At 72.1% G+C, this 55643-nt stretch carries 54 protein-coding genes and 2 pseudogenes (2 of these 56 cut by a window edge); 22 read left to right on the forward strand and 34 right to left on the reverse strand.

The genetic code is table 11. The annotated features are described in order from the left end of the window. On the reverse strand, nt 1-964 hold the 5' portion of the coding sequence (locus IE286_RS18475) for a geranylgeranyl reductase family protein (RefSeq protein WP_189797869.1). 329 nt of this gene lie to the left of the window's left edge; 964 of the gene's 1293 nt are visible here — the first part of the coding sequence; it begins with the start codon at nt 962-964; its stop codon lies beyond the left edge, outside the window. Nucleotides 965-1064: 100 nt separating this feature from the next. On the opposite strand from IE286_RS18475, the pseudogene IE286_RS18480 reads away from it, so the two are divergent. Together IE286_RS18480 and IE286_RS18485 are read left to right on the forward strand one after the other, a co-directional pair. Beyond that, nucleotides 1065-1564 (forward strand): annotated as a pseudogene (locus IE286_RS18480) (GNAT family N-acetyltransferase). 100 nt (nt 1565-1664) lie between these two features. Then, nucleotides 1665-2000 carry a PASTA domain-containing protein gene (locus tag IE286_RS18485; RefSeq protein ID WP_189797871.1) on the forward strand — a complete coding sequence of 112 codons (336 nt, stop codon included), beginning with the start codon at nt 1665-1667 and terminating at the stop codon, nt 1998-2000. A 16-nt stretch (nt 2001-2016) separates the two neighbouring features. Here IE286_RS18485 and IE286_RS18490 read toward each other — a convergent pair whose 3' ends face one another. From IE286_RS18490 to IE286_RS18505, 4 genes are all read right to left on the reverse strand, one after another. Then, nucleotides 2017-2709: a demethylmenaquinone methyltransferase gene (locus IE286_RS18490; protein ID WP_189797872.1), complete on the reverse strand. Its 693-nt coding sequence runs from the start codon at nt 2707-2709 to the stop codon at nt 2017-2019. 130 nt (nt 2710-2839) lie between these two features. Beyond that, entirely contained in the window at nt 2840-3286 is a 447-nt protein-coding gene (locus IE286_RS18495; RefSeq protein WP_189797873.1) for an imidazolonepropionase-like domain-containing protein, read from the reverse strand. Between the two features lie 11 nt (nt 3287-3297). Beyond that, complete coding sequence (gene mqnC / locus IE286_RS18500) at nt 3298-4497, reverse strand: cyclic dehypoxanthinyl futalosine synthase (RefSeq protein ID WP_189797874.1); 1200 nt, start codon at nt 4495-4497, stop codon at nt 3298-3300. A gap of 267 nt (nt 4498-4764) precedes the next feature. Continuing rightward, nucleotides 4765-5613 (reverse strand): menaquinone biosynthetic enzyme MqnA/MqnD family protein, encoded by an 849-nt coding sequence (locus IE286_RS18505; RefSeq protein WP_189797875.1) that lies wholly within the window; start codon nt 5611-5613, stop codon nt 4765-4767. Between the two features lie 361 nt (nt 5614-5974). Here IE286_RS18505 and IE286_RS18510 point away from each other — a divergent pair, with 361 nt between their 5' ends. Next, complete coding sequence (locus IE286_RS18510) at nt 5975-6178, forward strand: cold-shock protein (RefSeq protein ID WP_189797876.1); 204 nt, start codon at nt 5975-5977, stop codon at nt 6176-6178. A 261-nt stretch (nt 6179-6439) separates the two neighbouring features. Then, nucleotides 6440-7117, forward strand: coding sequence for a class I SAM-dependent DNA methyltransferase (locus IE286_RS18515; RefSeq protein ID WP_189797877.1), 678 nt, complete (start codon nt 6440-6442; stop codon nt 7115-7117). A gap of 156 nt (nt 7118-7273) precedes the next feature. Here IE286_RS18515 and IE286_RS18520 read toward each other — a convergent pair whose 3' ends face one another. Both IE286_RS18520 and IE286_RS18525 read right to left on the reverse strand, forming a co-directional pair. Further along, complete coding sequence (locus IE286_RS18520; RefSeq protein ID WP_189797878.1) at nt 7274-9229, reverse strand: AMP-dependent synthetase/ligase; 1956 nt, start codon at nt 9227-9229, stop codon at nt 7274-7276. Nucleotides 9230-9622: 393 nt separating this feature from the next. After that, nucleotides 9623-10915 carry an acetyl-CoA C-acetyltransferase gene (locus tag IE286_RS18525; protein ID WP_189797879.1) on the reverse strand — a complete coding sequence of 431 codons (1293 nt, stop codon included), beginning with the start codon at nt 10913-10915 and terminating at the stop codon, nt 9623-9625. 98 nt (nt 10916-11013) lie between these two features. Between IE286_RS18525 and IE286_RS18530 the strand changes: the two genes are divergently transcribed. Both IE286_RS18530 and IE286_RS18535 read left to right on the forward strand, forming a co-directional pair. Then, nucleotides 11014-12315, forward strand: a complete 1302-nt coding sequence (locus IE286_RS18530) for a 3-oxoacyl-ACP reductase (protein WP_189797880.1) — start codon at nt 11014-11016, stop codon at nt 12313-12315. A gap of 3 nt (nt 12316-12318) precedes the next feature. Next, nucleotides 12319-13236, forward strand: a complete 918-nt coding sequence (locus tag IE286_RS18535) for a MaoC family dehydratase (RefSeq protein ID WP_189797881.1) — start codon at nt 12319-12321, stop codon at nt 13234-13236. Nucleotides 13237-13267: 31 nt separating this feature from the next. Here the strand turns inward: IE286_RS18535 and IE286_RS18540 are convergent, their stop codons facing one another. The 4 genes from IE286_RS18540 to IE286_RS18555 all read right to left on the reverse strand — a co-directional run bounded on the left by IE286_RS18540 (nt 13268) and on the right by IE286_RS18555 (nt 16312). Next, complete coding sequence (locus IE286_RS18540) at nt 13268-13591, reverse strand: DUF4229 domain-containing protein (protein ID WP_189797882.1); 324 nt, start codon at nt 13589-13591, stop codon at nt 13268-13270. A gap of 249 nt (nt 13592-13840) precedes the next feature. Continuing rightward, the gene (mqnE, locus tag IE286_RS18545) at nt 13841-15004 is read right to left on the reverse strand and encodes an aminofutalosine synthase MqnE (protein WP_189797883.1); all 1164 of its coding nucleotides are present in this window, start codon (nt 15002-15004) and stop codon (nt 13841-13843) included. A 48-nt stretch (nt 15005-15052) separates the two neighbouring features. Further along, nucleotides 15053-15508 (reverse strand): Lrp/AsnC family transcriptional regulator, encoded by a 456-nt coding sequence (locus IE286_RS18550; protein ID WP_189797884.1) that lies wholly within the window; start codon nt 15506-15508, stop codon nt 15053-15055. Nucleotides 15509-15640: 132 nt separating this feature from the next. Continuing rightward, on the reverse strand, nt 15641-16312 hold the full coding sequence (locus IE286_RS18555; protein ID WP_189797885.1) for a UbiX family flavin prenyltransferase: 672 nt from the start codon (nt 16310-16312) through the stop codon (nt 15641-15643). Nucleotides 16313-16417: 105 nt separating this feature from the next. Between IE286_RS18555 and IE286_RS27660 the strand changes: the two genes are divergently transcribed. Next, nucleotides 16418-16540: a GntR family transcriptional regulator gene (locus tag IE286_RS27660; protein ID WP_267969908.1), complete on the forward strand. Its 123-nt coding sequence runs from the start codon at nt 16418-16420 to the stop codon at nt 16538-16540. A 193-nt stretch (nt 16541-16733) separates the two neighbouring features. Here IE286_RS27660 and mqnP read toward each other — a convergent pair whose 3' ends face one another. The 10 genes from mqnP to hemL all read right to left on the reverse strand — a co-directional run bounded on the left by mqnP (nt 16734) and on the right by hemL (nt 27813). Continuing rightward, nucleotides 16734-17636: a menaquinone biosynthesis prenyltransferase MqnP gene (mqnP, locus tag IE286_RS18560; RefSeq protein ID WP_189797886.1), complete on the reverse strand. Its 903-nt coding sequence runs from the start codon at nt 17634-17636 to the stop codon at nt 16734-16736. Between the two features lie 79 nt (nt 17637-17715). Continuing rightward, the gene (locus tag IE286_RS18565) at nt 17716-19167 is read right to left on the reverse strand and encodes a menaquinone biosynthesis decarboxylase (protein ID WP_189797887.1); all 1452 of its coding nucleotides are present in this window, start codon (nt 19165-19167) and stop codon (nt 17716-17718) included. Between the two features lie 233 nt (nt 19168-19400). Next, nucleotides 19401-19802, reverse strand: coding sequence for an SRPBCC domain-containing protein (locus IE286_RS18570; protein ID WP_189797888.1), 402 nt, complete (start codon nt 19800-19802; stop codon nt 19401-19403). Between the two features lie 147 nt (nt 19803-19949). Continuing rightward, the gene (ccsB, locus tag IE286_RS18575) at nt 19950-21062 is read right to left on the reverse strand and encodes a c-type cytochrome biogenesis protein CcsB (RefSeq protein ID WP_189797889.1); all 1113 of its coding nucleotides are present in this window, start codon (nt 21060-21062) and stop codon (nt 19950-19952) included. Beyond that, nucleotides 21059-22876, reverse strand: a complete 1818-nt coding sequence (gene resB, locus IE286_RS18580; protein ID WP_189797890.1) for a cytochrome c biogenesis protein ResB — start codon at nt 22874-22876, stop codon at nt 21059-21061. Before resB ends, ccsB begins: the two co-directional genes overlap by 4 nt. A gap of 3 nt (nt 22877-22879) precedes the next feature. After that, the gene (locus IE286_RS18585) at nt 22880-23641 is read right to left on the reverse strand and encodes a cytochrome c biogenesis CcdA family protein (RefSeq protein WP_189797891.1); all 762 of its coding nucleotides are present in this window, start codon (nt 23639-23641) and stop codon (nt 22880-22882) included. Nucleotides 23642-23647: 6 nt separating this feature from the next. Then, nucleotides 23648-24298 carry a TlpA family protein disulfide reductase gene (locus IE286_RS18590; RefSeq protein ID WP_189797892.1) on the reverse strand — a complete coding sequence of 217 codons (651 nt, stop codon included), beginning with the start codon at nt 24296-24298 and terminating at the stop codon, nt 23648-23650. A gap of 66 nt (nt 24299-24364) precedes the next feature. Then, nucleotides 24365-25654 carry a polysaccharide deacetylase family protein gene (locus IE286_RS18595; protein ID WP_189797930.1) on the reverse strand — a complete coding sequence of 430 codons (1290 nt, stop codon included), beginning with the start codon at nt 25652-25654 and terminating at the stop codon, nt 24365-24367. A gap of 153 nt (nt 25655-25807) precedes the next feature. Next, entirely contained in the window at nt 25808-26500 is a 693-nt protein-coding gene (locus tag IE286_RS18600; RefSeq protein WP_189797893.1) for a histidine phosphatase family protein, read from the reverse strand. Next, complete coding sequence (hemL, locus tag IE286_RS18605; RefSeq protein ID WP_189797894.1) at nt 26497-27813, reverse strand: glutamate-1-semialdehyde 2,1-aminomutase; 1317 nt, start codon at nt 27811-27813, stop codon at nt 26497-26499. The genes IE286_RS18600 and hemL overlap by 4 nt, the downstream gene beginning before the upstream one ends. Nucleotides 27814-28216: 403 nt before the next feature. On the opposite strand from hemL, the gene IE286_RS18610 reads away from it, so the two are divergent. Continuing rightward, the gene (locus IE286_RS18610; RefSeq protein ID WP_189797895.1) at nt 28217-28870 is read left to right on the forward strand and encodes a hypothetical protein; all 654 of its coding nucleotides are present in this window, start codon (nt 28217-28219) and stop codon (nt 28868-28870) included. A gap of 74 nt (nt 28871-28944) precedes the next feature. Here IE286_RS18610 and IE286_RS18615 read toward each other — a convergent pair whose 3' ends face one another. Then, nucleotides 28945-29487 (reverse strand): MOSC domain-containing protein, encoded by a 543-nt coding sequence (locus IE286_RS18615; RefSeq protein ID WP_189797896.1) that lies wholly within the window; start codon nt 29485-29487, stop codon nt 28945-28947. Nucleotides 29488-29652: 165 nt separating this feature from the next. Between IE286_RS18615 and IE286_RS27260 the strand changes: the two genes are divergently transcribed. Beyond that, a complete protein-coding gene (locus tag IE286_RS27260) occupies nt 29653-30096 on the forward strand; it encodes a hypothetical protein (RefSeq protein WP_229863102.1) in 444 nt (147 codons plus the stop codon). A gap of 90 nt (nt 30097-30186) precedes the next feature. Here the strand turns inward: IE286_RS27260 and IE286_RS18625 are convergent, their stop codons facing one another. The 4 genes and pseudogenes from IE286_RS18625 to IE286_RS18640 all read right to left on the reverse strand — a co-directional run bounded on the left by IE286_RS18625 (nt 30187) and on the right by IE286_RS18640 (nt 34428). Next, a complete protein-coding gene (locus tag IE286_RS18625; RefSeq protein ID WP_189797897.1) occupies nt 30187-31740 on the reverse strand; it encodes a HAMP domain-containing sensor histidine kinase in 1554 nt (517 codons plus the stop codon). Beyond that, the gene (locus IE286_RS18630) at nt 31741-32460 is read right to left on the reverse strand and encodes a response regulator transcription factor (RefSeq protein ID WP_308115071.1); all 720 of its coding nucleotides are present in this window, start codon (nt 32458-32460) and stop codon (nt 31741-31743) included. 161 nt (nt 32461-32621) lie between these two features. Further along, a pseudogene (locus IE286_RS18635) lies at nt 32622-33020 on the reverse strand (LLM class oxidoreductase); the annotation flags it as partial. A gap of 121 nt (nt 33021-33141) precedes the next feature. After that, nucleotides 33142-34428 carry an MFS transporter gene (locus IE286_RS18640; protein WP_189797899.1) on the reverse strand — a complete coding sequence of 429 codons (1287 nt, stop codon included), beginning with the start codon at nt 34426-34428 and terminating at the stop codon, nt 33142-33144. A 215-nt stretch (nt 34429-34643) separates the two neighbouring features. On the opposite strand from IE286_RS18640, the gene IE286_RS18645 reads away from it, so the two are divergent. The 3 genes from IE286_RS18645 to IE286_RS18655 are packed head-to-tail and all read left to right on the forward strand — an operon-like array spanning nt 34644 to nt 35971. Continuing rightward, nucleotides 34644-34985 carry a YnfA family protein gene (locus tag IE286_RS18645; protein WP_189797900.1) on the forward strand — a complete coding sequence of 114 codons (342 nt, stop codon included), beginning with the start codon at nt 34644-34646 and terminating at the stop codon, nt 34983-34985. A gap of 50 nt (nt 34986-35035) precedes the next feature. Next, nucleotides 35036-35809 (forward strand): SDR family NAD(P)-dependent oxidoreductase, encoded by a 774-nt coding sequence (locus tag IE286_RS18650; protein WP_189797901.1) that lies wholly within the window; start codon nt 35036-35038, stop codon nt 35807-35809. A 3-nt stretch (nt 35810-35812) separates the two neighbouring features. After that, entirely contained in the window at nt 35813-35971 is a 159-nt protein-coding gene (locus tag IE286_RS18655) for a hypothetical protein (protein ID WP_168131522.1), read from the forward strand. 129 nt (nt 35972-36100) lie between these two features. Here the strand turns inward: IE286_RS18655 and IE286_RS18660 are convergent, their stop codons facing one another. After that, complete coding sequence (locus IE286_RS18660) at nt 36101-37294, reverse strand: RtcB family protein (RefSeq protein ID WP_189797902.1); 1194 nt, start codon at nt 37292-37294, stop codon at nt 36101-36103. 226 nt (nt 37295-37520) lie between these two features. Between IE286_RS18660 and IE286_RS18665 the strand changes: the two genes are divergently transcribed. The 3 genes from IE286_RS18665 to IE286_RS18675 all read left to right on the forward strand — a co-directional run bounded on the left by IE286_RS18665 (nt 37521) and on the right by IE286_RS18675 (nt 40837). Continuing rightward, the gene (locus IE286_RS18665; protein WP_189797903.1) at nt 37521-38333 is read left to right on the forward strand and encodes a DUF3558 domain-containing protein; all 813 of its coding nucleotides are present in this window, start codon (nt 37521-37523) and stop codon (nt 38331-38333) included. A 117-nt stretch (nt 38334-38450) separates the two neighbouring features. Beyond that, the gene (locus IE286_RS18670) at nt 38451-39377 is read left to right on the forward strand and encodes a DUF3558 domain-containing protein (protein WP_189797904.1); all 927 of its coding nucleotides are present in this window, start codon (nt 38451-38453) and stop codon (nt 39375-39377) included. Between the two features lie 101 nt (nt 39378-39478). Then, nucleotides 39479-40837 carry a DUF2637 domain-containing protein gene (locus IE286_RS18675; protein WP_229863104.1) on the forward strand — a complete coding sequence of 453 codons (1359 nt, stop codon included), beginning with the start codon at nt 39479-39481 and terminating at the stop codon, nt 40835-40837. 100 nt (nt 40838-40937) lie between these two features. Here IE286_RS18675 and lysS read toward each other — a convergent pair whose 3' ends face one another. Further along, a complete protein-coding gene (gene lysS / locus IE286_RS18680) occupies nt 40938-42692 on the reverse strand; it encodes a lysine--tRNA ligase (RefSeq protein ID WP_189797905.1) in 1755 nt (584 codons plus the stop codon). Between the two features lie 260 nt (nt 42693-42952). Between lysS and argS the strand changes: the two genes are divergently transcribed. From argS to IE286_RS18695, 3 genes are all read left to right on the forward strand, one after another. Beyond that, nucleotides 42953-44722 carry an arginine--tRNA ligase gene (gene argS / locus IE286_RS18685; RefSeq protein WP_189797906.1) on the forward strand — a complete coding sequence of 590 codons (1770 nt, stop codon included), beginning with the start codon at nt 42953-42955 and terminating at the stop codon, nt 44720-44722. Nucleotides 44723-45071: 349 nt separating this feature from the next. Continuing rightward, nucleotides 45072-45935, forward strand: a complete 864-nt coding sequence (locus tag IE286_RS18690) for a peptidoglycan-binding protein (RefSeq protein ID WP_189797907.1) — start codon at nt 45072-45074, stop codon at nt 45933-45935. Beyond that, the gene (locus IE286_RS18695) at nt 45932-46951 is read left to right on the forward strand and encodes a helix-turn-helix domain-containing protein (protein WP_189797908.1); all 1020 of its coding nucleotides are present in this window, start codon (nt 45932-45934) and stop codon (nt 46949-46951) included. Before IE286_RS18690 ends, IE286_RS18695 begins: the two co-directional genes overlap by 4 nt. A gap of 124 nt (nt 46952-47075) precedes the next feature. On the opposite strand, the gene IE286_RS18700 is transcribed toward IE286_RS18695, so the two are convergent. Beyond that, nucleotides 47076-48647, reverse strand: coding sequence for a helix-turn-helix domain-containing protein (locus tag IE286_RS18700; protein ID WP_189797909.1), 1572 nt, complete (start codon nt 48645-48647; stop codon nt 47076-47078). A gap of 221 nt (nt 48648-48868) precedes the next feature. Here IE286_RS18700 and IE286_RS18705 point away from each other — a divergent pair, with 221 nt between their 5' ends. Together IE286_RS18705 and IE286_RS18710 are read left to right on the forward strand one after the other, a co-directional pair. Continuing rightward, a complete protein-coding gene (locus IE286_RS18705; protein WP_189797910.1) occupies nt 48869-49585 on the forward strand; it encodes a DUF4232 domain-containing protein in 717 nt (238 codons plus the stop codon). Between the two features lie 29 nt (nt 49586-49614). Further along, nucleotides 49615-49932, forward strand: coding sequence for a hypothetical protein (locus tag IE286_RS18710; protein ID WP_189797911.1), 318 nt, complete (start codon nt 49615-49617; stop codon nt 49930-49932). On the opposite strand, the gene hemB is transcribed toward IE286_RS18710, so the two are convergent. The 4 genes from hemB to IE286_RS18730 form a co-directional block, all read right to left on the reverse strand. Further along, complete coding sequence (gene hemB, locus IE286_RS18715; RefSeq protein WP_189797912.1) at nt 49896-50888, reverse strand: porphobilinogen synthase; 993 nt, start codon at nt 50886-50888, stop codon at nt 49896-49898. The genes IE286_RS18710 and hemB overlap by 37 nt on opposite strands. Before the next feature lie 284 nt (nt 50889-51172). Next, a complete protein-coding gene (locus IE286_RS18720; protein WP_189797913.1) occupies nt 51173-51373 on the reverse strand; it encodes a hypothetical protein in 201 nt (66 codons plus the stop codon). A 70-nt stretch (nt 51374-51443) separates the two neighbouring features. Further along, a complete protein-coding gene (locus IE286_RS18725) occupies nt 51444-52571 on the reverse strand; it encodes a helix-turn-helix domain-containing protein (RefSeq protein WP_189797914.1) in 1128 nt (375 codons plus the stop codon). Between the two features lie 278 nt (nt 52572-52849). Then, a complete protein-coding gene (locus tag IE286_RS18730) occupies nt 52850-53347 on the reverse strand; it encodes an ATP-binding protein (protein ID WP_189797915.1) in 498 nt (165 codons plus the stop codon). 129 nt (nt 53348-53476) lie between these two features. On the opposite strand from IE286_RS18730, the gene IE286_RS18735 reads away from it, so the two are divergent. Together IE286_RS18735 and IE286_RS18740 are read left to right on the forward strand one after the other, a co-directional pair. Then, nucleotides 53477-54310: a helix-turn-helix domain-containing protein gene (locus tag IE286_RS18735; protein ID WP_189797916.1), complete on the forward strand. Its 834-nt coding sequence runs from the start codon at nt 53477-53479 to the stop codon at nt 54308-54310. After that, the gene (locus tag IE286_RS18740; RefSeq protein WP_189797917.1) at nt 54307-54501 is read left to right on the forward strand and encodes a DUF397 domain-containing protein; all 195 of its coding nucleotides are present in this window, start codon (nt 54307-54309) and stop codon (nt 54499-54501) included. Before IE286_RS18735 ends, IE286_RS18740 begins: the two co-directional genes overlap by 4 nt. 58 nt (nt 54502-54559) lie before the next feature. On the opposite strand, the gene IE286_RS18745 is transcribed toward IE286_RS18740, so the two are convergent. Then, on the reverse strand, nt 54560-55643 hold the final stretch of the coding sequence (locus IE286_RS18745) for a ParA family protein (protein WP_189797918.1). It continues 1595 nt past the right edge of the window; 1084 of the gene's 2679 nt are visible here — the last part of the coding sequence; its start codon lies beyond the right edge, outside the window — the gene reads right to left on this strand; the stop codon is at nt 54560-54562.

Raw genomic sequence — 55643 nt, forward strand, 5'->3', positions numbered from 1 at the left:
TGCCCTCGCCGTTGAACGGGTTCACCAGGCCGCCGGCGTCGCCGACGAGCAGCAGCCCGCGCGTGTAGTGCGGCTGGCGGTTGAAGGCCATCGGCAGGGCCGCACCGCGGATGGGGCCGGTCATGTTCTCCGGGGTGAAACCCCAGTCCTCGGGCATGGAGGCGCACCAGGCCTTGAGGATCTCGCGCCAGTCCAGCTCCTTGAAGGAGGCGGAGGTGTTGAGCACGCCCAGGCCGACGTTGGAGGTGCCGTCGCCCATGCCGAAGATCCAGCCGTAGCCGGGCAGCAGCCGGTCCTGCGGGCCGCGCCGGTCCCACAGCTCCAGCCAGGACTCCAGGTAGTCGTCGTCGTGCCGGGGCGAGGTGAAGTAGGTGCGGACGGCCACGCCCATCGGCCGGTCCTCGCGGCGGTGCAGCCCCATGGCCAGGGACAGCCGGGTGGAGTTGCCGTCGGCGGCGACGACGAGCGGGGCGTGGAAGGTGACCTCACGCTTCTCCTCGCCCAGCTTGGCCGTCACACCCGTGATGCGGCCGGTGCGGTCGTCGACGATCGGACCGGAGACGTTGCAGCGCTCGAACAGCCGCGCACCGGCCTTCTGCGCCTGCCGGGCGAGCTGCTCGTCGAAGTCGTCGCGCTTGCGGACGAGGCCATAGTCGGGGAAGGAGGCCAGTTCCGGCCAGTCCAGCTGCAGCCGCACCCCGCCGGCGATGATGCGCAGCCCCTTGTTGCGCAGCCAGCCGGCCTCCTCGGAGATGTCGATGCCCATGGCCACGAGCTGCTTGACGGCCCGCGGGGTCAGGCCGTCGCCGCACACCTTCTCGCGCGGGAACCGGGTCTTCTCCAGCAGCAGGACGTCGAGTCCGGCACGTGCGAGGTGGTACGCGGTGGTCGACCCCGCCGGCCCCGCGCCCACGACGATGACGTCGGCGGTGTTCTCGGAGAGGGGCTCAGTCACGACGGTCACGGCGGGATCTCCCCAAGTTCGGTTGCTGCGTGCCGAACGGCACTGGACATGGGCAGTCTATGCAGCGGTGCTGATCAACCGACCGAAGGGCTGTCCCGTGATGCGAGCACTTCCCGTGATACGGCTGCGTGTTCCCACCGACGAGACGCCGTCGCCTGGCACCGGGTCTTCCACGACCGCGAGGTCATGGAGTTCCCCGCGGGCGGCGAGGTCGCCGGCCTGTCGCTGTACGAGGAGCTGACCGCCCGCCGGCACGACGCCGTGCGCGGCTTGGGCCTGTGGACGGTCCTCGACGCCGAGGACCGGGTCGCCGGTTTCACCGGCGTCCAGCCGTGGGAGCGGGACCGGGGCCCCGAGGGCGAGATCGAGATCGGCCGGCGGCTCGGCCGGGCGCACCGGTGCCGGGGGCCGGCAACCGCCACCGCGCGGCTCACCCTTGAGCGGCTGCGGGCGGCCGGTGTGCCACGCGTGGTGGCCGTGGTGGACGCCCGCGACGCACGGTCCGCCGCGGTCGCCCGGCGGCTCGGGATGCGCCGGGCGGCAAGCTGCCGGGAGCCGGTGTCGCAGCGGGAGCATCACCGCTGCCGGCTCGACCCGTGAAGCAGTCACTCACAGTAGTGATTTGTCACGGTAAGGCACCAGGCGCTTCCTGGCGGCACACCTGACGGCTACCCTGCCAGTACCGCTGGGGGTGACGCCCGTGTACCCGACACCCAAGACACCCGAAGTCCGTGTGCCGCGTCTGGTGGGGCTGATGGCGGTGGACGCCCGCGAGATCGCCCGGGCACGGGGCCTGTGGCTGAGCGCACCGGACCGGCCCGACTTCCACCGCACCGTCGTCGACCACGTCGTCCGCCAGTATCCGCAGCCCGGGGCGGAGGTGCCCCGGGACTCGATGGTGTACGTCTGGTTCGACTTCGGGCCGGGCGAGGGCGCCGGAGGCGTCCGCGAACCACGCGTCCCGCCACCGCCCTCGGACGGCCCGCACCGTGCACTCGACGAGCCGGGCGAGCCGTGCGCCGTCGGGCCCGCCTGAGCCACCCGGGCCCGCGTCAGTCCTTGAAACCGCGGTGCAGGGCCACGATGCCGCCGCTGAGGTTGCGCCAGGCCACCTGCGACCAGCCGGCCTTCCGCAGCCGTTCGGCCAGCGCCGCCTGGTCGGGCCAGGCACGGATGGACTCGGCGAGGTAGACGTAGGCGTCCGGGGCGGAGGACACCGCCCGCGCCAGCGGCGGCAGGGCGCGCATCAGGTACTCGGTGTAGACGGTGCGGAACGGCGCCCAGGTGGGGTGGGAGAACTCGCAGATGACCACGCGCCCGCCGGGCCGGGTCACCCGGTGCATCTCCCGCAGGGCCGCGTCGGTGTCCTGCACGTTGCGCAGCCCGAAGGAGATGGTGACCGCGTCGAAGGTGTCGTCCTTGAACGGCAGCCGGGTGGCGTCGCCGGCGGTGAACGGCAGCCAGGTGTGCCGCCGCTTGCCGACCTGGAGCATCCCGAGCGAGAAGTCGCAGGGGACGACGTAGGCGCCGGTGCGGGTGAAGGGCAGCGAGGAGGTGGCCGTGCCGGCGGCGAGGTCGAGGACCTTCTGCGCCGGACGGGCGTCGACGGCGCGGGCGACCTCCTTGCGCCACCTGCGGTCCTGTCCCAGGGACAGCACGTCGTTGGTCAGGTCGTACCGTTCCGCCACGCCGTCGAACATCGAGACGACTTCGTGCGGCTGCTTGTCCAGGGATGCGCGGGTCACGGGGCCCATTGTGGCAGGCGGCCGCACGCCGCCCGCCGGGCGCCTCGGCTTCTGACTCCGCCGCGTCCTGACCTGCCCCTTCAGCAGCGAACGGGATGAGACGGCCGCCGGGACGGCAGGGTTCCCGCAGTCAGCGGCGGCGGTGGACCAGGCGTCCGGCGCACACGGTCGCCAGGCAGGTGCCGTCCGCGTCGAAGACGGCCAGGTCCGCGCGCCCGCCCGGCACCACGGTGGCGGGCCGCACGGCCGGGAGCACGGCGACGTCGTTGCGCCGGGCCGCGTCCCGCAGGTCGGGGCTGTCCACGGCCTGGGCCAGCACGGCCGCCGCGCCGAGCTTGAGCACCGCGTGGACGCGTTCCCGCGGGCTCGGTGCGTCGGGCAGCGGTCCCTCGTGCACCCGGGCGGGCCCGAGCACTCCGGGCCAGTGCCGCTCCCGCGCCCCGGGGAAGTGCCGGCGCAGCTCTTGCGCCGGGCCGACGGCCGCGACGCGGGTGCCCTCGACGGCGACGCCCGCGCCGGCCAGCGGCGCGGCGTCCCACGCGGTGCGGACCTCGTCGGCGAGGTGGAGCGTCAGCATGCGACGTCCCCTCAGTCGGCGGCGAGCAGCTTCAGTTCCGGGTGCGCGGTCCCGCCCTCGATCGCGGTGGAGGAGATGTGGGACATCACGCGGTCGTCGACCGGGTCGTTCGCCGGGTCGTCGTGGACGACGAGGTGCTCGTACGTCGTGGAGCGCTGCGCAGGGACCCGTCCCGCGGCGCGGATCAGCTCGATGATCTCCATCCGGTTGGAGCGGTGCTTGGCACCGGCGGAGGAGACAACGTTCTCCTCCAGCATGATCGAGCCGAGGTCGTCGGCACCGTAGTGCAGGGTCAGCTGGCCCACGTCCTTGCCGGTGGTGAGCCAGGAGCCCTGGATGTGCATGACGTTGTCCAGGAAGAGCCGGGCGATGGCGATCATCCGCAGGTACTCGAAGATCGTGGCCTGGGTGCGGCCCTTGAGGTGGTTGTTCTCCGGCTGGTACGTGTACGGGATGAACGCCCGGAAGCCGCCCGTGCGGTCCTGGACGTCCCGGATCATCCGCAGGTGCTCGATGCGCTCGGCGTTGGTCTCGCCGGTGCCCATCAGCATGGTGGTGGTGGACTCCACGCCCAGCCGGTGCGCGGTCTCCATGATCTCCAGCCAGCGCTCGCCGGACTCCTTCAGCGGGGCGATGGCCTTGCGGGGCCGCTCGGGCAGCAGCTCGGCGCCGGCACCCGCGAAGGAGTCGAGACCGGCGTCGCGGATGCGGGTGATGGCCTCCTCGACCGACACACCCGACACCCGGGCCATGTGCGCGACCTCGGAGGCGCCCAGCGAGTGGATGACCAGCTGCGGGAACGCCTCCTTGATGGCGCGGAAGGCCCGCTCGTAGTACTCCACGCCGTAGTCCGGGTGGTGGCCGCCCTGGAACATGATCTGGGTGCCGCCCAGCTCCACGGTCTCCGCGCAGCGCCGCAGGATGTCGTCCAGGTCCCGGCTCCAGCCCTTCTCCGTGTCCTTGGGAGCGGCGTAGAAGGCGCAGAACTTGCACGCCGTGACGCACACGTTGGTGTAGTTGATGTTGCGCTCGATGATGTACGTCGCGATGTGCTCGGTGCCGGCGAACTTCGCACGGCGTGCGGCGTCGGCGGCGGCGCCCAGCGCGTGCAGAGGCGCGTGACGGTACAGGTCGAGGGCTTCCTCGGGGGTGATCCGCCCGCCCGCGGCGGCACGGTCGAGAACGGACTGGAGGTCGGCCTTCTCGGTCACCGGCGTCCCCTTCGCTGGACTTCGCTGGATTCGTCAGGGTTGTGGACGGACCCGGCCAGCCTACGCCAGCGGTTTTCCCGAGCCGACGTCAGCCCGGGTCCGGCGGGCAGCGGATACGGGGCGCGGGCGGGGCGCGGGGCGGGCCGGGGCGCCGGCACGGAGCGTGCCGGCCGGCACCCGGTGGTCCGGGCCGGGACCGGGCTCGGCCCGGACGGGGTGGTGCCGCACGGCCGGACTCCCCCGGCACTGCCCCGGACCCGGCCGCCGCTACGGCTGCAGCAGCTCCACCGTCACGTCCGCCGGGAAGCCGGTGGTCGGCCCGACCCGGCGGGCGAACTCCGCGACCGCGGACAGCTGCGGGGCGCCGAAGCTGAAGTCGAGGGTGGTGAAGTACTGCTCCAGCACCTTCTCGTCGAACGCCTCCCACCGGGCCGCCTGTTCGGCGACCTTGCCGACCTCCTCCAGGGAGAGGTTGCGCGAGGCCAGGAACGCCTCGTGCACCTGGCGGGTGATGACCGGCTCCCGTGCGAAGTAGTCGCGGCGCACCGCCCAGACCGCGAAGACGAACGGCAGCCCCGTCCACTCCTTCCACAGCTGCCCGAGGTCGTGCACGTCCAGGCCGTAGCGGGGGCCGTCGTGCAGGTTGGCGCGCAGGGCGGCGTCGCCGATGAGCACCCCGGCCTCCGCCTCACGCATCATCAGGCCGAGGTCGGGCGGGCAGGTGTAGTAGTCCGGCGTCACCTCGAACCGCTCGGCGAGCAGCAGCTGGGCGAGGCGGACGGAGGTGCGGGAGGTCGAGCCGAGGGCGACGCGGGCGCCGTCGAGCCGGTCCAGGGGGACCTGGGAGACGATCACGCACGACATCACCGGTCCGTCGCAGCCGACGGCGATGTCGGGGAAGGCGACCAGCTCGTCCGCGTGCTTGAGGAACTCGACGAGGGTGATGGGCCCGATGTCGAGATCGCCCCGCACGAGCTGCTCGCTGAGCTTTTCCGGGGTGTCCTTGGTCAGCTCGAAGTCGAGCAGCGTGCCCGTTCTCGCGAGCCCCCAGTACAGAGGCAGGCAGTTCAGGAACTGAATGTGGCCGACGCGCGGCCGGGAGCGAGAATTGTCCACATCGCGAGACTAGACCCCGGCCCGTCCGTGGCCGCCCGGACCCCCTCCCGGAGGCGGTGCGCTGCCCGGTCTCACCCGTCCGGCCGCCGCATCAGCCTTCGCGTTGCGATTCCGCTGCGTCAACCTCTCGCCAGAACCTTCAAACATCCGGGTGACGTGATCTTGCTCCCTCTTGCTTTCCGGGCCCCGCATGCTAGGCTCGCAGCAAGTTGCAGTTTTGGTTTCCCTTGCAGTACAGAGCCTGCGGAGCATGTGACCGCGGGCTCTGGTCGTTTTCAGACCGTATGCAGTTGTGCGGCGATTTCGTTTCCACATTTGCCGGTTCTGGAGCAGGGCGACCCTTTGGGCCCAAGGAGGGCTTATGGCTACCGGAACCGTGAAGTGGTTCAACGCCGAAAAGGGCTTTGGCTTCATCGCCCAGGAAGGCGGAGGCCCCGACGTCTTCGTCCACTACACCGCGATCAACGCGACCGGTTTCCGCTCTCTCGAAGAGAACCAGCAGGTGAGCTTCGACGTGACCCAGGGCCCGAAGGGCCCGCAGGCGGAGAACGTCACCGCGATCTGAGTGCAGTACCCAAGGAGCCCCGCGCCGTCAGGCGACGGGGCTCCTGCCCTGTCCAGGGGCTCTTGCCCTGTCCAGGGGCTCCTGCCCTGTCCACTGGCTCCTGCCCGGCCGCGTGCCCTCGCGCGACACGTCGGCCGGATTCACCGGCCCGGGGCGGACGGCTTCCGGCCATTTTCCGGGCCGGCGGTACCGCCCTACTTCCGACGTATGCGTGCGCGCGTCCGGCAGCGGTTCCGGTGTCCGCCGTCGGAGTGCGCACCCATGTCGGAGACCACCGAAGCCACCGGCTTCCTGCACGCGACCCGCGCCTTCTACGACGCCATCGCCGAGGACTACGCCGAGCACTTCCGCGGGGACCTGGATCCCCGGCCGCTGGAGCGCGCCGTGCTCACGGCCTTCGCCGAGCTGACCGCCTCGGACGGCCTCGGCGGCGAGGTGGCCGACCTCGGCTGCGGCCCCGGACGGGTCACGGCCCTGCTGCACCGGCTCGGCCTGCCCGTGTTCGGCGTGGACCTGTCCGCGTCCATGCTCGCCGTCGCCCGCCGGGAGAACCCTCACCTGCGCTTCGAGCAGGGCTCCATCCTGGAGCTGGACCTGCCCGACGGCGTGCTCGCCGGCGCCCTGTCCTGGTACTCGTCCATCCACACGCCCGAGGACCGGCTGCCGGACCTGTTCGCCGAGTTCCACCGGGTCCTCGCCCCCGGCGGCCGGCTCCTGGTCGCCTTCCAGGCCGGCGAGGCGCCGCTGCGCCTGGAGCACCCCTTCGGCCGCCCGGTCACCCTCGACTTCCAGCGGCGGCGCCCCGAGCACATCGAGGCCCTCCTCACGGCGGCCGGCTTCGCCGTGCAGGCCCGGCTGGTGCGCGAGCCGGACGAGACGCTCGGCGAGTCGGCACCCCAGGCCTTCCTCACCGCCCGCAAGCCGCCCGCCGCCGCCTGAACGGCGCCTGGACCGACGCCGCAGCCCCGCACACACGCGCCGGGAGCGCCACAGCCGTGCCCCGGTCCGGCCGGCCGCCCGCGGGCCCCGGCGCGCCGCGCACCGCGCATCACGCGCCGGGCCCGGTCTCAGCTCGCGTGCCTCAGCTCGCGTGTCTCAGCGCGTGTACAGCTCCTCCACCTGCCGGGCGAAGTCCCGCAGGACGGCCTCGCGGCGGAGCTTCATCGAGGGCGTCAGGTGCCCGGCCTCCTGGGTGAAGTCCACCGGCAGGACGGCGAAGCGGCGGATCGACTCGGGGCGGGAGACCAGCTTGTTGGCCTCGTCAACGGCGCGCTGCAGCACGGCCAGCAGCTCCGGGTCGTCGACCAGCAGCTCCGGCGGCACCGGATGCTTGCCGTTCATCCGGCGCCAGTGGGTGATGCCCTCCGGGTCCAGGGTGATCAGCGCGGAGATGTAGGGGCGGCCGTCGCCCAGCACCATGCACTGGGAGATCAGCGGGTGGGAGCGCAGCCAGTCCTCCAGCGGGGCCGGGGCCACGTTCTTGCCGCCCGCGGTGATCAGGATCTCCTTCTTCCGGCCGATGATCGTCAGATAGCCGTCGTCGTCCAGGTGGCCGAGGTCGCCGGTCGGGAACCAGCCGTCGCGCACCGCCGGGACGACGCCCCCGGCGTGCGGGTCCCAGTACCCCCGGAGCACATGGTCCCCGCTGAGCAGCACCTCGCCGTCGGCGGCGATGCGCACCTTGGTGCCCGGCATCGGCCAGCCGACCGTGCCCATGCGGGGCCGCTGCGGCGGCGTGACGGTCGCGGCGCCCGTCGTCTCCGTCAGGCCGTAGCCCTCGTAGACGGCGATGCCCGCCCCGGTGTAGAAGGCGGCAAGGCGCCGGCCGAGCGGCGAGCCGCCGGTGATGACGTGGCGCAGGCGGCCGCCGAGGGAGTTGCGGATGCGCCGGTAGACGAGCGGGTCGTACACGGCGCGGGCCGCCTTCAGGGCGCCGCCGGGGCCGGAGCCGGCGCCGTCCCGGCGTGCCTCCATGGCCTCGGCCCAGCGGCGGGCCACCTGCGCGGCACGGTCGAAGGTGGAGCCCCTGCCGCCGCGCTCGGCGGCCGCGCGGGCGCTGTTGTAGACCTTCTCCAGCATGTACGGGATGGCCAGCAGGAAGGTCGGCCGGAAACTCGCGAGGTCGGCGAGCAGGTCCTCCGACTGCAGGCTCGGGGCGTGGCCGAGGCGCACCCCGGCGCGGACGCAGGCGACGGCCACCATCCGCCCGAACACGTGCGACATCGGCAGGAACAGCAGGGTCGCCGGCTCCTCACCCGGCTTGCCCCGGAACACCGGGTAGAGCAGTTCGACGGCGTTGTCCACCTCGGCGAGGAAGTTGCCGTGGGTCAGGGCGCAGCCCTTGGGCCGGCCGGTGGTGCCGGAGGTGTAGACGAGGGTGGCGAGGGTGTCGGGACCCACGATGCCCCGGCGCACGTCGATCTCCTGGTCCGGGACGACCGCGCCGCGCTCGGCCAGCCGGTCCAGGTGACCCTGGTCGAGGACCCAGACGTGGCGCAGGTCGAGCAGCCGCTCGCGCTCCGGTCCGACGGCCGCCGCCTGGGCGGTCGTCTCGGTCACCAGGGCGACCGCGCCGGAGTCCTGCAGGATCGCGCAGGTCTGGTAGAGGGACGACGTGGGGTAGACGGGCACGCTGACCAGGCCCGCTGCCCATGCCGCGAAGTCGAGCAGCGTCCACTCGTAGGTCGTGCGCGCCATGACCGCGATCCGGTCGCCGGGGGTCAGGCCCTCCGCGATCAGTCCCTTGGCCAGGGCCGCGACCTGCGCGGCGAACTCGGCCGCGGTCACATGCGTCCACGTCCCGTCCTCGCCGCGGCGGCTGAGGACGTGACGCCGCGGGTCCGCCTCCGCGTTCTCGAACGGCAGGTCGGCCAGCGAACCGTGGGTGACCCGCGCCACCAGCGGGGGCACGTAGGCCTCCCGCACCACACCGTCCAGCCGCCGGATCTGCGGGGACACGACCGCCGGGACGGCGCCGCGGCCGAAGTCGCCCGCCGCGGCGGCCGGCACCGGGAACGCGGACGGCGACGAGGACGAGTACTTGATGGGCATGGCAGCTCCTGGGGCCTGCAGCTGTGTGCTGCTGTGCTGCTCACGTACGCGCCGTGCGTACCGATGTGTTCTCCGGTGGCGCGAACTGTACGGACCTGGGTGTTACCGCCGGTCGCATGCGGGATCGTACGGCGCGCACGTGAGGAATCCGTGCGGTTCCGGGGCGGATCGGGCGATGGTCCGGAGCTGGGTGTGTGCACGTGCGCGGACGTCGGCGGACCGGCCGGACACCTGCGGCCGGACCCGTTCCCGCGCTCCCGTACCAGCCGCCGGGCCGCCCTGGGGCGTGTCCGGGAAGTCCCGCGGACGACGCGACGTCCCGGACACGCCCTGGATGTGCTGTCCCGGAACGCCGGTGACACGCGTGCCGGGTGCTCGAACGGGCGGGGGCCTTCACAACCGCTCCAGTATCGCCGTCACACCCTGCCCGCCGGCCGCGCACACAGAGATCAGTCCGCGGCCGGGCCCGCCGCGCTCGGCGAGCAGCTTGGCCAGGGTGGCCACGATCCGGGCGCCGGTGGCGGCGAAGGGATGCCCGGTGGCCAGGGAGGAACCGACGACGTTGAGGCGGGAGCGGTCCACCGGGGCCAGACCGCGTTCCTCCCAGGCCGCCAGGGTGGCCAGCACCTGGGAGGCGAACGCCTCGTGGATCTCGACGAAGTCGAAGTCCTCGATGCCGAGCCCGGCCCGCTCCAGCATGCGCGGCACGGCGTAGGCGGGTGCCATGAGCAGTCCGTCCTTGCCGTCCGCCACGTCCCCGTGCACGAAGTCGACCGCCGCCGTCTCGCAGGCCGTCAGATACGCCAGCGGTTCCAGGCCGCGCTCGCGCGCCCAGTCCTCACTGGCCAGCAGGACAGTGGCGGCGCCGTCCGTCAGCGGGGTGGAGTTGCCCGCGGTCATGGTCGGCTCCGGCTGGTCGAGGCCGAACACGGGCTTGAGCGTGGCGAGTTTCTCCACCGTGCTGTCGGGGCGGAGGTTCTGGTCGCGCGTCAGGCCGCGGAAGGGGACCACGAGGTCGTCGAAGAAGCCGCGTTCGTAGGCGGCGGCCAGCCGCTGGTGGCTGGCGGCGGCCAGTTCGTCCTGCGCCCGGCGGCCGATCCCCCAGGCGCGGGCGGTGACGGCGGCGTGCTCGCCCATCGACAGGCCGGTGCGCGGCTCGGCGTTGCGCGGGATGTCCGGGATCAGGTGGGCGGGACGGATCCGCGCCAGCGCCTTCAGACGCGCCCCGGCCGACTTGGCCCGCCGGGCCTGAAGCAGGATGCGGCGCAGTTGGTCGTTGACGCCCAGCGGGGCGTCGCTCGCGGTGTCGGTGCCGCCGGCGACCGCGGACTCGGTCTGGCCGAGCGCGATCTTGTTGGCGGCGGCGATCACCGCCTGCAGTCCGGTCCCGCAGGCCTGCTGGATGTCCCACGCCGGGGTGCGCGGATCCAGGCGCGAGCCGAGGACGGTCTCACGGGCGAGGTTGAAGTCGCGGCTGTGCTTGAGGACGGCGCCGGCGACGAACTCGCCGACCGCGCCCGGCCCGGTCAGCTCGAAGCGTTCGACCAAGCCGTCCAGGGCGGCGGTGAGCATCTCCTGGTTGGAGGCTGTGGCGTAGGGGCCGTCGGAGCGGGCGAACGGGATGCGGACACCGCCGACGACCGCCACCCGGCGGACCTGCCGGGCCATGGGCTGAAGGGGACTCATCTCGACCTGCTCCTCACCCGTCTGTAGGCTTACCGCCGGTAACAGTAACGCAGAGCACGCGTATCGCAGCACCTGTCGACCCGTGGGAGACGGACATCATGGCCGACCGCTACCTCCGCTTCACCGCCACCGCGCCCGGCCGCTTCCTCACCCGCCGCCTCGGCCTGCCCCAGCCGACCGCCCTGCGCCGCTGGTCACCGGAGCATCCCGGGCTCGACGGCCCGCTGCTGCACCTGACCGCGGGCACCTCCGCGCTCGACCTCGCGCCGGTCCTGGACCGCACCGGGCTGCCCGCCGGGGACCGCGACCCGGCCGCCGTGGTGCTGGACGCCACCGGGGTGCGGGACGTCGCCGCGCTCGCCGAGGTGCACGCCGCTCTCCACCCGGTCGTCCGGTCCGTCCGGGCCGGCGGACGGGTGGTCGTCCTCGGTGCCCCGCTCGATCCCGCCGACCACCACCAGTCCGCCGCCCAGCAGGCGCTGGAGGGCTTCACCCGCTCCCTCGGCAAGGAGATCGGCCGGGGCAGGACCGTCAACCTGGTGCGGCTCGACGACGCCCGTGCCGCCGAGTCCACCCTGCGGTTCCTGCTCTCCCCGAAATCGGCCTACGTCAGCGGCCAGGTCGTCCACATCGCCGGCCACGAGCCCACCGCGCCCGAGGACTGGTCGCGCCCGCTGGCCGGCCGCACCGCCCTGGTCACCGGTGCCGCCCGCGGCATCGGCGAGGCGGTCGCCGAGACCCTCGCCCGCGACGGCGCCAAGGTCGTCGTCCTGGACGTGCCCCAGGCGGAGGCGGACGCCCGCCGCGTGGCCGAACGGCTCGGCGGCACCGCGCTGCCGCTGGACGTCACCGCCGCCGACGCCGGAGCGCGGATCGCCGCGGCCCTGCCCGACGGGCTGGACGTCCTCGTCCACAACGCGGGCATCACCCGGGACCGGCGCCTGGTCAACATGCCCGCGGAGCGCTGGAATCCGGTGCTGGAGGTGAACCTCGCGAGCGTCCTGCGGATCACCGACGAGCTGTTCGCGGCGGGCACCCTGCGGCCCGGCGGCCGGATCGTGGCCACCGCCTCCATCGCGGGGCTCGCCGGGAACGCCGGCCAGACCAACTACGCGGCGAGCAAGGCCGGGATCGTCGGCCTGGTGCGCGCCCTGGCCCCGCGTGCGCTGGCCGAGCACGCGGTCACCGTGAACGCGGTCGCCCCCGGCTTCATCGAGACGACGATGACGGCCGCGATCCCGCTGTTCATCCGCGAGGCGGGCCGCCGGATGAACTCCCTCGCCCAGGGCGGGCAGCCCGTCGACGTCGCCGAGACCACCGCCTGGCTCGCCCACCCGGCCTCCGGCGGCGTCAACGGCCAGGTCGTCCGCGTCTGCGGCCAGAGCCTGCTGGGGGCCTGAGAGATGACCGGCACCGAACCCAGCCGTACCGCGTCCGGCCCCGGCCGCCCGGACCTCTCCCCCGTCGTCCTCGGCCGGCCGCCCGCCCTCGCACCGCTGCTCCTGCGGGGCGCGCTGCGCTCCCCGCTGCGGCGGGCCCGCCCCGACGCCCCCTGCCCGCGCACCCGGCTGGTGCTGCCCTCCGCCCGGGCCGACGCGGCACGGCTCGCCGCCTACCGGAGCATCTGCGGCTTCCCCGAGGACGGCACCCTGCCGGTCACCTATCCGCATGTGCTCGGATTCCCGCTCGCCATGCGGCTGATGAGCGGCCGGGACTTCCCGCTGCCGCTGCTCGGCCTGGTCCACACCTCGATCGAGATCACCCGGCACGCCGCTCTGCCCGCCACGGACGCCTACGAGCTGGCCGTGCACGTCGCCGGACTCGCACCGCACCGGCGCGGCACCGAGGCCACCGTCGTCACCGTGCTGCGCGCGGGCGGCACCGTGGTGTGGGAGTCGGCGAGCACCTATCTGGCCCGCCACCGCACCGCGGACGGTTCCGCACCCGCCGCCGGCGGATCCGGCCCGGGCTCCGCCGCGCGGACGCCGCTGCCCGAGGTGGACCGGTGGACGCTGCCCGGCGACCTGGGGCGGCGCTACGGTGCCGCGTCCGGGGACCGCAACCCGATCCACATGCACCCGCTCACCGCACGCCTGTTCGGCTTCCCGCGGGCGATCGCGCACGGCATGTGGACCGCGGCCCGCTGCCTGGCCGCGCACGGCACGCCCGAGGCCGCCTCGGTGCGGGTGGAGTTCAAGGCCCCGGTGCTGCTGCCGGGTACGGTCGTCCACGCCGCCGACGGCACCGGGCGCTTCGCGCTGCGCTCGGCGGACGCGTCCCGCACCCACCTGGTGGGCGAGGTGCACGAGCTGCCCGCGTGAGCGTGGGGCGCGGGCCGCTCGGTCCCCGTCGTCAGGACGCCTTGGACGCCTCGGAGCGTGCCGCGTCGGCCTCGGTCCGGGCCTGCTCGTCCGCCTCGTCCTCGACGCCCGCGCTGGCCCGCATGGTCGCCTTCATCCGGTCGACGCGCTCGGCGACCTTCATCGACGCCCGGTCGCGTTCCTTGCGCAGGACGACGAAGCTGATCGGCGCGGAGATCACCAGGGCGAGCAGCAGGACCCACCAGCCGTTGGAGCCGTTGCGGCCGGACGGGAAGATGCCGGAGTAGACGAGTCCCCAGACCACCACGAGGCAGCCCAAGAAGATCCCGAGGCGCATCAGCGTGTAGCGGAGCATCTCAATCCACTCTTCCGTTCCGTGGGGGGACGGCCCCCTGCGCGAGCGGCCGGCCGGAGGTCCCGAGGGGCACTGTCCAGTGAAGCACGGCCGCCCGCGGGCCCCGCAGCGGGGTGGCGAGAGGCCCATCGCCGGACACACGGCCCAGGTCAGGCAGGACCTACGCCTTCGCCTGGGTGCTCCCGCACCCGTTGCCCGCGCACTGGCCGTGCCGGGCCGGTGCACGCCCGGCACGGCCTGCGGTCCTTCTCACACCCGCATGGGCTGCGGGGCCTCGCGGCGGTCGGGGTCCGGGCCGTCGTACTCCCGGACGACCTCGTAGCGCGTGTTGCGCTCCACCGGGCGGAAGCCCGCGTCGCGGATCAGCTCCAGCAGGTCCTCGCGGGTCAGCTTGTTCGGCGTGCCGAAGTTGTCCGCATCGTGCGTGATCTTGTACTCGACGACCGAGCCGTCCATGTCGTCCGCGCCGTGCTGCAGGGCCAGCTGGGCGGTCTGCACCCCGTGCATCACCCAGAACACCTTCACGTGCGGGACGTTGTCGAACAGCAGACGGGAGACGGCGAACGTCTTCAGCGCCTCCGCGCCGGTCGCCATCTTCGCGCGGGCCTGCAGACGGTTGCGGATCTTGCCGTCCTTCATGTCGACGAAGTCGTGCTGGTAGCGCAGCGGGATGAAGACCTGGAAACCCCCGGTGGCGTCCTGAAGCTCCCTCAGCCGCAGCACATGGTCCACCCGGTGGCGGGGCTCCTCGATGTGCCCGTAGAGCATGGTGCACGGGGTCTTCAGACCCTTCTCGTGCGCCAGCCGGTGGATGCGGGACCAGTCCTCCCAGTGGGTGTCGTGGTCCACGATGTGCTGCCGGACCTCCCAGTCGAAGATCTCGGCGCCGCCGCCGGTCAGCGACTCCAGGCCGGCGTCGATCAGCTCGTCGAGGATCTCGCTCGCGCTCAGCCCGGAGATCTTCTCGAAGTGGTGGATCTCGGTGGCCGTGAACGCCTTCAGCGACACACCCGGCAGGGCCTTCTTCAGCTCCCGCAGCGAGCGCGGGTAGTACCGCCAGGGCAGCGTGGGGTGCAGGCCGTTGACGATGTGCAGCTCGGTGAGGTTCTCCCCCTCCATCTCCTTGGCGAGCCGCACCGCCTCCTCGATGCGCATGGTGTACGCGTCCTGCTCGCCCGGCTTGCGCTGGAAGGAGCAGTACGCGCACGACGCCGTGCACACGTTGGTCATGTTGAGGTGACGGTTGACGTTGAAGTAGACGACGTCGCCGTTCTTCCGCGTCCGCACCTCGTGCGCGAGGCCGCCCAGCCACGCCAGGTCGTCCGACTCGTACAGCGCGATGCCGTCCTCACGGGTCAACCGCTCCCCGGAGCGGACCTTCTCCTCCAGCTCGCGCTTGAGCCCGACGTCCATGCGAACACCTCTTTCCAGACAGACTGGGACCACCGTACGCCTGGCGGCTCAGACCTCTTCGGGCAGATCGCCCACCCGGTTCTCCCACTTCGTGGACAGCACGATGGTGGTGCGGGTCCGCGAGACGCCCTTGGTGCCGGACAGCCGCCGGACGATGCTCTCCAGGCCGTCCACGTCCGTGGCGCGGACCTTGAGCATGAAGGAGTCGTCACCGGCGATGAACCAGCAGTCCTCGATCTCCGGGAGGTCCTTCAACCGCTGGGCGACGTCCTCGTGGTCGGCGGCGTCGGACAGGGAGATGCCGACCAGGGCGGTGACGCCCAGGCCGAGCGAGGCGGCGTTCACGGTGGCCCGGTAGCCGGTGATGACGCCGGCCGCCTCCAGCCGGTTGATGCGGTCGGTGACGCTCGGTCCCGACAGGCCGACGAGGCGTCCCAGCTCCGCGTAGGAGGCCCGGCCGTTCTCCCTCAGGGCCTGGATGAGCTGCCTGTCCACCGCGTCCATGCGATCGAAGCCTTCCGCTGAAGAGATCCGGTGAGGGATCTGAGAGATGTCTGCAGGTGTCTGGCTGGAGGTGTCCGGGGTCCTCGGTCCGAGGCGCTGCCTGGGGGTGCGCCGCCGCCGTCCACGGCCGGCTCACGCACTCCGGGCGCCGCCCAGTTCACCCTCCCAGCGGTGGTAGAGGCGGTGGGGCACCCCCACCGCGTCCAGAGCGCGGCCGGCGACGAAGTCCACCAGGTGCTGGATGTGCGTCGCGCCGGCGTAGAAAGCGGGCGAGGCGGGCAGGACGGTGGCACCCGCGTCGTCCAGCGCGGCCAGCTGCCGCAGCGTCTGACCGCTCAACGGGGTCTCCCGAACGGCCACCACGAGCGGCCGGCCCTCCTTCAGGGTCACGCTCGCCGCCCGCTGCAGCAGGTCCTTCGACAGCCCGAGGGCGACCCCCGCCACACAGGCCGTGGAGGCCGGCACGATCAGCATGCCCTTCGCCGGGTACGACCCGGAGGACGGCCCGGCCGCCAGGTCACCGGCGCTCCAGTAGCGCACGCCGGTGATGTCCGCGTCGAAGGTGCCGGGCTTGCCGTCGGCACCCCGGGACAGCCACTCCCGCAGATCGTCCTGCCAGTGGGCGTCCCGGAAGGAGATGCCGGTCTCGTCGCGCAGGGTGAGCCGCGAGGCCCGGCTGACCACCAGGTCGACGCTCTCCCCCGCCTGAAGCAGCGCACGCAGCACAGAAGCCGCGTACGGGGTGCCGGACGCGCCGGACACCCCCACGATCCAAGGCGTCCGCTGCGTTTCTCCTGCGTTCACATCTTGAGCCTACCGGTGCGCGCACGGCTCTCAGGACCGGTGGGCCGTCCCGGGGTCGACGGGAAGCCGGGCGGTGTCGCGACGGCGACCGCCGCGAAGGTGAACATGGGCCTGAAGAAGGAGGGTCTCGTCTACACGGAGATCGGCATGGGTTCCTTCGTCTCTCCTGATGCCCTGGAGATCCTGCGCAAGGCCCGCGCGGCGGCCGAAGCGGAAGCCACCGACTGACGGCGGGGCCCGGCGCCGAGGCAGGCACCCGGAATGCCGGGCGACAGGGCGAACGCGGTCCGCGCCGGTGGGGGTGGGCCGTGCCATCGAGGATCACGGAGCACAGCAGCGGTCCACCCCCGGTGAGAACCAGGCGCAGGGCTCAAGCACAGCAGTCGGCGGTCGGCTCCGCGACGCGCGGGGCAGGCCGTACTCAGACGCTCAGCCCCCGCACCAGCAGGTCGATCAGCGCGCACAGGAACAGGGCGATGCCGATGAAGCCGTTGACGCTGAAGAACGCCCGGTTGAGGCGCGTCAGGTCGTGCGGGCGGACGATGGAGTGCTCGTAGACGAACGCACCCGCGACGATGACCAGGCCCAGCCAGAAGAACGCACCGGCGTGGGTGGCCAGGGCGTACCAGACGAACAGGGCCGTGGTGACGGTGTGGCAGACGCGGGCGCCCCAGATCGCGGCGGGGATGCCGAAGCGGGCCGGGACCGACTTCACGCCGATGCGGCGGTCGGTCTCGACGTCCTGGCAGGCGTAGATCAGGTCGAAGCCGCCGATCCAGATGCCGACGGCGAGACCGAGGATCACCGCGGTCCAGGACCACGCGCCGCTGATGGCGAGCCAGCCGCCGACCGGGCCCATGGCCTGCGCGAGGCCGAGGATGGCCTGCGGGAAGTTCGTGAACCGCTTGCCGTAGGGGTAGACCACCATCGGGATCACCGCGACCGGCGACAGGGCCAGGCACAACGGGTTGAGCAGGCCCGCGGCCACCAGGAAGACCGCCAGGGCGATCAGCGCGCCGGTCCAGGCGTGGCGCACGCTCATCGCGCCGGTGACCAGCTCGCGGTGGGCGGTGCGCGGGTTCCGGGCGTCGATCTCGCGGTCGATGATCCGGTTGACGGCCATCGCGAAGGTGCGCAGGCCCACCATGCAGACGGTGACCAGGAGCAGCCGGCCCCAGTGGATGTTCCTGTCCCACTCGTACATCGCCGTGAGGGAGGCGATGTAGGCGAAGGGCAGGGCGAACACCGAGTGCTCGATCATGACCAGGCGCAGGAACGCCTTGGTGCGTCCCGGCTGAGGGATCGCCGCGGACGCGGAGCTCACAGTCCGTACTCCGGATCGCCCCCGCGACGGCGGGGAAACGCCGTCTCCGCGCTGCCGCACACCATCATGCCGGTGTCCTTCACAGTCCGTACTCCTTCCAACGTCGCGTCACCCGTTCGGAGGTCTCCGGGTCGGAGACCACCATCTCAGGCCAGCCGCCGTCGCGGGTATAGCCCTCCTCGGGCAGCTTCCTTGTCGCGTCGATGCCCGCCTTGCCGCCCCAGAACTGCTGGTAGGAGGCGTGGTCGAGGTGGTCGACGGGGCCTTCGACGACCGTGAGGTCGCGGGCGTAGTCGGTGTTGCCCAGGGCCCGCCAGGCGACCTCGTGCAGGTCGTGCACGTCGCAGTCGGCGTCGACGACCACGATCAGCTTGGTCAGGGACATCATGTGCGCGCCCCAGATGGCGTGCATGACCTTCTGGGCGTGCTTGGGGTACTTCTTGTCGATGGAGACGATCGCGCAGTTGTGGAAGCCGCCCGCCTCGGGCAGGTGGTAGTCCACGATGTCCGGCACGATGATCTTCAGCAGGGGCAGGAAGAAGCGCTCCGTCGCGCGGCCCAGCGGGCCGTCCTCCGTGGGCGGACGGCCGACCACGATCGACTGCAGCAGCGGGCGCCTGCGCATCGTCACGCAGTCGATGGTCAGCGCGGGGAAGGGTTCCTGGGGGGTGTAGAAGCCGGTGTGGTCGCCGAAGGGGCCCTCCGGCAGCATCCTGCCGGGCTCCAGCCAGCCCTCCAGGACGACCTCGGCATTCGCCGGGACCTGCAGCGGCACGGTCTTGCAGTCGACCATCTCGATCCGCTTGCCCGCGACGAACCCGGCGAACAGGTACTCGTCGATGTCCCCGGGCAGCGGCGCGGTCGCGGCGTAGGTGACAGCGGGCGGGCAGCCGAAGGCGATGGCGACCGGCAGCCGCTCGCCCCGGCGCGCCGCCACCTGGTAGTGGTTGCGGCTGTCCTTGTGGATCTGCCAGTGCATGCCGATGGTGCGCCGGTCGTGGCGCTGCAGCCGGTACAGCCCGAGGTTGCGGATGCCCGTCTCGGGGTCCTTGGTGTGGGTCAGGCCCAGGTTGAAGAAGGAGCCGCCGTCCTTGGGCCAGGTGAACAGCGCCGGCAGCGCGTTCAGGTCGACCTCGTCGCCGCGCAGGACGACCTCCTGGACGGGGGCCTCCTTCACCTTCTTCGGCGGCACGTGCGCCATCGCGCCGAGCTTGCCGAAGGCGTCCCGCACGCCGACGAAACCGTGCGGCAGCTCCGGCCGCAGCAGCCCGCCGATCTTCTCGCCGATCTCGTCGTAGGACGTCAGGCCGAGCGCCTTGAGCAGGCGCCGGTCGGTGCCGAAGACGTTCATGGCGAGCGGCATGGCCGAGCCCTTGACGTTCTCGAACAGCAGAGCCGGACCGCCGGACTTCTGCACCCGGTCGACGATCTCCCCGACCTCCAGGTACGGGTCGACCTCCACCTTGACGCGCTTGAGGTCGCCGTCGCGCTCCAGTGCCCTGAGCAGCGAGCGAAGATCGTCGTAAGCCATGCGTCCCAGTATCGGCCACGCCCCGCGCCCGCCGCGGCACCGGGGCCCCGCCTCGGCGTGACGGCGCCTCACGGTCAACACCCCGTGTACGCAACCGTATTCGGACCAGCACATAGAGCGACGAGTGCACTGATGACGAGTGCACCACTGAGGAGCCGTCGGTGATGCGTCACCCGCGACCGGCATCTCCGCGCGGTGCCGCTGCACCGACGTCCCCGGGGCAGCACACCCGGCTACGCCCGGCTCAGCTGCTCGACCAGCCGCTCGAAGCGGGCCCGCCAGGCCGCCTCCGAGGAGGTCTCGCCCCGGAACTCGTGGGTGAAGCGCAGCACGGAGGCGGTGTCGCCGTCCCGCTCCAGGTGGAAGCGGAGGCGGCCGCCGTCTTCGAGGGTGTACTCGGCGATCCGGTCCACGTCCCAGGCGGTGATCCGGCCGCTGCCCAGGCCGCGCAGCGTGACCGCGCCGCCGAGCCGGGGCTGGAGTTCCTCGGCGACGGTGAACCATGCCGCGAGCCCGTCGGGGGTGGACAGCGCCGGCCAGACCGCCTCCATGGGCCGGGGAAGCCGCACCAGGAAGTGGAGCAGGTGGGTGTTCCCGTGGACCTGGCTGGTGCCCTGTTCGACGGATCCGGTCATGACACCAGCCTGCCGCGCCGCGCCGCGGCGCGCACATGTGCCGCACATGCGGCGGACCGGCCCGCCCCCGACCTGTGTCGCGGGGACGAGACCGGCCCGTCCGCCGGGCGCGCCCGGCGCCCGGCGGGTGTCACACGCCGTGCGGGCTCACACGCCCGCGTAGGAGTGCTTGCCGCCGACGAAGATGTTCACGCCGTAGTAGTTGAACAGCCAGCAGGCGAAGGCGATCAGCGCGATGTACGCGGCCTTGCGGCCCTTCCAGCCGGCCGTGGAACGGGCGTGCAGGTAGCAGGCGTAGGCGACCCAGGTGATGAACGCCCAGGTCTCCTTGGGGTCCCAGCCCCAGTAGCGGCCCCAGGCGGACTCGGCCCAGATGGCGCCCGCGATGATCGTGAACGTCCACAGCGGGAAGACGGCCGCGTTCACGCGGTAGCAGAACTTGTCCAGGGTCGCCGAGGCGGGCAGCCGCTCCAGCACCGAGGAGGCGAAACGGCCGGGGGTGCCGCCGGTGGCCAGCTTGTTCTCGTAGGAGTCCTTGAACAGGTACAGCAGGGTGCCGACCGCGCCCACGTAGAAGACCGCGCCGCACAGGATCGCGGTGGAGACGTGGATGTACAGCCAGTACGAGTGCAGCGCCGGGACCAGCTGGTCGCTGGCCGTGTACAGGACGGTGACCGCGAGGCCGAGGTCGAGCAGGACCGTGGCGGTCAGGAACAGGCCGAGCCAGCGCACGTTCTTCTTCAGGGCGAGCAGGGCGAGATACACGCCGACCGCGACCGTGGAGAAGGTGATGTTGAACTCGTACATGTTGCCCCACGGCGCCCGCTCCACGGACGCCGCGCGGGCGACGACACCGGCCGCCTCCACGACGAAGGCCAGCGTGGTCAGGGAGATGGCGATGCGCCCGTACAGGTCGCCCTGCTGGTCGCCGCCGTGCGCGCCGGGGCCGTCGGGCACGTCGCGGGAGCCGGCCGCGGAGCGGACGACGACCTTGGGCCGCTCCAGGACGGCGGTGCCGCCGGCGGACTTCACCGTCACCGCCGGGCCCTGCGCCGCGGCGGCCGTCTCCTGCGTCTTCGGCGCGGTCAGCGCGGCGGCGGTGCGGGCCACCTTGCTGCGGCTGCCGAAGAGCCATTCCGCGATGTACGCGAAGAACGCCAGGGTGTAGACGGCCATCGCGGAGTAGATCAGCGTGTTGCTGATCTGCGCGAGATGCTCGTTGACCGTGGCGGCCAGCTGGATGGGTGCGGCGAGTGTCACTTCTTCTGCTCCCCTTCGGCGGGTACGGGGGTGGCGGCGTCCGGCCTCCGGTCGGGGGCGGCGTCGGAGTCGGCGTCGGAGTCGGCGTCGTTGCGGGTGGGTGCCGTGTCGTGGACCAGGGCGGCAAGGTCGCCGATCTCCTCGGGCAGCTTGGCGGACTCGCTGCGGCCCAGGCCGGCGACCTCGACGACCGTCACGCCGTCGGCACCGGGCACGGCCCGCACCCAGACACGGCGCCGCTGGATGAACAGCGAGCCGGCCAGTCCGGCAAGGGCGGCGACGGCGCCGGTCAGCGCCCAGCCCTGGCCGGGCTGCTGGACGATCTGGAAGCCGGCCCACTCCTTGATGTCCTTCTCGAAGGTGATGGAGCCGGCGCCGCCCGGCAGCCGCATGGTCTCGCCGGGCAGCAGGCGGGCCTTGAGGATGTTGCCCTGGTCGTCCTTGAACGGCTTCAGGTTCGGGTTCTTGGTGTCCAGCTGGTAGACGTTCTGCGGCACGCCCGCGTCCACGCCCAGGTCGCCGTGGTAGGCGCCCAGCGCCAGCACCGGGAAGTCCAGGCCGGGGAACTGCGAGAACATCGAGTCCTGGCCGGCGCCCCCGAAGGTGGGCACGAAGAACGCGGCGAAGCCCAGCTGCTCCTTCTTGCCCTGCGGGTTGGTGTAGCCGTCCATGACCTTGATCGCGCCCTGCGAGGTCGCGTTGGCGTCGAGCGGCAGCAGCGGCACGGCCTGGTGGTAGATCACCTTGCCCTTGCCGTCGCGGACGGTGACGGTCGGGGCGTACCCGTGGCTGACGAGGTAGACCTTGGCGCCGTCGACCTCCAGCGGGTGGTTGACCTTGATGGTCTTGTGCTGGGGCTTTCCGTCGGCGCCCTTGCTGTACTCGACGTCGGCCTCGAAGGTGCGCGCGGTGCCCTTGTTGGGGCCGCTGCGCTCGTAGGTGCCGGTGAACTTCTTCAGGGTGAAGCTGAACGGCACCAGGCTGTCGTCGTCGAACAGGTTGCCCGACTTGAAGTCGTCGTACTGAGTGAGCGTATTGGCGAAGCCGTCGCCCTCGACGATCAGCTTGTCGCCCTCGGTCTTGAACAGCTGGCCGCAGGCGAAGGCGACCAGCATCACGATCAGCGAGACGTGGAACAGCAGGTTGCCGGCCTCGCGCAGATAGCCCTTCTCGGCGGCGACGGCGTCACCGGCGGTGTGGGCGCGGAACCGCCGCCGCTTGAGGATCCTCAGCGCGGCCTCGCGCACCTGCTCGGGTGCGGCGTCGGTGCGCCAGGTGGCATACGCGGGCAGCCGGTTCAGCCGCCGCGGGGCGCCGGGCGGGCGGCCGCGCAGCTGTCCGGCGAACTGCCAGGTGCGCGGGACGATGCAGCCGATGAGCGAGACGAACAGCAGGATGTAGATCGCGGAGAACCACACCGAGCTGTAGACGTGGAACAGGCCGAGCTTGTCGTAGAGGGGCCCGAGGGTCTTGTGGGCCTGCTTGAACTCCTCGACCTTCAGCGCGTCGCTGCCGTTCTGCGGGATCAGCGAGCCCGGGATGGCGCCGAGGGAGAGCAGGAACAGCAGCAGCAGCGCGACCCGCATGGAGGTCAGCTGCCGCCAGAACCAGCGCACCCAGCCGGTGATCTCGCGCGCCGTCCAGGCGAGCCAGCCGGCGAGGCCGGGGGCACGGTTGCCGCCGAAGGAGCCGGGAACGGCCGTCTCGGTGGGGGCGGTGGACAGCTGCGCGCCGGCCGCGCCCAGGTCGTCCGCGCCGGCGGGCGCGGCGGCCGGGTTCTGCTCGGCGCCGGTGTCCGGTGTCGTCTTGCTCATGGATCAGATCCCCACAGTGAAGCCGGTGGACCAGGTCTGCATCTGTTGCACCAGCCGGTCCCAGACACCGGTCAGCAGCAGCAGGCCGGTGACGATCATCATCGTGCCGCCGAGGCGCATCACCCAGACATAGTGGCGCTTGACCCAGCCGAAGGCGCCGAGCGCCTTGCGGAAGGCGACCGCGGTGAGCACGAACGGTATGCCGAGGCCGGCGCAGTAGGCGACGGTCAGCAGGGCGCCGCGTCCGGCGCTGGCCTGGTTGGAGGACAGGGCCACGACGGAGGCGAGGGTGGGGCCGATGCACGGGGTCCAGCCGACCCCGAACAGGGCACCGAGCACGGGGGCGCCGACCAGCCCGGCGGCGGGGCGCCGGTGCAGGCGGAACTCCCGCTGGCTGATCCAGGGCAGCGCCCCCATGAAGAACAGCCCCATGAGGATCATGATCACGCCGAGCACCTTGGACAGGACGCCCTTGTAGTCCTGCAGGGTCTGGCCGAAGAATCCGAACAGCGCGCCGCCGGAGACGAACACCACGGTGAAGCCGAGCACGAACAGCGCGGCACCGGTGGCCATCCGCCCGCGCCGGGCCTCGGCCAGATCGGTGCCGGTGACGCCCGTCACATAGGACAGATAGCCGGGCACGAGCGGCAGCACGCACGGCGAGAAGAAGGACACGAGCCCGCCGAGCAGCGCGATGGGCAGCGCGAGCAGGAGGGCTCCGCTGAACACCGTCTGGTTGGGGTCAGTGGCTGCGGCCAGTAGCACGACGGCTCACTTCTCCGCGACGACCGGGTCGAGCATCTTCCGCAGCTTGTCCTCGCTGAGCGCCTGCAGCGCGCGGGCCGCGATCCTGCCGTCCCGGTCGATGACGAGCGTGCTCGGGATGAGCTGCGGGTTGAGCGTGCCCTTCTTGAAGCGGAGCATCAGCTTGCCCGTCGGGTCGTACAGGCTCGGGTACGGCACGTCGAAGTTCTTCTCGAACTCCCGGGCCGGCTGGGTACTGGTGTCGCGGGTGTTGATGCCGACGAACTGCACCCCCTTGGACGCGGTCTCGCGGGCGACCTTGGCCAGGTTCGGCGCCTCGGCCCGGCAGGGCGAGCACCACGAGCCCCACACGTTGAGCACGACGACCTTGCCCTTGTACGAGGCGAGGTCGAGGTGCTTGCCGTCGATGGTGGTGCCGGACAGGTCGGGTGCGGGCTTGCGCTCGCTCTTCTTCACCGTGGCGATGCCGTCGGAGCCGGTGATGAAGTTGGTGTTGCCTCCGCCGCCGGAGGTGCCTCCGGAGCCGCACGCGGTCAGGACGAGTGCCGCGACGGCCGAGCCGGCGGCGAGCAGGGCGGCGCGGCTGCGGGCGGTGCGCGGACGGAGCGAACGGTTTGCCCGGTTCGAGCGCTGGGGGGCGCGGCATGCGGCACTCATGTGAAAAGTTTCGCATGCCCCATCCGGGGATCTCGGGCACCCCCCTGCCGGGCGGAAAACCGCATTTCAGGCGGCGTGCTGCGTCTCGTCTGCCCCAGCGGTACCGGTGGCCGGCGTCTCCTTCAGGAACTCCTTCCAGCCGCCGGCCGGCTTCTGCCCGACCTCCAAGGTGCGCAGCTTGGCGAGCACCTCGGGCTTCTGCACGTCCAGCCAGTCGACGAGCTGCCGGAAGGAGACCAGGCGCACGTCCGCGCCCTGCTCCTTCTTGCGCGCGATGTAGCGGACGGCCTCCTCCACGGCGTCCATGTAGATGCCGCCGTTCCACTGCTCGAAGTGGTTGCCGACGAAGAACGGCGCCCGGTTGGTCTGGTACGCGCGCTCGAAGCCCGCGATGTAGGCCTGGGCGGACTGGCGGCGCCAGCCGGGGTAGTTGTAGCTGGGGGCCTTGGTCGAGTTCACCGACTGGTTGGCCAGCATGTTGTAGTCCATCGAGAGGACCTCGAACGAGCGGCCGGGAAAAGGTATCTGCTGCAGGGGGAGGTCCCATATCCCCATTCGCTTGACCGGCCACACCTGGCGGCCGCCGGGCGAGGAGGCGTCGTAGCGCCAGCCCAGCTCGCGGGCGGTGGGCAGCAGCTGGTCCTGGCCGAGCAGGCAGGGGGTGCGGCCGCCGACCAGTTCCTTGTCGTAGTCGAACGGCAGGGAGGGCAGGTCGTGCCAGCCGGTGTTGGTCCGCCACTGCTTCACGAACGACTTCGCCTGGTCGATCTCGCTGCGCCACTGCGCCGGCGTCCAGTTCGCCACCGAGCCCGAGCCGGAGCAGAAGTGGCCGTTGAAGTGGGTGCCGATCTCGTGGCCCTCCAGCCAGGCGCGGCGGACGTTGGCCAGCGTGGACTTGATGTGCTCGTCGGTCAGGTAGCCGATGTCGGAGGCACCGCGCGGGTTGTTCGGCGGGTCGTACAGGCGCTTCTTCGACTCCGGCAGCAGGTAGAGCCCGGAGAGGAAGAAGGTCATGCTCGCGCCGTGCTCCTTGGCGAGGTCCAGGAAGCGCGGGAAGAGGCCGTTGCCGACCTCGCCGGCCCCGTCCCAGGAGAAGACGACGAACTGGGGCGGGGTCTGGCCCGGCTCCAGCGGCACGGGCGCGGTGGGCTGGTGCGGCTGCTCTCCGGTGAACTGTGTCGAGCCGTCGCCGATCGGCCTGGCCGGCCGCACCGTGCGCTTGCCGGTCGCACCGGCGCCGGAAGTGCCGGTCCGGCCGGATGTGCCGGTGGCGTGCAGGCTGCCGCAGCCCGCGAGCCCGGCAGCGGCGGCTGTCGCGCCGAGCCCGAGCAGTGCCCTCCGGGTGAAGGTGCGCATGAGATCCCCGATCGTCGCGTCCTCTGCAGTGGTCACCCACACAGAGGACGCGGCGACGGCAGCGGTTGACCCGCCGATGTACGGAGATCGTAACGATCACGGGTATGCCGTGCGACGGTGACGGTGGGTGCGTCACCCGTCACGGTGCACGGGCTACGCCCCGAACGCCTTGCCCTGTCCCTTCACCGGCTTGGCCCCCGCCAGCAGGTGGGCGGGCACCAGGTCGCGGGCCGGCTCGGTGTAGCCGACCGAGACGATCCGGTCGCCCTGGTACGTGAACGTGGTCAGCGAGGCCAGCGTGCACTGCCGCTTGCGCGGGTCGTGCCACAGCCGCCGCCGCTCCACGTAGGAGCGCACGATCCAGATGGGCAGCTGGTGGCTGACCACCACCGCCTCGTGCCCGCGCGCGGCGTCCTTCGCCGCGTTCAGCGCGGCCGTCATCCGCACCACCTGGTCGATGTACGGCTCGCCCCAGGACGGCTTGAACGGATTGACCAGGTACTTCCAGTTGGCGGGCCGGCGCAGCGCGCCGTCGCCGACGCCGAAGGTCTTGCCCTCGAAGACGTTGGCCGCCTCGATCAGCCGCCCGTCGGTGGCGACGTCCAGGCCGTGCGCCTTGGCGATCGGGGTCGCCGTCTCCTGCGCCCGCTCCAGGGGCGAGGCCACCACGTAGGTCACGTCCCGGGAGGCGAGGTGGTCGGCGACCCGCTCGGCCATCCGCCGGCCCAGGTCGGACAGGTGGTAGCCGGGCAGCCGCCCGTACAGGATGCCCTCGGGGTTCTCCACCTCCCCGTGCCGCATCAGGTGGACGACGGTGATGTCCTGGGTGTCCGCCCGCGTGCTCATGCCGTCGCCTCCGCGGCCGCCCGCGCCGCCGCCGGCAGGGCGTCGGCGATCCGCTCCAGGGCCCGCTCGTCGTGTGCGGTGGAGACGAACCAGCACTCGAAGGCGGACGGCGGCAGGTAGACGCCGTGCGCGAGCATCGCGTGGAAGAAGGCGGTGTAGCGGTGCGTCTGCTGCGCCTTGGCGTCGTCGTAGTCGCGCACCGGGCCGTCGGTGAAGAACACCGAGAACATGCTGGAGGCGTTCTGCACGGTGTGCGCCACGCCCTCCTTGGCCAGCGCCTCGGACACCATGGCCCGCAGCTTCTGCGAGACGTCGTCGATGTGCGCGTACGCCGCGTCGTCGAGCAGGCGCAGCTGGGCGAGGCCGGCGGCGGTGGCCACCGGGTTCCCGGACAGGGTGCCCGCCTGGTAGACGGGGCCGGCGGGCGCGAGGTGCGCCATGACGTCGGCGCGCCCGCCGAACGCCGCGGCCGGGAACCCGCCGCCCATCACCTTGCCGAAGGTCATCAGGTCCGGCTCGACGCCGTCCACGCCGTACCAGCCGGCCCGGCTGGTACGGAACCCGGTCATGACCTCGTCGGAGATGTACAGCGCGCCGTTCTCCCGGCACAGGTCCCGCAGGCCCTGGTTGAAGCCGGGCAGCGGCGGCACCACGCCCATGTTGCCGGGCGAGGCCTCGGTGATCACACAGGCGATCTCGTCCGGGTGCGCGGCGAAGGCGGCGCGCACCGCGTCCAGGTCGTTGTACGGCAGCACGATGGTGTCGCCGGCCTGCGCACCGGTGACCCCGGGCGTGTCCGGCAGGGCGAACGTGGCGACACCCGACCCCGCGGAGGCCAGCAGCGCGTCGACGTGCCCGTGGTAGCAGCCGGCGAACTTGATCACCTTGCTGCGCCGGGTGAAGCCGCGGGCCAGCCGGATCGCGGACATGGTGGCCTCGGTGCCGCTGGAGACCAGCCGCACCTGCTCCAGCGGTGCGACGCGGGCGACCATCTCCTCGGCGAGCGCCACCTCGCCCTCACCGGCGGTGCCGAAGGACGTGCCGCGGGCGACCGCCTCCTGCACGGCGGCGATCACCTCCGGGTGGCTGTGCCCGAGGATCATCGGCCCCCAGGAGCACACGAGGTCGACGTACTCCCGCCCGTCGGCGTCCGTCAGGTACGCGCCCTTGCCGGACACCATGAACCGGGGCGTACCGCCCACGGCGCCGAAGGCACGCACCGGGGAGTTGACACCACCGGGTGTGACGGCCGCCGCACGGTCGAACAGCGCCTGCGAGGCGGGGGCTTCGTATGGATATGGCAGTTCGCTCATGACCTGCGACTTCTCCGATTCCTCGGGATTTCCTCGGGATGTTCCCGGACGACGTGCATCCGCCGGTGGGCAGTGACCCAGTTCAGGGTAGGCCAGCGGGGCCCGGGAGCCGGGAGCGGAGTGGGTGGGGGATGTGCCGCACCGGGGTGTCCGGCGGATGCCCGGCGGACGTTCTCCGGATGTACGGAAGCACGGCGGAACCAGCCACTTCCCCGCGCCCATCTGAGAAACTGGACGCCGCGTACGTATGACAGGGCGAAGGGTCGTGTCGAGGGCCGCGCGGGTCCCCGTGGCGAGTTGCTGTGAGGCACGTTTCGGCGTGCGACCGCGGGGGAGGTCACTGACACGATGATCAGGTTGCGCGGCTCCGGGCACGCACCTAGAACAGCAGTCGGGTGGAGATATGCATCGCGGTGGCGGACTGGGCGAGGGGACTGACGACCTGGGTCCTCGACGTGCCCGGCGGGGAAGACACCGGCGCGACGCGGGGGGCTCGGCCGAGGCACGTCAGGAACAGCAGGGCGCACCGAACGAGCCCGAGCGGCTCGACCGGCGGATCGATCACCGGAGCGATCACCGGCTGGACCGGCTCAGGGCAGGAAGCAGACATGGTGGTCGGGTGGGGGTGACGTACAAGTACTTCGGCGCGCCGGACGGCGCGACCGCGGCACGTGTCCCGCTCTCGATGCGCCCCGAGGAACTCGGCGGCGACGAGCTGGGCATGAACGGCATGTTCACCCGGATCAAGCCGGAGACCATGGCGGCGATGGTGCTCACCGGCATCGAGGGCGTCCCCCTGCACAAGGTGCCCCCGCTGGAGCTGGTCGTCCTGCACCCCGACTACGCGGTGGTCAAGCTGCCCATGACGGTCGTCGATCCGTTGCGCGGCATCGGCGAGGAGGCGGTCGGCGCGGCCGCCTTCATCTGGTCCACGGTGCCCGACCGGGGCGGCCCCCGCGACGCGTTCGACGTCTACCGGCTGCTGCGCGAGTGGCGGGACTTCAGCCGGCGGCTGCACGAGGCGGGGCATCAGCCGTACTGCCTGGTGTGGCCCTGAGCGGATGCGGCCCGCAGCCCGGGGCGCGCGGACCGGCCCGGCGGTGAGCCGCGGCGCCCCGGCAGTCCGGGCGGTCAGACCCGCTCCAGCGGGCGGTGCGGCCCCTCGGGCAGCTCGGCCCGGATCGTGTCGCCGGGGCGGACCTCACCGCCGCACACGACGACGCTCATGATCCCCGCCTTGCGGACGAGCGTGCCGTCCTCCTCGCGGCGCAGCACCTGCTTGAGCAGTCCCGGCTGGAACGCGTCGATCTGCCGGCAGGGGTTGCGCAGCCCGGTGACCTCCACGACCGCCTCCGCACCGAGGTGCAGCAGCGTGCCCGCCGGCAGGGCGAGCAGGTCGATGCCGCTGGTCGTGATGTTCTCCCCCAGGTCCCCCGGGGACACCGCGAAGCCCGCGCGGGCGACCTCGTCGAAGAGTTCCTCGTGGATGAGGTGCACCTGTCGCAGGTTGGGCTGTGTGGGGTCCTGGGCGACGCGAGAGCGGTGCTTGACCGTCACACCGGCGTGGACGTCCCCAGCCACGCCGAGCCCCGCCAGCAGGGTGATGCTGTCCCGGTTCGGTTTGGTGAACGCGTAGGTGCCGTTGCTGCTGACCGCTGTGACGACAGCGCCCATGTGGTCCCCCTCATCGGCTCTCGGGCAGGTGTGCCCGCATCGATCCTAAGTGCGGCGGAGGACGGCGATCCTGTGCGGCGGGGGACGGCCGGTTTCACCCGTGGATGGGCCACTACGTACTGTAGGGTCCGGCTCGCCGTCCATCCGTCCACGGGGGATCGAACCATGCAGGAAGCTCACTGTCCGCCCCCGTCCTCCCCGTCCGACGAGGAGGACGGCATCGGGGTCGGTCCGACCGTCGCGGTTCTGGTCGTGAGTCTGGTCCTCGCGGCCGTCGGCGTGCACGAGCTGTGCGGGTTCGGCCTGCACACCCTCGATCCGCGGCCGCACCTGTTCACCAGCGGCTTCACCACCGCGGGCGTGATCGTGGCCACGGTGGCGGCGGGCGCCGCGGTCGGCAACCTCACGTGGCTGCTGACGGCGTCCCGCAGGCGCGCCGCGGGCACCGCCCGGAACGGCGACGCCGGCACCGGTACCGGCACGGGGAACACCGCCGGTGGCCGGGACGGCACCGGTCGGGACGGCATCGAGCGGGAGGCGGAACCCGCCATGTGCGGGGTCCCGTCCGCCGTCGGCGCAGCGACCGCCTCGGCCACCGCCGAGGACTGAGCGTCCGCCCCGTCCGTCTTTCGCTTCTCTCGGTTCTGCCGGTTGCCGGGTTCTCTCCTCTGCCGGTTGCCGAGTTCTCTCCGGCTCTCCTCAGACCCCGCGGGCCGCGCCGGGTGTTCCGCCGCTCTCCCGCTGCCCCCGGTGCACCCGGTCCGCACCGGCGTCGCACGGATGATCACGGACGGCCGTCCCGTCTCCCTCGGCGCCGCCGTCCCACACCTGGCCGCCGTGCTGGTCCGGGGGTACGCCCACCGTGAAGCCGATCACCGCGCCGCCTCCCTCGCGTCCGCAGGCGAACGGTGCTCCGCCGTGCGCCAGGGCCACCTCCCGCACGATGGACAGCCCCAGCCCGGAGCCGGGCTGGGAGCGGGCGTCGGGGGCGCGGTAGAAGCGGTCGAAGATGCGCAGCAGATCGCCCGCGGCGACACCGGGGCCCCGGTCGAGGACCTCGACACGGACGGCGCCGGGCAGCGCGGGCCCGGAGACGGCGATCTCGATGGGCGCGGTGCCGCCGGGGTCGAACTTGGCCGCGTTCTCGACCAGGTTGGAGATCGCCCGCTGAAGCCGGCCGGGCCGGCCGTCCGCCGTGGTGTCGCCGCTCGCGCGCACCACGATCTCGCGGCCGGTGCGGCGGCGGGCGCGGGCGGCCACCTCCTCGGCGATCTCGGCGAGGTCGACCCGCTGCGGCGGCTCGGTGTCGGACTGCCCGGCGGCCAGGTCGACCAGCTCGTTGACCAGGTCGGTCAGTTCGCGCGCCTCCTGGGTGAGGTCGGCGACCAGTTCGTCACGGGTGGCGGGCGGCAGCTCGTCGATGCGGCGCAGCAGGGTGATGTTGGTCCGCAGCGAGGTCAGCGGGGTGCGCAGCTCGTGCCCGGCGTCCTGGACCAGGCGGCGCTGGTCCTCCTCGGACTGGGCGAGCCGCCCCAGCATGCGGTCGAAGGCCCGGCCGAGGCGGCCCACCTCGTCGGAGCCGGTGACGGGCACCTGGATGCCGAGCTGCCGGGTGCGGGCGACGTTCTCGGCGGCGGAGGTGAGAACCACGAGCCGGCGGGTGATGCGCCGGGCCAGCCACCAGCCGCACAGTCCGGCCGCGATCACCACGATCGCCATCAGCACGAGGGTGCGCTGCTGCAGCTCCCGCAGCAGGTCCTCGGTGTCGCTGAACTCCTGGGCGATCTGGACGGCGCCGCGGCCGTCGCCGAGCGAGACGGTGGCGATCCGGTACACGTCGTCGCCGACGGCCACGTCCGTGTGCTGCACGGTCCGCCCGGCCGCGCGGGCGGCGGCGACGGCCCGGTCGTCGTCGGTGACGGGCAGCTGCGGGCTGCCGTGGTCCACGATCTGCCCCTGCGCGCCGAGCACCTGCACGTCGGTGCGACTGGGCCGGACCACCTCGTGGCCGGGGCTGGTGGAGGAGAAGTCCCCGGGAGCCCGGTCGTAGCGCCGTACCTCGTTCCGGACGTCCTGCACGACCTGCGTGAACACCGACTGCTGGTCCACGCGCACCAGGCGGGCGGCGGAGTCGTAGGACAGGATGCCGACGACGACCGTGACGGCGGCGGTGACCACGGCGAAGGTCACGGCGAACGTGGTGCGCAGCGACGACAGCCGGGGCCGGGCGAACAGCCGCGCCGGGCGGCCCACTCAGTTCTCCCGGAGCACGTATCCGACCCCGCGCACGGTGTGGATGAGCTGCGGCGCGCCCGGCTCGTCGAGCTTGCGGCGCAGATAGCCGACGTACACGGCGAGGTTCTTGGAGCCGGGGCCGAAGTCGTAGCCCCAGATGCGGTCGTAGATGGTGGAGTGGTCCAGGACGATGCCGACGTTGCGGACCAGCAGGTGCAGCAGTTCGAACTCGGTGCGGGTCAGCTCGATCTCGCGGCTGCCCCGCCACACCCGGCGGGCCTGGACGTCGATGCGGATGCCCGCGGCCTCCACGTGCCGCTCCGCCGTTCCCGCCGCTCCGGAGGCCTCCGCCGCGCCCGCCGGGGCGGCGGCAACGGCGGCGGGGCTGGTGCGGCGCAGCAGGGCGCGCAGCCGGGCGAAGACCTCCTCGACGTCGAACGGCTTGACGACGTAGTCGTCCGCGCCGGCGTCCAGGCCGGCGATCCGGTCCGCGGTCTCCACCAGGGCGGTGAGCATCAGGATCGGGGTGCGGTCGCCCTCCGCGCGCAGCACCCGGCACACCTGCAGTCCGTCTATGCCGGGCATCATCACGTCCAGGACGAGGACGTCCGGCGGGTTCCTGTGCGCCTGCGCCAGCGCCTCCACTCCGTCGGCGACCGCCGTCACCGCGTAGCCCTCCAGGGTCAGCGCCCGTTCCAGCGCGTGGCGGATGGCGCGGTCGTCTTCGGCGAGCAGCACAGTCTGAGGCACGCGTCCAGTCTGCCAAGGCGGCCGGGCTCCCAGCAGGGCCTCGGTGGCTGCCGTGACGCTTTTTACCGGTTTTACCGGCTCTCACCGGCCGTGGCCGGGGAAGGACGACGGGGTGCCTCGCGCCCCGCGGGACGGCGGCGCGCCCTCGCTCACGTCGCGCCGGCCTGTGCGGTCAGCCGCGAGGCGTGGGTCGGTGCGTCGGGCACACCGGCCGGGCGGGCCTTGGCGAACTCCTCGCGCAGCACCGGCACGACCTCCTCGCCGAGGATGTCCAGCTGTTCCAGCACGGTCTTCAGCGGCAGCCCGGCGTGGTCCATCAGGAACAGCTGGCGCCGGTAGTCGCCCGCGTACTCGCGGAAGGTCAGCGTCTTCTCGATCACCTGCCGCGGGGAACCCACGGTCAGCGGGGTCTGCGCGGTGAACTCCTCCAGACAGGGCCCGTGGCCGTAGACCGGTGCGTTGTCGAAGTAGGGGCGGAACTCGCGGACGGCGTCCTGGGAGTTCTTCCGCATGAACACCTGCCCGCCCAGGCCGGCGACGGCCTGCTGCCCTTCTTTGTTCATTCTTCAACTTCGACGGTGAACCATGTCGCACCCGGCGTATTCCGCGCACCCTGCGTATTCCGCGCGGCCGGCACCGCCGGCGGTGCCGTGGCAGACGGCCTGCTCGTCACGCCGCCCGGGGCGTCCCGCCTCCCCGCGCCGCCTCCACGGCCGGCACGGGCCGGTCGTCCGGCCCCGGTGTGCGCCGGCGCCACGGCAGCAGCAGCGGCGTGGCCAGCAGAAGCAGCCCGGCCGCGCCGATCGCGGTGCGCGGGGTGGTGAGCGTGGCCAGCAGACCCCACAGCGCGGTCAGCAGCGCGGTGGCCGCCTTGCCCGTGACGGACCAGGCCGACAGCGTACGGGCCACCCGGTCCGCGGGGGTCTGCTCCAGCCGGTGGGCCGCGAGCACCGGGTTGAAGACGGCGCAGCAGAAGATCAGCACCAGCTCGACCGCCATCACCAGCACCAGTCCGGGCACGCCCGGCCGGACGAGGACCAGCCCCGCCGGCCAGCACACGCGCAGCACGCCCGCGGTGAGCAGCACCCTGCGCTGCCCGTACCGCGCGACCAGCCGCCGCGCCAGCCGCGAACCGGCAAGGCCGCCGAGGCACGGCACGGCGAAGGCGAGTCCGTACTGCCACGGCGTGAACCCGAGCGGGCCGAGCATCAGTACGGCCAGCAGCGGCGAGGACACCATGATCAGGGCGTTGACCAGGAGGGTGTTGAAGAACAGCGGGCGCAGTTCGCGATGGGTGAGGATGAACCGCCAGCCCGCGAGCAGATCACCGGCCCGCAGCCGCGTGCGCCCCCGGCTCGCGGCGGCCGGTGCGGGCTCGCCGCCGCCGATCGCACGGATCGCCGCGGCCGAGAGCAGATAGCTGACCGCGTCGGCCGCCACGGTCGCCACCGGCCCGAACCAGCCGACCAGCGCGCCCCCGGCCGGCGGCCCCAGCACGCTCGCCGTCCAGGTCGTCGACTCGAAGCGGCTGGACGCCACCAGCAGGCCGCCGGGCGGCACCAGGCTCTTGAGATACGCGCCGCTCGCCGCGGTGAACGCGATGTCCGCCGCGGCCACCACCACCGACACCGCCAGCAGCTGTCCGACGCCCAGGCCGCCCAGCGCGAAGGCCACGGGCACGCTCACCAGCACGACGCAGCGCACCAGGTCGGCCGCGATCATGACCGGGCGTTTGCGGCGGAACTCGATCCACGGCCCGAGCGGCACGGCCAGCAGCGCGCCCACCGCCGGTCCCGCCGCGGCCAGCAGCGCCACCTCGGCCGGGCCGGCGTGCAGCACCACCACCGCGACCAGCGCGAACGCGTCGAAGGCCAGCCAGGTGCCGAACGTGCTGACGGCGTAGGCCGTCCACAGCCATCCGAACTGCCGTCCCAGGGTTCGACCCGCCGCCGTCATCCGTACCTCGTCTCCCGCCGTCCCAGCATCCGACCCGCCGCCGTCATCCGTACCTCGTCTCCGGCCGGCCGGGCCCGGCCGCCGTGCCGGGCGGCGCGTGGCCGGCACCGCCGGGTGAGGGACCGACGGTAGCCCGGGCCGTGAGGAACACGGCCGCCGGTGGTCGCCACGGGCGGGCCCTCCGGGCGGCCGCGGGCCCCTGCAAGGCTTTCCCCATGCCTGTGCTTCTCCGCTCCGCCGCCCTGTTCGTCCTCGCCGCGCTCTTCGAGATCGGCGGCGCCTGGCTGGTGTGGCAGGGCGTGCGCGAGCACCGCGGCTGGCTGTGGGTCACGGGCGGCGTCCTCGCGCTCGGCGCCTACGGCTTCGCCGCCACCTTCCAGCCCGACGCCCACTTCGGCCGCATCCTCGCCGCCTACGGCGGGATCTTCGTGGCGGGCTCGATCCTGTGGGGCGTGGTGGCCGACGGCTACCGGCCCGACCACTGGGACATCGCCGGTGCGCTGGTCTGCCTCGCCGGCATGGCCCTCATCATGTGGGCCCCGCGCGGCAACGGCTGAGGTTCGCCTACGCTGGGCGGAGCCGACCGCCGACCGATGAGGAGTCCCGCATGGCCACCGTCCCGCCCGCCGCCTCCCGGATCGCCGTTGTCACCGGAGCGAGCAGCGGGATCGGCGCCGCCACGGCCCGGCAGCTCGCCGAGGCCGGATACCGGGTCGTCCTGACCGCCCGCCGCAAGGACCGCATCGAGGCACTGGCCGAGGAGATCAACGCGGCCGGGCACTCGGCGACGGCGTACCAGCTGGACGTCACCGACCGGGCCGCGGTCGACGAGTTCGCGACCGCCTTCACCACCGTCGGCGTGCTCGTCAACAACGCCGGCGGCGCGCTCGGCGCCGACCCGGTCGCCACCGGCGACCCCGCCGACTGGCGCACCATGTACGAGACGAACGTCATCGGCACCCTCAACCTGACCCAGGCGCTGCTGCCCAAGCTGATCGCCAGCGGCGACGGCACCGTGGTGGTCGTCTCCTCCACCGCCGGCCACGCCACCTACGAGGGCGGTGCCGGCTACGTCGCCGCCAAGCACGGCACCCATGTCCTCGCCGAGACCCTGCGCCTGGAGATCGTCGGGCAGCCGGTGCGCGTCATCGAGATCGCGCCCGGCATGGTCAGGACCGAGGAGTTCGCCCTCACCCGTTTCCGCGGTGACGCCGAGAAGGCGGCGAAGGTCTACGAGGGCGTCGCGGCACCGCTGACCGCCGAGGACGTCGCCGACACCATCACCTGGGCGGTCACCCGCCCCAGCCATGTCAACGTCGACCTGCTGGTCGTGCGCCCGCGCGCCCAGGCGTCGAACACCAAGGTCCACCGGGAGAAGTGAGCCATGACAGCGGACGACGAGGCTGCCCGGGCAGCCGAACGCGAGAACCTCGCCCTGGAGAAGAAGCGCGAGCGGTACGTCTGGTACTACCTCGGCTACTTTCTCTTCGGCATCCACATCGTCGCCTTCGTGATGATCTACGCGGTGCGGCACGCGAAGTGAGCGGCACGCCGCACGACGCGTGCGGCACGACGCGTGCGGCACGCCGCGGACGACGACCGCGTACGACGCCGGGAGGAACCACGCACGGGCCGGACACCCCCGTGCGCAAGGCGCCCGGCCCGTCGGGCGTCAGCCCTTGACGCACACGAACTGCTTGAGCCGCGCCACGACCTCGACCAGGTCGCGCTGCTGCGCCATGACCTGCTCGATGTCCTTGTAGGCCTGCGGGATCTCGTCCAGCACACCGGCGTCCTTGCGGCACTCCACGCCCCGCGTCTGCTCCTTGAGGTCCCGCACGGTGAAGCGCCGCTTCGCCGCGTTGCGGCTCATCCGCCGGCCCGCCCCGTGGGAGGCGGAGTTGAAGGCCTTCTCGTTGCCGAGGCCCTTGACGATGTACGAACTGGTGCCCATCGAGCCGGGGATGATGCCGTACTCCCCGTGGCCGGCCCGGATCGCGCCCTTGCGGGTGACGAGCAGGTCAGTGCCGTCGTAGCGCTCCTCGGCCACATAGTTGTGGTGGCAGGAGATCTCCGGCTCGAAGACCGGCCGGGCCTTGGCGAACTCCCGGCGCACGACGTCCTTGAGCAGGGCCATCATCAGTGTGCGGTTGTACGTGGCGTACTCCTGCGCCCAGTACAGGTCGTTGCGGTAGGCGTCCATCTCCGGGGTGCCGGCCAGGAACACCGCGAGGTCGCGGTCGACCAGCCCCTGGTTGTGCGCCAGCGAGCGGGCGACACCGATGTGATGCTCGGCCAGTTCCTTGCCGATGTTGCGGGACCCGGAGTGCAGCAGCAGCCACACCGCGCCGTCGTCGTCCAGGCAGCACTCGATCATGTGGTTGCCGGATCCGAGCGTGCCCAGCTGCGCCGCGGCCCGCTCCCGGCGGAAACGCACCGCCTCGGCCACCGTGTCGAACCGGCGCCAGAAGTCGTCCCACCCGGCCGTCGCCACCCCGTGGAACGCGCGGGGATCGACGGGCTCCTCGTGCATGCCCCGCCCCACCGGGACGGCCTGCTCGATGCTCGACCGCAGCCGGGACAGATCGTCCGGCAGATCGTCCGCCGTCAGCGAGGTCCTCACCGCCGACATCCCGCAGCCGATGTCCACGCCCACCGCCGCCGGGCACACCGCGTCCCGCATCGCGATGACGGAACCGACCGTGGCGCCCTTTCCGTAGTGGACGTCGGGCATCACGGCCAGACCCTGGATCCACGGCAGGGTCGCCACGTTCTGCAGCTGCCGCATCGCCGCGCCCTCGACCGTCGCCGGGTCGGCCCACATACGGATGGGCACGCGCGCGCCCGGCACTTCCACGTACGACATGTCGGCCTTCGCCCCCCGTGAATCAGAAAAACAAGAACAAACGTGATGAAGCGCAATACCGGCGCCAGGGTCGACGAAACAGGGCAACGGACCGGCGCTCACGGCAGTGCGTGCGATACACATTGTTCTCGGCACACGCCGTCGCCCGGCAACCGATTTACCGGCGGGGACCTGCGATCACCAGCGCACGACCACCGTCGAACCGTTCGACGAGAGGAGCCCGTCCGTGCTGCGGAAAGCCTACGGACCCGGCGCGTCCGCCCTGCTCGCGGCCCTGCTGCTGACCGGTTGCACGGGCGGCTCGTCGGGCGCGGGCACGACCGACGGCGCCAACCCGGACGGTGCGGGCGCCGCGCAGACCCAGGCGCAGCCGGGCAAGTACCGCACGCTGCCGGAGGCCTGCGACGTGGTCGGCCACCGCACCCTCGACTCCCTGCTGCCGGGGATCAAGCAGATCGCGGACCCGCAGCAGCGGGACCAGGCCTACGAGGGCGAGAACACCCTCACCTACGACACCGACCGCAAGGTCGGCTGCCGCTGGACGGCGGACTCCTCCGAGGCCACCGATCATCTCTCGGTCGACTTCGAGCGGGTCGTCTCCTACGACAACACGGTCAGCGACGCCAGCCAGGCGGAGTCGGTCTTCGCCGCCAAGCTGAAGGCGGCCGGCCTGTCCGGGGCGTCCACGGGCGCGGACGCCGGCCGGTCCTCCGGCGGCATGTCCGCCGACGGGACCGTCTCCCCCTCGGGTTCCACCACCCCCTCCGCGCCGTCGTCCCCGTCGTCCTCCGCGACCGACCTGCAGTCCCGCACGCTCGACGGCCTGGGCGACGAGGCGTTCCTCGACGACCGGCTCGGCAGCTCGGGTTCGACGGCCCGGCAGCGCACGGTGACTGTGGCGTTCCGCACGTCCAACGTCATCGTGACCGTCGTGTACGAGGAGCAGCCGGCGGTCGTCGGCATGGTCCCGGACAGCGAGGAAATGCAGGACAAGGCCCGGAAAGTGGCGGCGCAGCTGGCGGATTCGCTGGGCGGCTGAGCCGTCCGGTGCGCCCCGCGCCGGGGTGAGCACCGACGGGTGAGTACGACCATGTGAGCGGCGCACCGCGTACCGTGGCCCCGCGGATCCCTTCCGACCGCAGGAACCACGAGTGTCATGAGTGAAGGAACCATGCAGCGAGCAGCTCACCGAGACCAGCGTGACCGGCGCCCTGTGCCAGGAAAGCGGCGGGGCCGTGTCCTTGTGGGTGCGGCGGTCCTCCCCGTCCTGCTGCTGGCCGCGGCCTGCTCCTCGGAGTCCGGCTCCGGCTCGGGCGACAAGGCCGGCGCGACGCAGGCCGGGAAGGCGAGCGCCTCGGCCGGCCCCGGCGCGAGCACGTCGCCGACGGTGCAGCCGGCGCGCTACGCCAAGCTGCCCGAGGCCTGCAAGGTCCTGTCGGACAAGACCCTGGACGACCTGGTGCCCAAGGCCGACGACTCCGGCAAGGAGGGCACGTCCAGCGACCTGTCCCGGCGGGCCAGCTGCTCGTGGGACAGCCTGGAGAACCACGGCGTGGACGGCTCCCAGTTCCGCTGGCTGAACGTGTCGTTGCTGCGTTTCACCTCCGAGCAGACGCGGGGCACCGGTGAGGAGCAGGCGCACGAGTTCTTCCTCAAGCAGGTCCAGGACGCGAAGTCCACGGACGGGGCGAAGAACACCGCCACCCAGCCGGTGTCGGCGACCGGCGACGAGGCGACCGCGGTCCGCTACGACCTGAAGAAGAAGGAGGGCACCTTCAAGCAGCAGACGGTCGTGGCGCGGGTGGCGAACGTCGTGGTCACGGTGGACTACAACGGTGCCGGACTGGCCGGGGACAAGACCCCGGACGCCGACGACCTGGTGAAGCAGGCCGAGAAGGCCGCCGCGGAGGCGGTGGCGTCGGTGGCGAAGGCCAACGGTGACACCGTCAAGTCGGCACCCTCCGCTTCGAGTTCGCCGTCGGACAAGGCTTCGGCCTCGAAGGACGCGCAGGACGGCAAGGACACGACGGAGGGCTCGGCGAGCCCGTCGCCGTCGAACTCCGCCTCCTCGTCGAAGGACTGATCCGCCGGATTCCGCCGGGGGCATCCGGTCCGGCCGCCCGTGAGTCGCACAAGTGTGCAACCCTGGTGCGCGCAACAACACGCACTGGGAGGGGAGTACGAGTGGCCGCGCCACTGCAGCTGACTCGGATGCACCGCGTGCTCATCGGCGTGGTCGTGACAGGCGCACTGATCATCGCCGGGATCGGCTTCGCGGGTTCGTACGCGGCGGTGCGCACACTGGCCGTCAAAAAGGGTTTCGGCACCTTCAGTTATGTGTTCCCGGTCGGTATCGACGCGGGTATCTGTGTGCTGCTCGCCCTGGACCTGCTGCTGACCTGGATCCGGATGCCCTTCCCGCTGCTGCGTCAGACGGCGTGGCTGCTGACCGCGGCGACCATCGCGTTCAACGGTGCGGCCGCCTGGCCCGACCCGCTGGGCGTGGGCATGCACGCGGTGATCCCGGTGCTGTTCGTGGTGGCGGTGGAGGCCGCCCGGCACGCCATCGGGCGGATCGCGGACATCACGGCGGACAAGCACATGGAAGGGGTGCGGCTGACCCGCTGGCTGCTGTCCCCGGTGCCCACGTTCCTGCTGTGGCGGCGGATGAAGCTGTGGGAGCTGCGCTCCTACGACCAGGTGATCAAGCTGGAGCAGGAGCGGCTCGTCTACCAGGCGCGGCTGCGGTCCCGGTTCGGGCGGGCCTGGCGGCGCAAGGCTCCGGTGGAGTCGCTGATGCCGCTGCGGCTGGCCCGGTACGGGGTGCCGCTCGCGGAGACGGCCCCGGCGGGGCTGGCGGCGGCGGGCATCGAGCCGGTGCTGATCCCGCCGGCCCCGCAGGCCGAGCCGGCCGCGGCCGAGCGCGCCGCCGTACCGGCCGCGGCACCCGCCGGCGCCCGGCAGCCGCAGCTCGGCCCCGCCTTGGACGGGCAGCAGGCGCCGGAGCCGGAGACGAGCCCCTGGTTCAACGCGCCGCGCCAGATCGAGTACCACGGCGACTACGACCCCACGTACGACCCGGCCGAGCAGTACGCGCACTGGTACGAGGAGCAGCGGCAGGCGGAGCAGTACCGGGACCAGTACGAGGAGGAGCCGCCGCCGTACGAGCCGGCCCCCGAGGAGACGGGCAGCTTCCCGATCCCCCAGCAGGTCCCGCAGGACGTCCACCAGCAGGTCCCGCAGGACGTCCACCAGCAGGTCCCGCAGGAGACGGCGCAGCAGCCGCAGATCCCGCAGCAGCGCATGGCCGCCGGCCTCGAACAGGCCGAGGGGCAGGCCCCGGCGCCGGCGGAGCCGGACGAGGAGGAGCTGTACCGCCTCTTCCGGGAGTCGGTCGGCGAAACCCTGCCCACGCCGGGCGAGTTCTCGACGGTGCTGGAGGCGGCGTACGGCCTGGCGCTGCCGGTCCGCGAGGTCGCGCGCATGGTCAACCGGTTCGGCAACCGCTTCAACGCGGAGATGACCGAGGACCACATCCCCTGACGCCCGCGCGCGTCACGCATCACGAAAGGCACGAAAGGGGGGTGCCCGGTGTCACCGGGCACCCCCCTTTCGGCTGTCCGCGTCTCCTTGCGCGGTCCCCTTACGCGCCGAGCAGCGTGCGGACCCGCTCCTGGCCCACCGCGAGCAGCAGGGTGGGCAGACGCGGACCGGTGTCACGGCCGACGAGCAGGCGGTACAGCAGCGCGAAGAACGACCGCTGGGCAGTCTTGATCTCCGGCGGCAGCTCCTTCGGGCCGGCGTCGGCGGAGAACCCGGCCTGGACCTTCGGCACGCCGTAGACGAGGTGGGTGAGCCCGTCCAGGGACCAGTGGTCGGCCAGACCGTCGAGCAGCAGCCCGATGGACTGCCGGGACGTCTCGTCGAGCGACTTCAGCAGCTCGGTGTCCGGCTCCTCGCGGACGATGGTCCGCTGGTCGGCGGGGACGTGGGTGTTGATCCACGCCTCGGCCTTGTCGTACCGGGGCCGGGCCTCGTCCAGCGAGGTCAGCGGGTTGTCCGGGTCCAGGTCGCGCAGGATGCGCAGGGCCTGGTCCTGGTGGCCGGCGGTGATGTCGGCGACGGACGCCAGCGTGCGGTACGGCAGCGGGCGCGGCGTCTTCGGCAGCTCGCCGGAGGCGGTGCCCACGGCCCGCGTGTAGGCCGCGATGTCACCGGGGAGCGCGGTGCCGTCGGCGACCTTGGCGGTGAGCCGGTCCCACTCGTCGTACAGCCGCTGGATCTCCTGGTCGAAGGCGACCTTGAAGGACTGGTTGGGCTTGCGCCGGGCGTACAGCCACCGCAGCAGCTGCGGCTCCATGATCTTCAGCGCGTCGGCCGGGGTGGGCACGCCGCCCCGCGAGGAGGACATCTTCGCCATGCCGGTGATGCCGACGAAGGCGTACATCGGGCCGATGGGCTGCTTGCCGCCGAAGATCGGCACGATCTGCCCGCCGACCTGGTACGAGGAGCCCGGCGAGGAGTGGTCGACACCGGAGGGCTCGAAGATCACGCCCTCGTAGGCCCAGCGCATGGGCCAGTCGACCTTCCACACCAGCTTGCCGCGGTTGAACTCGCTGAGCCGGACGGTCTCGGAGAAGCCGCACGCGCCGCAGGCGTACGTCATCTCGGTGGAGTCGTCGTCGTAGGAGGTGACGGTGGTGAAGTCCTTCTCGCAGTTGCCGCAGTACGGCTTGTACGGGAAGTACCCGGCGGAGCCGGCCGAGCCGTCGTCCTCGGCGGCGGCACCCGAGCCCTCGGCGGCCTCCAGCTCGGCCTCGTCGACCGGCTTGGTGCGGGCCTGCTGCTTCTTCTGGTCGGCCGGCTTGGGCTTGGTGCGGTACTGGGCGAGGATCGCGTCGATCTCGGCGCGGTGCTTCATCGCGTGCAGAATCTGCTCGCGGTAGGCACCGGAGGTGTACTTCTCGGTCTGGCTGATGCCGTCGAACTCCACACCCAGCTCGGCCAGCGACGCGATCATCGCGGCCTTGAAGTGCTCGGCCCAGTTCGGGTACTGCGAGCCCCGGGGCGCGGGCACCGAGGTCAGGGGCTTGCCGATGTGCTCGGCCCACGACTCGTCGATGCCCTCGACCCCCGCCGGGACCTTGCGGTAGCGGTCGAAGTCGTCCCAGGAGATCAGGTGCCGCACCTCGTACCCGCGGCGGCGGGTCTCGTCGGCCACCAGGTGCGGGGTCATGACCTCGCGGAGGTTCCCCAGGTGGATGGGGCCGGAGGGGGACAGACCGGACGCGACGACGACGGGTTTGCCCGGGGCCCGGCGCTCCGACTCCTCGATGACCTCGTCCGCGAAACGGGAGACCCAGTCGGTGGTCTCGGTGCTCTGAGCCACGATCGGCACGTCCTCTGTGTCTGAAAGGTTCTCGGTAGGTGGCCGCGGCAGGCCGTCCGGCTCTCCACGGGCGCCCGGCGGGTCGCCCGCCGGCCGCGGCCCGGCCGGTGCCATTGTCCCAGGCGCCCCGACTTCCACGAAAACGCCATTTCACCGGCGGGGCGAGACGTCCGGGGCGGGGCGGGCGCCGGACGAAAAAACTGGCTTTGCCCCCCGTGGGATACTGGGCGCGTCTATCCATTCCCACGAGGAGAACGGCACCCATTCCTATGGCCTCGGTCACGTCCCTCACATCCGCCGTCCACCAGCGCCTCGCGAACGCTCTCACGGCAGCCCTGCCGGAGCACGCCGACGCGGACCCGCTGCTGCGACGCAGCGACCGGGCTGACTTCCAGGCCAACGGCATCCTGGCGCTGGCGAAGAAGGCGAAGGCGAACCCGCGAGAGCTGGCGACGCAGGTCGTCGAGCGCGTCGTCGGCGGTGACGTGATCCAGCAGGTCGAGGTCTCCGGCCCCGGCTTCCTGAACATCACGGTCACCGACAAGGCGATCATGGAGAACCTCGCCGCGCGTGCCGCGGACCCGGCCGGCCGGCTGGGCGTGCCGCACGCCGAGCGCACCGGCACCACCGTGATCGACTACGCGCAGCCGAACGTCGCCAAGGAGATGCACGTCGGCCATCTGCGGTCGGCGGTGATCGGCGACGCGGTGGTGAAGCTGCTGGAGTTCACCGGCGAGACGGTGATCCGCCGGCACCACATCGGCGACTGGGGCACCCAGTTCGGCATGCTCATCCAGTACCTGGACGAGCACCCGCACGAGCTGGACCACAAGGCCGGCACGGTGAGCGGCGAGGAGGCGATGTCGAACCTCGACCGCCTCTACAAGGCCGCGCGCAAGCTGTTCGACTCCGACGAGGAGTTCAAGACCCGCGCCCGGCGCCGCGTGGTGGACCTCCAGGCCGGCGACCCGCACACGCTCGCCATGTGGCAGAAGTTCGTCGACGAGTCGAAGATCTACTTCTACTCCGTCTTCGAGAAGCTGGACATGGAGATCCGCGACGCCGACATCGTCGGCGAGTCCGGGTACAACGACATGCTCGCGGAGACCTGCCGGCTGCTGGAGGAGTCCGGTGTCGCGGTCCGCTCCGAGGGCGCGCTGTGCGTGTTCTTCGACGACGTCAAGGGCCCCGACGGCAAGCCGGTCCCGCTGATCGTGCAGAAGTCCGACGGCGGCTACGGCTACGCGGCCACCGACCTGTCCGCGATCCGCGACCGCGTGTTCGACCTCAAGGCGGACACCCTGCTGTACGTGGTGGACGCCCGCCAGTCGCTGCACTTCAAGATGGTCTTCGAGACCGCCCGCCGGGCCGGCTGGCTCGGTGACGGCGTCCGCGCCCACCAGCTGGCGTTCGGCACCGTGCTCGGCAAGGACGGCAAGCCGTTCAAGACCCGCGAGGGCGAGACGGTCAAGCTGGAGGACCTGCTCGACGAGGCGGTGGAGCGGGCCACAGCCGTGGTCCGGGAGAAGGCCGAGAAGGTCGGCCTGTCCGAGGAGGAGATCGTCGAGAACGGCCGGTACGTCGGCATCGGCGCGGTGAAGTACGCCGACCTGTCCACGTCCGCCGTGCGCGACTACAAGTTCGACCTGGACCAGATGGTCTCGCTCAACGGCGACACCTCCGTCTACCTCCAGTACGCCTATGCCCGGATCCAGTCCATCCTCCGCAAGGCCGGCGAAGCCCGCCCGGTCGCCCACCCGGAACTGGAACTGGCCCCGGCGGAGCGGGCGCTGGGCCTGCAGCTGGACCAGTTCGGCGAGACGGTCCTGGAGGTCGCGGCCTCCTGGGAGCCGCACAAGCTGGCCGCCTATCTGTACCAGCTGGCGACGCTGCTGACGGCGTTCTACGACCAGTGCCCGGTGCTGAAGGCCGACACCCCCGAGCAGGTGGAGAACCGCCTGTTCCTGGTGGACCTCACGGCCCGCACCCTGCACCAGGGCATGGCCCTGCTGGGCATCCGGACGCCCGAGCGGCTCTGACCCGTCGCGTCCGCATCACTCATCACCACGACGCAGGGCGGCGTCCTCCCCCGCAGGACGCCGCCCTGCGTCGTGTCCGGCTGCCGCGGCCGACTCCCCGCGAACGAGACTGCACCGGGGCCGGCCCGGCCCGCCACAGCCCGGCCCCGGATGACGGCCTTACGGGACGTCCCACGCGCTGACCAGCGAAAATGCCGTCACGGGAGACGGCACGGCGGGACGGCGGACACGGCCGCGAGTGGCCGGATTCGCCCCGGTGCGGGAATTACGGACCGGTACGGGTCCTCTCCGCCGGGGCAGTATCCGTAAAGGTCCGGCACCAGGACCAGGGGAACGCAAGTGGGGGAACATGTCGCGGTGGAGAGAGCTGCCTGCCGATCTGCATCCACGGGTCCGTCAGCTGGTGGTGGCCCTGCGGCGGCTGAAGGACCACAGCGGGCTGAGCCTGCGGCAACTGGCGGCGAAGACGGGATACAGCGCGAAGTCGTGGGAACGGTATCTCGGCGGCCGGTCGCTGCCGCCGAGGGACGCCGTCGAGGCCCTCGCCAGGATCGGCGCCGGCGACCCGACCCGGCTGCTGGCCCTGTACGAGGTCGCCGCGGACGCGTGGGAACGCGCACGCGGGCATGCCGGCGCGCCCCCGCAGGCGGCCGGAGGCCGTGCCGCACCCGCCGGGGCACGGCACGAGAGGACGGACGGCACCGGGAACAGGAGCACGGACGGCACCGGCCTGCCGGACGACGTGGTGACCGGACCGGCATGGCGGCGGCCGCGCGGCCGCGCACTGCACATCGCGGCCGTGGCGGCGGTGGTCACCCTGGTGCTGGCCGTCTCCTCGGTGATCCTGGTGCTCACCCGGTACTCCGGCGGCGACGGCCCCGAGGCCGCACGCACCGCCGCCTCCACCCCCGCGCTTCAGGCGGCGGCACCCTCGCCGTCCCGGCCCACGTACACCTGCCGCTTCCAACGGCACGACGGCGCGTGGTACGCGGGCAACAGCCGCACCCAGGACGCCATCCTCGACACCGGCCTGGCCGGGCCGGACATCGCCGAGGCCCAGTGCCTGCTGCGCCGGGCCGGGTTCGACCCCGGCGAGGTGGACGGCATCTACGGGCCGAGGACGCAGAGCGCCGTCAAACGCCTCCAGCATCACGCCGGGCTGGTGGTGGACGGCATCGTCGGCCCCCACACCTGGCGGGTGTTGCGGGGATGACAGCACCCGACCGGCCGGCACCGCCGTCCCGCTCCTCGTCCGCCGCGTCCGCGCCGTCGCCGTCCCCGGAGCTGGCCCGGCTGACCGCCGCGCTCCGTCAGCTGCGGCAGCGCACCGGTCTGAGCCTGGCGGCCCTGGCGCAGCGGACCACCTACAGCAAGTCCTCCTGGGAGCGCTATCTCAACGGCAAGACGCTGCCGCCGCGCCGCGCCGTGGAGGACCTGTGCCTGCTGGCCCGCGAACCGGCGGGACGCTGTCTGGCGCTGTGGGAGATCGCGGAGTCCGAGTGGTCCCGCCGCTCGGCCGCGCCGCCCGCAACGCCGGCCCCGGCCCCGCCCGACGCCACCGCGCCGCCACCGTCGGGCTCCCCGGCATCGTCCGGCTCCCCGGCACCGTCGGGCTCCGCGGCACCGTCCGGCTCCCCTGACGCGGCCGCCGGAGCCGCCTCGGCCGACGGCCCCGCCCGGCCGCGGCGGTCCGGGTGGTTCCGGCGGCGGGGCGGTGCCGCGCTGGCGGTGCTGGTGTCGGTGTGCGCGGTGACCGTCGGCAGCCTGGCCGCCGCACTGGCGGTGCTGCCGCACCGCGAGGCGCCGCCCCGGCCGTCGCTGTCCGCACCGCCGGCCTCCCCCGGACCCCGCTGCCGCGGAACGTCCTGCGAGGGCCGGGACCCGATGCAGCTGGGCTGCGCCCTCCACCTGGTCACCGTCGCCTCGTACCGCACGGCCACGGACGCCCGGCTGGAGCTGCGCTACCACGAGCAGTGCCGGGCCGGCTGGGCCCGGATCTGGCACTCACGGATCGGCGACCGGCTCACCATGACCGCGGGCGGGCCCACCCGCACCGTCACGGTGCGCGACAGCATCGACGCCGCGTCCTACGTGTACACCCCGATGACCGCGGCCCGCCCCGGCACACTGCTGCGCGCCTGCTTCCATCCGGCGGGCGGCGGCAGGACGGAGTGCTTCACCGGCCGGGTGCGGCCCAAGGCCTCGCACACACCGCCGGCGACGCGGTGACACCGGCGCAGGCCGCGCACCCACCGCCGACGACAGGGGTGACACCGGCGTACGCCCCGGCCCCCGGCTGCGGGCGCGGCACGACCGCCGCGGCGCCCGCGCCCGACGGCCGGCCCCGGACGGCTCAGGAGCCCTCGATCACCTCCCAGTCGCTCTGGCCCAGCGGCATCGCGTAGTACTTCTTCCCGGAGGCGCTGGTGCGGAAGGGCTTGCCGTGGTCGTCGATCCGCACGGTGCCGTGCCGGCTGCCGCTGGACCAGTCCAGCTCCAGGTACCAGCGCACGTCGTGCCCGCTGGTGTGGGCCTTGACGTAGAACACCTCGGGGTCGGACTCGCTCACCTTGTACGGGAACGGACGCTGCCCGGCGATCGGCTGGACCAGCGGGTTGCCCGCGTCGAGCGCGATGTCGAAGGCGGCGGTGTCCACACCGCCGCCGCAGCCGTCGCCCATCGCGTACTTGCTCCACGTCAGCGGGGCGCCGCTGCCGACCACGCGCACATGCAGGTCCTGCAGCACGACGGTCTGCGCGCCGGTGCCCTGGATGGTCAGCGCCACCGTCTGGTGGTCGGCGGCGACCGCGCCCATCGCGGCGACCCAGCCCTCCGCGTCCTGCTGCGCCGGCGGCGGCGGAACGTTCTGCGGACTGCGGTCGACCAGCATGCTCTGCTCGCAGGGCACGTCCCAGTAGTAGGGCATGGTGTTCACCGTGACGGGCACCGCCGGCACCTGGTCCGTGTCCGGACCGCCGGCGGCTCCGGCCGGTCTGCTCCCCGCCCCGGGAGTCCGCTGCGCGCGGTCGGACGCGGTGGCGCTCGGCGTGCTCCCGTCCTTCTTCCCGGACCGCGACGCCGAGGGGCTGGGCGAGGTGCTGTGCGAGGCGCTCGCGTGCGCGGCGGACGCGGTCACCGCGGCGTCCCGCACCGTGCTCGCCCGCTCGGAGTCCCTCGGCACCAGATTCACCACGAGGGCCGTCGCCGCGGCCACGGCCACGATCCCCGTCCCGGCGAGCACCGCCGTGGACCACTTCTTCTTCCGGAACCGCCGCGCGGGACCCGCCGCGTCCCCGGGCTGTGCACCACCGCCCACGGTGGTCACTTCGACGGCCGGCACGACGACCGGCTCGTCGCCGCGCTCCGCGTCCTCCGCCCGGCCCGCGCCCTCGACGGCCGCGGCACCGCCGGCGACGGCGCCACCGCTTGTGGCGATCGCGTCCTCGCTGTCCTCGCTCGCCGCAGCGGCCGCCCCGCGGCCCCGCTCACGGTCCGCCGCGTCGCCGTCTCCGGCGGTCTCCTCGCCTGTCTTCTCAGCGTCCGCGCCGCGGCCGGTCGCGGCGGTGACCGCCTCGCCGGCCGTGGCCTCACCGGCTGTGGCCTTGCCCGCAGTGCCGCCCTGCCGCGGCTCCGCGGCCGCCGCACCCAAGGCTGCCGTGCCCCGCTCCTTGGCCGGCCGCTCGACGCCCCGCAGCACGTCCGCACGGACCCAGCGCCGGTGCAGTTCGACCAGTTCCTCGGGTGTCGCCCGGCAGATGCGGGCCAGCCGCTCGACGGGGGCGTACTCCGTCGGTACGACGTCCCCGTTGACGTAGCGGTGCACCGTGGACGCACTCATGTGCAGCCGTTTGCCGAGCGCCCCGTAACTGAGCCCGGACCGCTCTTTCAGCTCGCGCAGAAGCTCGGCGAACTCCTCCCCCGCCACCCTTCTCTCCCTCCCCCCGTCTCACGCCCGCATTCCAGGCGGACCTTGTTCACCCAGGTCAGAGCCATTCCAGCGTTCCAGCGTCCCGCATATCGCGGCGTCGCTGGCAGCTGGAACGGATCTTCCCACAAGCTGTTGACCACCGAGGACGCCGCCTCGGCCAACCAACCGAACGGCACCTCACCAACCACATTTCCTTCACACGACCCGGGGGATTTCCCATGTCTGTTCGCACCGCACGCCGCATCACCCGCACCCGTCTCTTCGCGACCGCCGCGCTCTGCGCCGCCACCCTGTCCCTGACCGCCTGCGAGAGCGGGACGGACAACGCGGGCAGCGACACCACCCCGACGGCCGCCACCGCGCCCGCCTCCTCCGGCGGCTCGGCCACGCAGACCACCGCGGGCACGGCGGGCAAGGGCGCGACGAACGCCTCCCACGAAACCGGCGGCGCCGGCACCTCCGGCGCCAAGGGCAGCAGCGCGGGCAGCGCCGGCTCCGCCGCCCAGGGCGGTAGCGAGGACTCCGGCAAGCCGGCCCAGTGCACCGCCGGCACCACGAAGATCAAGGCCACCGTGGTGTCCCGCCCGATCAACCACCTGCTGCTCACCGCGACCAACACCGGCTCGGCGGCGTGCGTGCTGCCCCCGTACCCGGCGGCCCGCTTCGGCGACGCCCAGTCGGTGCCGCCGGTGGCCGAGTCCACCAAGCCGCAGTCGCTGACCGTGATCGAGCCGGGCAAGTCCGCCTACGCCGGCGTCCTGCTGTCGGCCGGCGACGGCAGCGCCGACAACGGCCACACCGTGCACTCGCTGACCGTTCCGTTCGAGGACGGCTCGATCGCCACGGTCGCGCTGCCCTCCGACGGTGTCTACGTCGACGACAGCCTGACGGTGACGTACTGGCTGACGTCGATGGACCAGGCCCTGGAGTACTGAGCCACCGCAGAAGACGTCAGGGGAGCACCATGCCCGCGCACTGTGCCGACAGCCACGTCCGCACGCGCACCCGCGCCCGGTCCGGCTCGCGCGCCCGTCTGCTCACCGCGACGGCGTTCGTCCTGATCACGGGCGCGGCCCTGACCGGCTGCTACGACGGCCAGGGCCTGCGGGACGAGGGCCCGTCCTCGGTGTCGGTGTCACGGTCCATGGCGCGCTGGTGCGCCGCACCCTCGGGTGCGGCGTCACCGCGGCCGGACACCGGCCGGCGCGTGGAGCGCGCCGAGCACCCTCAGCGCGCCCTTGAACCTCAGTGCAGCTTCCGCGCGACCTCGACGGCCCAGTAGGTGAGGATGTTGCGCGCACCGGCCCGCTTGATGCCGGTCAGCGTCTCCAGGATGGCCCGGTCGCGGTCGACCCAGCCTTTCTCGGCCGCGGCCTCGATCATGGAGTACTCCCCGGAGATCTGGTACGCCGCGACGGGCACGTCCACGGCGTCGGCGACCCGGGCGAGGATGTCGAGGTAGGGACCGGCGGGCTTGACCATCACCATGTCGGCGCCCTCTTCGAGGTCGAGGGCCAGCTCGCGCAGCGACTCCCGCAGGTTGGCGGGGTCCTGCTGGTAGGTCTTCCGGTCGCCCCGCAGCGAGGAGCCGACGGCCTCGCGGAAGGGGCCGTAGAACGCGGACGAGTACTTGGCGGTGTAGGCGAGGATCGCGACGTCCTCCCGCCCGATCTGGTCCAGAGCATCACGGATCACACCGATCTGCCCGTCCATCATGCCGCTGGGGCCCACGATGTGGGCCCCGGCGTCGGCCTGCACCTGGGCCATCTCGGCGTACCGCTCCAGCGTGGCGTCGTTGTCCACCCTCCCCTGGGCGTCCAGCACACCGCAGTGCCCGTGGTCGGTGAACTCGTCCAGGCACAGATCCGACATGACGAGCAGGTCGTCGCCGACCTCGGCACGCACGTCGCGCAGCGCGACCTGCAGGATCCCGTCCGGGTCGGTCCCGGCCGTCCCCACGGCGTCCTTCTTGGACTCCTCCGGCACGCCGAAGAGCATGATCCCGGAGATCCCGGCCTCCACCGCCTCGGCGGCGGCCTTCTTCAGGCTGTCGCGCGTGTGCTGCACGACCCCGGGCATCGCCTCGATCGGCACCGGCTCGCTCACGCCCTCCCGCACGAACGCGGGCAGGATCAGGTCCGCCGGGTGCAGCCGGGTCTCGGCGACCATGCGGCGCATCGCGGGCGTGGTGCGCAGCCGACGAGGACGTGTACCGGGAAAGGATCCGTACTTCGTCATGACGTCTACGCTACGCCCGCACACCTGGTGCATTTGCCGACGCCGCGTCGGCGTCCAGCCCTTGCTCAGCCCTCTCCCACGTCGGTCGGCACCACGATCTCCGGACCGCCCTGCCGGGGAAACGGTGCGTACACCAGAGCACTCGACCCGTCCGTACTGACCAACAGCTGTACGGTCCCCGCAAGGGTCGCGCGGACCGCCCGGGCATCGAGCGTTGGTCCTGTCTCCGCCTGCTACCGAAGACCTGAGCCGATGACGTCACGCAGCCGATGACGTCGTGGCACTCACTCCGGAGGCAGGAGCGGACGCCCCTCGATGGCCGCCCGTATGTGCTCGGGCCGCAGCGCCTCCTCGCCGTACCGCTCGGTGAACGCCCGTACGCGGCCGAGCGGCGAGTTTGGTGCGGGTGGCTCTTCGCTGATCGTGACGCCCAGCATCTGCGCCCAGAACGCAGCATCGACGTCCTGCGGGTTGTTCATGTCCATAGGGCCACGGTAGGCGGAGGGTCTGACACTCCTCGGCGTCCGACCGAACGGCCGCACCGCGAGGACCCGCTCACGCCGCACACACGTTCCCGCCCATCGCCGCTCCGTCCGCTCCGTCCGCTCTGTCCGCTCGGTCCGCGCGGCAGTCACGGCACAGCCCCGGATGCGGGGCGCGGAAGGCGCGTTCGCACCCGTCGCAGGTCTGGAACGGATCCGGCCGACGCGACTCCTGCCCCGGCGCGGCGCCGTCCGACGACGGTGCCGGACGAGCGGGCAGCGGCATCGGCAGCAGTTCGGCCAGGCGGTAGGCGATCAGCTTCGCCGGGTTCCTCAAGTCGACGGGCAGGCCGCCGGTGAGGGCCTGATGGATCACCGCGGCCGACGCCCCGCTGTCGAACCACGCGGTCACGGCCGGCACGAGCCGTTCCACGTCCCGGCGGGACAGGATGAGACGGTCGTCCGTACGGCGCAGTCCGGCGAGGAGAGCGACCGCCTTGTCGTACCGGCGGTCACGGGCAGCGTGCTCGTGCGAGAGCTGGGCCGGAGGCACCGCCGCGTGCTCGGCCGTCGCCTCCATCGTCTCCGTCGTCGCCGGTGCTGCCGGTGACGCCGCGGCCGCCGGCACCGGCTCCTCCGTTTCGGACGACGGCGTTTCGGACGACGGCGTTTCGGACGACGGCGTTTCGGACGACGGCTGCGGGCAAGCAGGCTGGTCGTCCTCCTCGGGCACCGCCGGAGGGTGGGTCTCCGTACCGGCCCGCCGCTCGGCACCGCGATGGCTCGCCGCAGGGCGTGCGGCAAAACGCAGCGGCGGAGCTGCGGCGGCAGCAACAGCAACGGGCGCGTGATGCACGTACGTTCGCGTGATCAGCCGGCCCGCTGCCGTGTGCTCACGGACCCGTTCCAGATACCCGTGCGCCTCCAGCTCCCGCAGCGCCGCCGCGATCCGGTCCCGCCCCTCGGGAAAGCGCTCGGCGAGGCTGCGGATGTCGACCGGGGTGCCCTCGGGCACCGACATCATGTGGGTCGCCAGCCCGATGGCGGTCAGCGACAACTGGCTGTGCTGGGCGAGGTGGTTGCCGACGACGACGTACTGCCCGGACTGGTACGTGCGTACGTGGGTGACACCGGAGTGGGTGGTGGATCGCCGAAGCGCCTGAATCGGGCGCAGGGCAGCGTTAATCTTCTGCTCAGCCATGGGGAAGGCCTTGCTTCCTCGTTGGTCAGGCCCTCGCACTGGGAGTGCTGTCCCGGCGGGGGCCGATTTGCGTCTGGGGTCGTGAGTGCGGTGGGCGCGGTGCATATGCCTCGCCGCCTCGGGGGTGAGCCTGCACGCCCCAGCCACCGCCCCGCCACCCGGACCGCCCACATTCACCCGCCCGAGTGACGGATGCCAGGTTTGGTGGGGTTGGTTGGTAATTTCCCCCAGTTCTTTGGTCTTTTACCGCCCGCAGCCCCGGCCGCAGCACCACCGGGTCACCCCCTTCCCGGCTGCGGTGCGTCGTGCGCCGACACCCGGGCGATGTGGAGTTCCGCCCACACCGTCTTGCACGGCACCGGGCCGCTGCGCACACCCCAGCGATCGGCCAACTCCTCGACGAGCAAGAGACCGTGACCGGATTCCACCGGCTCGACGGCAGCGCGTCGGCGAGCCGGGAGGACCTCCCCGCGCGCGTCGGTGACCTCGATGCACAGGACGCCCTGAACGGTCACCGAGAGACCGAGCCGGAAACTGCGGCCCGGAACCCTCCCATGCAGCACGGCGTTCGCGGCCAGCTCCGCGACGATCAGGTCGGCCGGTTCCACCGGCAGCCCCCACGCACGCAGACGTTCGGCGGCGAGCAATCGAGCAAGCCGGGCGCCGCGGCGGGTGGCGGAGAGCGGTACGGCGAACTGGCGCAGGGGCGCCTGCACGCTGACGGTGCGCTGGTCATGCTGATTCACATCACTCACCGTGTCCGAACCGCAGCGCATAGTGAAGAATGGCTGCCCGTGCGGTTGCTCGGTGTCCGCGTCGCGTCCGGTCCCGTCCGGGCTGTACGGGGTGACCGGGCGAGAAGCGCGGGGGTTGGACCGGAGAGGACGCGACGGGAGGGCGCGGGCATGAGCATCGAGGCCGTGAACCCGGAGGACGAGGAGGCAGGCGCCGTGGTACGGGCGGTCGCACGCCAGCTCAAGCTGTGGCGGGAGGCCGCCGGCCTCACCCAGGCGGAGTTCGGCGCGGCCATCGGCTACGGCGAGGAACTGGTCTCCTCGGTGGAGAGAGGCCGGCGCATCCCCCGGCCCGAGTATCTCGACGCGGCGGACAAAGTCCTGGAGGCGAACGGCAAGATCGCGGCGATGAAGAAGGACCTGGCCGAGGTCCGGTATCCGAAGAAGGTGCGGGACCTGAAGAAGCTGGAGGCGGACGCTGTAGAGCTGTGTGCCTACAACAACGCTGTCATCCATGGGTTGTTGCAGACCGAGGAGTACGCACGGTCCATGTTCAGCGCACGGCGCCCACCCTTCACCGCCGAGGAGCTGGAGCAGCGGCTTGCAGCCCGTGTGGCACGTCAGGCAATCCTCGATGACGCTTCGGCACACCCTGTCTTCAGTTTTGTCCAATGCGAGTCGACACTTCGGCGCCCCATCGGGGGCAGAATGGTCATGCGTAGGCAGCTCGAGCGATTGTTGGACGTAGCACAGTTCCGCAACGTGGATCTTCAGGTGCTGCCGCTCGGGCACGAGGAGAACCCCGGGCTCGCCGGCTCGTTCAGACTGCTCAGGCTGAAAAACGGCACCACAGCCGGGCACGTGGAGGTGCAGCACATCAGCCGCGTGATCACCAATCCGAAAGAGGTGCAGCTCCTCGACATGCGCTATGGGATCATCCGGGCACAGGCTCTCAGCACACGAGAGTCAATGGCCCTCATCGAGAAGGTGCTTGGAGAGACATGACCTGCGAGAACGCCCCAAAGCCGCAGTGGATCAAGAGCAGCTACAGCACAGACGAGGGTCCGGACTGCGTTGAGGTGGGGCACGTGTCAGATGCCGTCCTCATCCGCGACTCCAAGAACCCCACCGGCCCACGCCTCACCCTCACTCCCGCCGCCTGGGCGGCGTTCCTGCCCCACGCCGCCGCGCACTGACGCACCCTGAACGGCGGCCGCGCCCCTGCGCCGGGCACAGAAGCGCGGCCGCCTCCCTTCACAGACCCTTGACCACTCGGGCCCTTCCATGGGTGCGGAAGCCCAGGGCATGGCGATAGATCTCGGGCATGCGGTACCGCCCGTCGGCGTCCCGGGCCAGAGCTCCCCACTCCTCCAAGGCTTCTACGTCATCGGCCTTCAGACCCACATCGGACGCCTCGAACGGCATCTTGACCTTCTCCGAGAAGCTCTCCATCTCCTTGAACAGCTTGCCCAGCCGGGGATTCTCCTGGTTGATCTCCTCGACTTTCGCCCGGCTGCACTCGCCCAGCGCCTTGCGCATCGCCGCCGGGGTGAGAACGCGGTCGGACCAACGGCTGTCCCCCACCGACGCCTTGGCCGCCTCGCAGAGGAAACGGACGACATCCCGTGCCTGGATCTGCTTCTTGAAGTCACCGAGCGCCGCCGGTACCCACCGCTCGGTCCACGCCTCCCGCGAGGAGTCCGTGCCCAGCTTCGCCCCCCACAGGGGCAGCAAGGAGCGGACGATTTCTTCGAAGCCCATGTCCGCGATCGGTGTGTCCGGCGCGGTCACCGCACCGGCGTTGACCGCCACCCACAGAGACAGCCGCAGCGCGTCCTCGGTGTCCCAGCGCAGCTCGTAGGGCGAGTAGCGGTACAGGAACTGCCCGAGGTTCTGGCGGATCGCCGCACGGACGAGGTCCTGCCGTACGAAGACCACGAGTCCGAGCGAACGGCTGCGCAGCCGCCGCAGCCAGTCCGGGACCTCCCTGAGCAGCACGCGCAGGGCGATGCGTTTGGCCTCGGAGTCCAGCGTCTCCAGCCAGTCCTCCAGTCCGTCGATGACGAACAGGGTGCCCTCACGCTTCTGGTTGACGTTGATGAGGAACGCCTCGGCGGGCTCGCCCTCGGCTGCGCCCGCCGCCCTGGCCAGGCACTCCAGCCAACGGCTCCGCCAGAACTCCTCGTCGTCCGCGCGTTCGTGGCGCAGTCCGGCGTTGAGACGGGTGCGGATCTCGTCGGCGGTGATGCCGAGTCCGCCGGCCGCCGCGTCACGCAGTTCCTGGGGTGAGGGCACACCCGGCCGGGGCTCCGACATGTTGGCAGGGTCGAGTACGGGC

Origin of the sequence: Streptomyces thermodiastaticus (assembly GCF_014656135.1) — a bacterium.
GTDB lineage: Bacteria > Actinomycetota > Actinomycetes > Streptomycetales > Streptomycetaceae > Streptomyces > Streptomyces thermodiastaticus.

Excerpts from the sequence above, each read along its gene's own strand:
- IE286_RS18655 (WP_168131522.1), top strand. The coding sequence starts at position 35,813 with ATGACAGCGGACGACGAGGCTGCCCGGGCAGCCGAACGCGAGAACCTC.
- hemL (WP_189797894.1), bottom strand. The coding sequence starts at position 27,813 with ATGAGCGAACTGCCATATCCATACGAAGCCCCCGCCTCGCAGGCGCTG.
- IE286_RS18595 (WP_189797930.1), bottom strand. The coding sequence starts at position 25,654 with ATGCGCACCTTCACCCGGAGGGCACTGCTCGGGCTCGGCGCGACAGCC.
- IE286_RS18670 (WP_189797904.1), top strand. The coding sequence starts at position 38,451 with ATGAGTGAAGGAACCATGCAGCGAGCAGCTCACCGAGACCAGCGTGAC.
- IE286_RS18740 (WP_189797917.1), top strand. The coding sequence starts at position 54,307 with ATGACCTGCGAGAACGCCCCAAAGCCGCAGTGGATCAAGAGCAGCTAC.
- IE286_RS18530 (WP_189797880.1), top strand. The coding sequence starts at position 11,014 with ATGGCCGACCGCTACCTCCGCTTCACCGCCACCGCGCCCGGCCGCTTC.
- argS (WP_189797906.1), top strand. The coding sequence starts at position 42,953 with ATGGCCTCGGTCACGTCCCTCACATCCGCCGTCCACCAGCGCCTCGCG.
- IE286_RS18570 (WP_189797888.1), bottom strand. The coding sequence starts at position 19,802 with ATGACCGGATCCGTCGAACAGGGCACCAGCCAGGTCCACGGGAACACC.
- IE286_RS18705 (WP_189797910.1), top strand. The coding sequence starts at position 48,869 with ATGTCTGTTCGCACCGCACGCCGCATCACCCGCACCCGTCTCTTCGCG.
- IE286_RS18525 (WP_189797879.1), bottom strand. The coding sequence starts at position 10,915 with ATGAGTCCCCTTCAGCCCATGGCCCGGCAGGTCCGCCGGGTGGCGGTC.
- IE286_RS18710 (WP_189797911.1), top strand. The coding sequence starts at position 49,615 with ATGCCCGCGCACTGTGCCGACAGCCACGTCCGCACGCGCACCCGCGCC.
- IE286_RS18610 (WP_189797895.1), top strand. The coding sequence starts at position 28,217 with ATGCATCGCGGTGGCGGACTGGGCGAGGGGACTGACGACCTGGGTCCT.
- IE286_RS18550 (WP_189797884.1), bottom strand. The coding sequence starts at position 15,508 with ATGGACGCGGTGGACAGGCAGCTCATCCAGGCCCTGAGGGAGAACGGC.
- IE286_RS18690 (WP_189797907.1), top strand. The coding sequence starts at position 45,072 with ATGTCGCGGTGGAGAGAGCTGCCTGCCGATCTGCATCCACGGGTCCGT.
- IE286_RS18540 (WP_189797882.1), bottom strand. The coding sequence starts at position 13,591 with ATGCTCCGCTACACGCTGATGCGCCTCGGGATCTTCTTGGGCTGCCTC.
- mqnE (WP_189797883.1), bottom strand. The coding sequence starts at position 15,004 with ATGGACGTCGGGCTCAAGCGCGAGCTGGAGGAGAAGGTCCGCTCCGGG.
- IE286_RS18520 (WP_189797878.1), bottom strand. The coding sequence starts at position 9,229 with ATGCCCATCAAGTACTCGTCCTCGTCGCCGTCCGCGTTCCCGGTGCCG.
- IE286_RS18660 (WP_189797902.1), bottom strand. The coding sequence starts at position 37,294 with ATGTCGTACGTGGAAGTGCCGGGCGCGCGCGTGCCCATCCGTATGTGG.
- IE286_RS18640 (WP_189797899.1), bottom strand. The coding sequence starts at position 34,428 with ATGACGGCGGCGGGTCGAACCCTGGGACGGCAGTTCGGATGGCTGTGG.
- IE286_RS18615 (WP_189797896.1), bottom strand. The coding sequence starts at position 29,487 with ATGGGCGCTGTCGTCACAGCGGTCAGCAGCAACGGCACCTACGCGTTC.
- IE286_RS18650 (WP_189797901.1), top strand. The coding sequence starts at position 35,036 with ATGGCCACCGTCCCGCCCGCCGCCTCCCGGATCGCCGTTGTCACCGGA.
- IE286_RS18645 (WP_189797900.1), top strand. The coding sequence starts at position 34,644 with ATGCCTGTGCTTCTCCGCTCCGCCGCCCTGTTCGTCCTCGCCGCGCTC.
- hemB (WP_189797912.1), bottom strand. The coding sequence starts at position 50,888 with ATGACGAAGTACGGATCCTTTCCCGGTACACGTCCTCGTCGGCTGCGC.
- IE286_RS18510 (WP_189797876.1), top strand. The coding sequence starts at position 5,975 with ATGGCTACCGGAACCGTGAAGTGGTTCAACGCCGAAAAGGGCTTTGGC.
- IE286_RS18535 (WP_189797881.1), top strand. The coding sequence starts at position 12,319 with ATGACCGGCACCGAACCCAGCCGTACCGCGTCCGGCCCCGGCCGCCCG.
- IE286_RS18730 (WP_189797915.1), bottom strand. The coding sequence starts at position 53,347 with ATGCGCTGCGGTTCGGACACGGTGAGTGATGTGAATCAGCATGACCAG.
- IE286_RS18695 (WP_189797908.1), top strand. The coding sequence starts at position 45,932 with ATGACAGCACCCGACCGGCCGGCACCGCCGTCCCGCTCCTCGTCCGCC.
- IE286_RS18515 (WP_189797877.1), top strand. The coding sequence starts at position 6,440 with ATGTCGGAGACCACCGAAGCCACCGGCTTCCTGCACGCGACCCGCGCC.
- IE286_RS18720 (WP_189797913.1), bottom strand. The coding sequence starts at position 51,373 with ATGGACATGAACAACCCGCAGGACGTCGATGCTGCGTTCTGGGCGCAG.
- IE286_RS27260 (WP_229863102.1), top strand. The coding sequence starts at position 29,653 with ATGCAGGAAGCTCACTGTCCGCCCCCGTCCTCCCCGTCCGACGAGGAG.
- IE286_RS27660 (WP_267969908.1), top strand. The coding sequence starts at position 16,418 with ATGGGCCTGAAGAAGGAGGGTCTCGTCTACACGGAGATCGGCATGGGT.
- IE286_RS18600 (WP_189797893.1), bottom strand. The coding sequence starts at position 26,500 with ATGAGCACGCGGGCGGACACCCAGGACATCACCGTCGTCCACCTGATG.
- IE286_RS18565 (WP_189797887.1), bottom strand. The coding sequence starts at position 19,167 with ATGGCTTACGACGATCTTCGCTCGCTGCTCAGGGCACTGGAGCGCGAC.
- resB (WP_189797890.1), bottom strand. The coding sequence starts at position 22,876 with ATGAGCAAGACGACACCGGACACCGGCGCCGAGCAGAACCCGGCCGCC.
- IE286_RS18735 (WP_189797916.1), top strand. The coding sequence starts at position 53,477 with ATGAGCATCGAGGCCGTGAACCCGGAGGACGAGGAGGCAGGCGCCGTG.
- IE286_RS18725 (WP_189797914.1), bottom strand. The coding sequence starts at position 52,571 with ATGGCTGAGCAGAAGATTAACGCTGCCCTGCGCCCGATTCAGGCGCTT.
- IE286_RS18590 (WP_189797892.1), bottom strand. The coding sequence starts at position 24,298 with ATGAGTGCCGCATGCCGCGCCCCCCAGCGCTCGAACCGGGCAAACCGT.
- IE286_RS18495 (WP_189797873.1), bottom strand. The coding sequence starts at position 3,286 with ATGCTGACGCTCCACCTCGCCGACGAGGTCCGCACCGCGTGGGACGCC.